At 41.4% G+C, this 57,671-nt stretch carries 46 protein-coding genes (2 of these 46 cut by a window edge); 45 read left to right on the top strand and 1 reads right to left on the bottom strand.

Features of this window, described 5'->3' with window-relative positions; translation table 11 throughout:
- From J2Z65_RS24435 to J2Z65_RS24455, 5 genes are all read left to right on the top strand, one after another.
- Positions 1–1,909, top strand: partial view of an S-layer homology domain-containing protein gene (locus J2Z65_RS24435; RefSeq protein ID WP_167055203.1) — the 3' end only. 2,051 nt of this gene lie to the left of the window's left edge; 1,909 of the gene's 3,960 nt are visible here — the last part of the coding sequence; its start codon lies off the left edge, out of view; it ends in the stop codon at positions 1,907–1,909.
- Between the two features lie 344 nt (positions 1,910–2,253).
- The gene (locus tag J2Z65_RS24440) at positions 2,254–5,304 is read left to right on the top strand and encodes an S-layer homology domain-containing protein (RefSeq protein WP_209856157.1); all 3,051 of its coding nucleotides are present in this window, start codon (positions 2,254–2,256) and stop codon (positions 5,302–5,304) included.
- A gap of 243 nt (positions 5,305–5,547) precedes the next feature.
- The gene (locus tag J2Z65_RS24445; protein WP_209856159.1) at positions 5,548–8,520 is read left to right on the top strand and encodes an S-layer homology domain-containing protein; all 2,973 of its coding nucleotides are present in this window, start codon (positions 5,548–5,550) and stop codon (positions 8,518–8,520) included.
- Between the two features lie 267 nt (positions 8,521–8,787).
- The gene (locus J2Z65_RS24450; protein ID WP_209856162.1) at positions 8,788–11,838 is read left to right on the top strand and encodes an S-layer homology domain-containing protein; all 3,051 of its coding nucleotides are present in this window, start codon (positions 8,788–8,790) and stop codon (positions 11,836–11,838) included.
- Between the two features lie 479 nt (positions 11,839–12,317).
- Positions 12,318–15,458 carry an S-layer homology domain-containing protein gene (locus J2Z65_RS24455; RefSeq protein WP_167055195.1) on the top strand — a complete coding sequence of 1,047 codons (3,141 nt, stop codon included), beginning with the start codon at positions 12,318–12,320 and terminating at the stop codon, positions 15,456–15,458.
- Between the two features lie 51 nt (positions 15,459–15,509).
- Here the strand turns inward: J2Z65_RS24455 and J2Z65_RS24460 are convergent, their stop codons facing one another.
- Entirely contained in the window at positions 15,510–16,202 is a 693-nt protein-coding gene (locus J2Z65_RS24460) for a stalk domain-containing protein (RefSeq protein ID WP_167055193.1), read from the bottom strand.
- 105 nt (positions 16,203–16,307) lie between these two features.
- Here J2Z65_RS24460 and J2Z65_RS24465 point away from each other — a divergent pair, with 105 nt between their 5' ends.
- The 40 genes from J2Z65_RS24465 to argC form a co-directional block, all read left to right on the top strand.
- A complete protein-coding gene (locus tag J2Z65_RS24465) occupies positions 16,308–16,862 on the top strand; it encodes a hypothetical protein (RefSeq protein WP_167055191.1) in 555 nt (184 codons plus the stop codon).
- A 139-nt stretch (positions 16,863–17,001) separates the two neighbouring features.
- A complete protein-coding gene (locus J2Z65_RS24470) occupies positions 17,002–17,274 on the top strand; it encodes an alpha/beta-type small acid-soluble spore protein (protein ID WP_167055189.1) in 273 nt (90 codons plus the stop codon).
- A gap of 331 nt (positions 17,275–17,605) precedes the next feature.
- On the top strand, positions 17,606–18,811 hold the full coding sequence (gene metK, locus J2Z65_RS24475; RefSeq protein ID WP_167055186.1) for a methionine adenosyltransferase: 1,206 nt from the start codon (positions 17,606–17,608) through the stop codon (positions 18,809–18,811).
- A 198-nt stretch (positions 18,812–19,009) separates the two neighbouring features.
- The gene (locus tag J2Z65_RS24480) at positions 19,010–19,348 is read left to right on the top strand and encodes a hypothetical protein (protein ID WP_167055184.1); all 339 of its coding nucleotides are present in this window, start codon (positions 19,010–19,012) and stop codon (positions 19,346–19,348) included.
- Positions 19,349–19,538: 190 nt separating this feature from the next.
- Positions 19,539–22,142, top strand: a complete 2,604-nt coding sequence (locus J2Z65_RS24485) for a stalk domain-containing protein (protein ID WP_167055182.1) — start codon at positions 19,539–19,541, stop codon at positions 22,140–22,142.
- Positions 22,143–22,229: 87 nt separating this feature from the next.
- Positions 22,230–23,426: a sensor histidine kinase gene (locus J2Z65_RS24490; protein WP_167055180.1), complete on the top strand. Its 1,197-nt coding sequence runs from the start codon at positions 22,230–22,232 to the stop codon at positions 23,424–23,426.
- Entirely contained in the window at positions 23,404–24,129 is a 726-nt protein-coding gene (locus J2Z65_RS24495; RefSeq protein WP_127453353.1) for a response regulator, read from the top strand. The genes J2Z65_RS24490 and J2Z65_RS24495 overlap by 23 nt, the downstream gene beginning before the upstream one ends.
- A 65-nt stretch (positions 24,130–24,194) precedes the next feature.
- A complete protein-coding gene (locus J2Z65_RS24500; RefSeq protein ID WP_167055178.1) occupies positions 24,195–24,590 on the top strand; it encodes a hypothetical protein in 396 nt (131 codons plus the stop codon).
- Positions 24,591–24,638: 48 nt separating this feature from the next.
- The gene (locus J2Z65_RS24505; RefSeq protein ID WP_167055175.1) at positions 24,639–26,552 is read left to right on the top strand and encodes an ATP-dependent helicase ComFA; all 1,914 of its coding nucleotides are present in this window, start codon (positions 24,639–24,641) and stop codon (positions 26,550–26,552) included.
- A complete protein-coding gene (locus J2Z65_RS24510) occupies positions 26,553–27,326 on the top strand; it encodes a ComFC family protein (RefSeq protein WP_167055173.1) in 774 nt (257 codons plus the stop codon).
- 116 nt (positions 27,327–27,442) lie between these two features.
- Positions 27,443–27,859, top strand: a complete 417-nt coding sequence (locus J2Z65_RS24515; protein ID WP_167055339.1) for a TIGR03826 family flagellar region protein — start codon at positions 27,443–27,445, stop codon at positions 27,857–27,859.
- A 103-nt stretch (positions 27,860–27,962) separates the two neighbouring features.
- A complete protein-coding gene (gene flgM, locus J2Z65_RS24520; RefSeq protein WP_167055171.1) occupies positions 27,963–28,232 on the top strand; it encodes a flagellar biosynthesis anti-sigma factor FlgM in 270 nt (89 codons plus the stop codon).
- Positions 28,233–28,266: 34 nt separating this feature from the next.
- Complete coding sequence (locus tag J2Z65_RS24525) at positions 28,267–28,767, top strand: flagellar export chaperone FlgN (RefSeq protein ID WP_167055169.1); 501 nt, start codon at positions 28,267–28,269, stop codon at positions 28,765–28,767.
- Between the two features lie 25 nt (positions 28,768–28,792).
- Positions 28,793–30,361 carry a flagellar hook-associated protein FlgK gene (gene flgK / locus J2Z65_RS24530; RefSeq protein WP_167055167.1) on the top strand — a complete coding sequence of 523 codons (1,569 nt, stop codon included), beginning with the start codon at positions 28,793–28,795 and terminating at the stop codon, positions 30,359–30,361.
- Between the two features lie 11 nt (positions 30,362–30,372).
- Entirely contained in the window at positions 30,373–31,287 is a 915-nt protein-coding gene (flgL, locus tag J2Z65_RS35945; RefSeq protein ID WP_167055165.1) for a flagellar hook-associated protein FlgL, read from the top strand.
- Between the two features lie 12 nt (positions 31,288–31,299).
- A complete protein-coding gene (locus tag J2Z65_RS24540) occupies positions 31,300–31,872 on the top strand; it encodes a DUF6470 family protein (protein WP_167055163.1) in 573 nt (190 codons plus the stop codon).
- Positions 31,873–31,933: 61 nt separating this feature from the next.
- Positions 31,934–32,383, top strand: a complete 450-nt coding sequence (gene fliW / locus J2Z65_RS24545; protein ID WP_167055161.1) for a flagellar assembly protein FliW — start codon at positions 31,934–31,936, stop codon at positions 32,381–32,383.
- Positions 32,361–32,585, top strand: coding sequence for a carbon storage regulator CsrA (csrA, locus tag J2Z65_RS24550; RefSeq protein WP_167055159.1), 225 nt, complete (start codon positions 32,361–32,363; stop codon positions 32,583–32,585). Before fliW ends, csrA begins: the two co-directional genes overlap by 23 nt.
- A 206-nt stretch (positions 32,586–32,791) precedes the next feature.
- The gene (locus tag J2Z65_RS24555) at positions 32,792–33,634 is read left to right on the top strand and encodes a flagellin N-terminal helical domain-containing protein (protein WP_167055157.1); all 843 of its coding nucleotides are present in this window, start codon (positions 32,792–32,794) and stop codon (positions 33,632–33,634) included.
- A gap of 69 nt (positions 33,635–33,703) precedes the next feature.
- Positions 33,704–34,051: a flagellar protein FlaG gene (locus tag J2Z65_RS24560; protein WP_167055155.1), complete on the top strand. Its 348-nt coding sequence runs from the start codon at positions 33,704–33,706 to the stop codon at positions 34,049–34,051.
- An 18-nt stretch (positions 34,052–34,069) separates the two neighbouring features.
- On the top strand, positions 34,070–35,536 hold the full coding sequence (gene fliD / locus J2Z65_RS24565) for a flagellar filament capping protein FliD (RefSeq protein WP_167055153.1): 1,467 nt from the start codon (positions 34,070–34,072) through the stop codon (positions 35,534–35,536).
- Between the two features lie 43 nt (positions 35,537–35,579).
- Entirely contained in the window at positions 35,580–35,966 is a 387-nt protein-coding gene (fliS, locus tag J2Z65_RS24570; protein ID WP_167055151.1) for a flagellar export chaperone FliS, read from the top strand.
- A 2-nt stretch (positions 35,967–35,968) separates the two neighbouring features.
- Positions 35,969–36,271 (top strand): hypothetical protein, encoded by a 303-nt coding sequence (locus J2Z65_RS24575; RefSeq protein WP_167055150.1) that lies wholly within the window; start codon positions 35,969–35,971, stop codon positions 36,269–36,271.
- Between the two features lie 99 nt (positions 36,272–36,370).
- On the top strand, positions 36,371–40,057 hold the full coding sequence (locus J2Z65_RS24580) for an IPT/TIG domain-containing protein (protein ID WP_167055147.1): 3,687 nt from the start codon (positions 36,371–36,373) through the stop codon (positions 40,055–40,057).
- Between the two features lie 81 nt (positions 40,058–40,138).
- Positions 40,139–41,251 (top strand): glycosyltransferase, encoded by a 1,113-nt coding sequence (locus J2Z65_RS24585; protein ID WP_167055145.1) that lies wholly within the window; start codon positions 40,139–40,141, stop codon positions 41,249–41,251.
- Between the two features lie 10 nt (positions 41,252–41,261).
- On the top strand, positions 41,262–43,163 hold the full coding sequence (locus J2Z65_RS24590) for a glycosyltransferase (RefSeq protein ID WP_167055143.1): 1,902 nt from the start codon (positions 41,262–41,264) through the stop codon (positions 43,161–43,163).
- Positions 43,164–43,354: 191 nt separating this feature from the next.
- The gene (locus tag J2Z65_RS24595; protein WP_167055141.1) at positions 43,355–45,094 is read left to right on the top strand and encodes a glycosyltransferase; all 1,740 of its coding nucleotides are present in this window, start codon (positions 43,355–43,357) and stop codon (positions 45,092–45,094) included.
- A gap of 13 nt (positions 45,095–45,107) precedes the next feature.
- Positions 45,108–45,881, top strand: coding sequence for a glucose-1-phosphate cytidylyltransferase (rfbF, locus tag J2Z65_RS24600; protein ID WP_167055139.1), 774 nt, complete (start codon positions 45,108–45,110; stop codon positions 45,879–45,881).
- On the top strand, positions 45,878–46,930 hold the full coding sequence (gene rfbG, locus J2Z65_RS24605) for a CDP-glucose 4,6-dehydratase (RefSeq protein WP_167055137.1): 1,053 nt from the start codon (positions 45,878–45,880) through the stop codon (positions 46,928–46,930). Before rfbF ends, rfbG begins: the two co-directional genes overlap by 4 nt.
- Positions 46,931–46,935: 5 nt before the next feature.
- Positions 46,936–48,168, top strand: coding sequence for a class I SAM-dependent methyltransferase (locus tag J2Z65_RS24610; RefSeq protein WP_167055335.1), 1,233 nt, complete (start codon positions 46,936–46,938; stop codon positions 48,166–48,168).
- On the top strand, positions 48,169–48,693 hold the full coding sequence (rfbC, locus tag J2Z65_RS24615; protein WP_167055135.1) for a dTDP-4-dehydrorhamnose 3,5-epimerase: 525 nt from the start codon (positions 48,169–48,171) through the stop codon (positions 48,691–48,693).
- 7 nt (positions 48,694–48,700) lie between these two features.
- On the top strand, positions 48,701–49,195 hold the full coding sequence (locus tag J2Z65_RS24620; RefSeq protein WP_342357357.1) for an acyltransferase: 495 nt from the start codon (positions 48,701–48,703) through the stop codon (positions 49,193–49,195).
- A complete protein-coding gene (locus J2Z65_RS24625) occupies positions 49,192–50,007 on the top strand; it encodes an NAD-dependent epimerase/dehydratase family protein (RefSeq protein ID WP_167055131.1) in 816 nt (271 codons plus the stop codon). The genes J2Z65_RS24620 and J2Z65_RS24625 overlap by 4 nt, the downstream gene beginning before the upstream one ends.
- Positions 50,007–50,690: an LbetaH domain-containing protein gene (locus tag J2Z65_RS24630; RefSeq protein WP_167055129.1), complete on the top strand. Its 684-nt coding sequence runs from the start codon at positions 50,007–50,009 to the stop codon at positions 50,688–50,690. The genes J2Z65_RS24625 and J2Z65_RS24630 overlap by 1 nt, the downstream gene beginning before the upstream one ends.
- Before the next feature lie 252 nt (positions 50,691–50,942).
- Positions 50,943–51,140, top strand: coding sequence for a cold shock domain-containing protein (locus J2Z65_RS24635; protein ID WP_028556842.1), 198 nt, complete (start codon positions 50,943–50,945; stop codon positions 51,138–51,140).
- Between the two features lie 166 nt (positions 51,141–51,306).
- Complete coding sequence (gene hpf / locus J2Z65_RS24640; protein WP_167055127.1) at positions 51,307–51,861, top strand: ribosome hibernation-promoting factor, HPF/YfiA family; 555 nt, start codon at positions 51,307–51,309, stop codon at positions 51,859–51,861.
- Between the two features lie 278 nt (positions 51,862–52,139).
- Positions 52,140–54,659 (top strand): preprotein translocase subunit SecA, encoded by a 2,520-nt coding sequence (gene secA, locus J2Z65_RS24645; RefSeq protein WP_167055332.1) that lies wholly within the window; start codon positions 52,140–52,142, stop codon positions 54,657–54,659.
- Between the two features lie 56 nt (positions 54,660–54,715).
- Positions 54,716–55,835, top strand: a protein-coding gene (prfB, locus tag J2Z65_RS24650) for a peptide chain release factor 2 (RefSeq protein ID WP_167055125.1) whose coding sequence is annotated in 2 segments (ribosomal slippage) — positions 54,716–54,787 and positions 54,789–55,835 — 1,119 coding nt in all. Because the reading frame shifts where the segments join, the coding sequence is not laid out codon by codon here.
- A 121-nt stretch (positions 55,836–55,956) separates the two neighbouring features.
- On the top strand, positions 55,957–56,829 hold the full coding sequence (locus J2Z65_RS24655; protein WP_167055123.1) for a YitT family protein: 873 nt from the start codon (positions 55,957–55,959) through the stop codon (positions 56,827–56,829).
- A 663-nt stretch (positions 56,830–57,492) separates the two neighbouring features.
- On the top strand, positions 57,493–57,671 hold the 5' end (the start) of the coding sequence (argC, locus tag J2Z65_RS24660) for an N-acetyl-gamma-glutamyl-phosphate reductase (protein ID WP_167055122.1). Its footprint extends 871 nt past the window's final position; the window shows 179 of its 1,050 coding nt (coding positions 1–179); its start codon is at positions 57,493–57,495; its stop codon lies beyond the right edge, outside the window.

The raw sequence follows: 57,671 nt of genomic DNA on the forward strand, positions 1-57,671 counted from the left end.
TAATCAGCGAACCGTTTCTTTTAAAGGGATTTTTACAAGCCTTGACGCTAACGGAGCTGCTTCTGCTATTAAAGCATTAACTTTGGTGGTTCATACGAAGGACTCCAAGGGCGAAGCGTTAGTTTATCAGCAAACGATTGGAAGTACAATCGGAGTTATCGACCAAACGGCAAACTCCCAAAGTGTTACAGCTCTTGGAGTTGACTACTTTACAGCGATTAGCAACATTGTGTCTCTGCAGTCTTTTGATACAACTGCGTTTAAGCTGCTTGATAACTCGGATGTGGTGTTCGAATTTAGAATTACAAATAATTCAAACATTACAGCGACAAAATCCATTACAATTACAAGACAAAACGTTCCCTATACGGTTGTACAACCTCTCCTGATCAAAAATGCTAAAGGAGACATGCAGGCTAACATCAACAGTAACTTCTATAATATTATTATTGAAGCTGAGAATGCAGATAGTGTTGTATTTGGTAAGGATGTAGCAACGAAAAGAACTGTATTGTCTGTAGATCAATACTTGTATCAAGTTACTAATCTAAAACCTGGAGCAAATACAATCAAGTTTACGATTACACGTGGTACAACGAAAGTGAACGGCAGCTTTGTTCTCTTTAATACAAACACCAATGTACAAGGCGCAGAAAGTCTTGAGGATATGAATTCTAAGTTCAAGCTCTTCAACGGGAACTTGCAACTGACATTCCCTAAAGACACAAAGCTGATGAGGAACAAGCCGGACAGCAATAACAATCAGTACATTACTAGTGGGCGTAAAATTCTGTTTGGAATCGCGGACTCTGATGATGGCCGTGTTGACAAGTCGTTGTATCCAACGCCAAATGGCTATTACAAGTCAAAAATCAACGCAAAACTGCCTGAAAATACATTCCACCCAGCAAGTGATCTCTATTTTATGGATGCTGGATTTATCCCGGCTCCTAACTCAACTACGACTTCGGCAGATGATCTAAGTAAAGGGCTTAACGGAACAGGAATGGATCCTTACGATACAACGAATTCAGGAAGAGCTTACTTTAATAGATTAAATGATGAACTCGTTATTCCTACGCAAGACGGATCACTAACACTTCTGTATGATCCTTCTATTCGTCAGGATGCCGGAAAATATATCAGTGTATTCTTCTACGATATTTATCCGAACTACGCAAATACAACGGACTATGGTTGGAAAAACATTGGTGGCGTTGTAGATAATAATAAAAATACGATCACTGTACCGTTCCAGAAGTTTGGATATTACCAAGTTATGTACATGGATCGCAGTTTTGATGATATGACGGGTCACTCGTTCGCAAGAAATGAGTTGGAAACTCTCTACTCCAAAGGGGTAATGAAAGCCAAAACGACATTCTCCTTTGGGCCAAATGATTATATAACGCGCGGGGAATTTGCTCAGATTTTAGTGAAAATATTCAAGATTCCTTTGAATTATGACGGAAACGGAACGTTCACAGATGTATTGAAGATCGATAATGCTGTAGGTATGCTATACGATTATAAATACATTGAAACGGCAGCAAGAGCGGGTATTGTCCGCGGCCAAGCAAGCAACCGATTTAACCCAAGTGGTTCAATTACACGTCAAGACGCGGCTGTTATGATCGCAAGGGCTGCTGAGATGAAGTTGAACCCTGACTTGAAGAAGTCATTGGCAACACTACAAAAAGCATTTACAGATGCCGACAACATTGAATCCTACTCCAGACCGTCAGTTGAAGCTGTTTCAAAGGCTGGTTTAATTGAAGGTATTACAAATGCACTGCTGCCTGGACAAAAGAAAGAGACAGTCCGTTTTGATCCAACTGAGCTGCTTACACGAGCTCAAGCATCGATTATCGGATATAGAGTTATGAAGCAACAGAAGATGGTCCCTTAAATCATAGAAAGACCCGACACTTGTGTGTTGGGTCTTTTCTTTGATTTTTTCAGCTTACTTTCAGTTTATTATAAGCTAATTTTAAGTTTCTATTCATAGTCTATTCATCATTGCACGTTAAGATATGTTATAGATAAGATTTCATAGAGGCGCTTGAAAAAAAGCTTGCATCTGGAAAATACTTATCAATGAAATGCAGTATAGATTGTCGTATACTGATTCATGTAGCCGAGATGATAGACGCGGAGCTACATAGAATCGGCAAAATGATTCAAACTGTCGTCCCGTTGGTTATAAGTTTTTATAACAAAAAACTTTAAAATATTAGGAGGAAACAAAACTTTATGAAGAAAACTCTTTCCGTAGTCCTTACATCCGCTATGGCTCTTTCCATGTTCTCGTCCCTAGCATTCGCAGCGAAATCCTCTGCTGATTTCACAGATTTGAAAGACCTGGATGCAGCTACAAAAGCGAAATTTGATGCCATGATCTCCGCTGGTATCTTCGACGGCGTAACAGACACAACTTTTGGTCTGAAAGACGAAATGAACCGTGCACAATTTGCAAAAGTTGCAGCATTGATCATGGGTCTGGACGTAAACAAAGATTTGAAAACATCCAGCTTCACTGACGTTAGTGTTGACGACGCGGCTAACGGTTATGCACTTCCTTACATCGAAGCTTTGAAAACAGCTGGCGTAACTGATGGTTATGCGGAAGGTCAATACAACCCGGCTGGTAAAGTAACAAAAGAACAATTGGCTACTTTCTTGGTTCGTGTTCTTGGTCAAGACGAAGCAGCTAAAGGCAAAACAGGTACAGATGCAACAGTATCCGGTTGGGCACAAGGTTATGTAGCATTAGCACTTGAGTTGAAACTTCTTGCTAACGGCGAAGATGGTACATTTGGCGGTATGGCTAACGCAACTCGCGATCTTCTTTTGACAGGTGCTTATGAAGCAAAACAACAATACGTACCAGCTGGTAAAGTTTCCGTAACAGGAGCAAAAGCAACAGGCGCTCAACAAGTAACAGTGACTTTCAACAAGCCAGTTGATACTGACAAAGCTACAGTTGCATTGAAAAAAGGAACAACTGACGTAGTTACAACTACTAAATTCTCCGATGACAAAAAATCCGCAGTTCTAACATTGACTGATGTTAAAGTTAGCAAAGGCGACTACACCGTAACTGTTTCCGGTTTGGATGCTGCTACTGTTGACAAAACAACAGCAACATTCACAGGTGAAGATGAAGTTCTTACAAAAATCGATTTTGTAAATGCTGGCGATACAATTGCTTATGCAGACAAAACAATCGTTAAAGTGAAAGCTTCTAACCAATACGGTGAAAATGCTACGACAAATGCTGGTTCTTACAATGTTTACACATCTGCTGCAACATTCACAAAAATCACAAAAGATGCTGATGGCACTTTGTTGATTACTTTGGATACAGCGAATGAAAGCACAACACAAGGCGTATCTGTTATTCCAGTAACGGTTGTTAATAACGACAGCCACATCACAGCTACTAAAAACTTCAAGCTTGGTACACAACCAATCCTGACGAAATTAGAGCTTGGTGACGCTCGTTACTCTGTAGGTACTGCACTTAACGGTAAAGGCGAGAACGTTAAGTTCGATCTTAACCTGTTTGACCAATACGGCGGCAACATTTCTTACGATTCTTTGATCAATGCCAAAGTTAATAACTCCACAAGCCCGTTATTCGGAACAACAACTGTGATTTGGAATGACTACATTTCAACGGATGATGTTAAAACGGAAGTAGAAGATAACGGAAATGATATCCCAGAAGTTAAGATCTCCTTGTTGAACGATCTTGACAAAGCTGGCGACTATAACTTCACTGTATTTAACCAAGCTGCAACAGCGAGTGGTAAAATCAGCGTCAACTCTTCTAAAGTAGCTAATAAAGTTGAAATCGGCGATCTTAACGACGTAATTGCTGCTGGCGACAAAGATGTATATATCCCAGTTGTTGCTTACGATGCTGCAGGAAACCAACTAAGTGTTGATGATCTGACTAGCGATGAAAACCTTAAACGTATCAACATTAACGTTTCTGGCGCAACAGGAGTTGATGGTGCAACTAGCCTTAAAATCGAAGATTCCGGTGAGCACAGAGGAACGATCCGTTTAAACCAAATTAACGGAACATCTAAAGGTGCAGTTTCTATCACAGCAATCATTGCAACAGCTAACGCAAACAGCACTTCAACTAAAACTTATACAATTGCAGACGCTCGTGTACCTGATCACTTCAAAGTAGTAACTGATCCTGCGAAAGCGTTGGTTAAAGGTGCTACTTCTGCGATTGAGCTTGCTGTTATCGACCAATACGGCCAAGTACTTGACGATGCGAACTTCACAGATAGCCAAGGCAATAGTGCTCCAACCTATGTTGACGGTTCGAACAACAAGTACCAAGTAAATGTCAAGGTAACTGCTACAGGTACTGCTGATGGTACGATCGGTTTGAAAAACCCAGCTGAAGAAGCAATCACTTCTGCGACATTTGGTAAAGGTGAAAAAGCTGGTGATTTCGAAGCATTCAATGACGAGTTCACACTGTTCACAACAGAAAATGCTACTGAAGGTGCAAAAGCTGATTACACAGCAACAATCACGAAAAACGGAACTGAGATCTCCAAGTTGACTAGAACGATCACAGTTGCTAGCGCAACAGACGATTTGACTTACTCCGTGAACGCTGTTCCAACATTGTTCAACCTGAGTGATAGCGGCGTTGTTGTTGGGTCCACGTATGGTACGGGCGGAACAGCTATCAGCGCTGACGATCTTAAAGACGTAACGAAATCTCAAGTATTTGCTCGCGAAGTTAAACTTACTGCTAAAAACGCTTCTGGCGACACAGTAAAACTTCCAGCTGGTACAATCACAAGCATTACAACATCTAACAATGCTGTTGCAAAAGTAGCACTTGTTGGTGGTAAAGCTTATGTTCTTGGTAACAAGACAGGTACGGCTACATTGAACGTATCCTACAAAACAATTAAAGGCGAAATTAAAACTGCTAATGTTGCTGTGACATCTAAAAATGATGCACTTGCAGTCGACAAAGTCGAAGCTGACAGCACGATGACAATTGGAAAAACTGGTGGAAATGCATTCATCAATCCAGATCTAATTGTTACAGATAACTATGGTGTTGAGTATGAGAAAGAAGATGCTCAAAAAGCTAATGGTGTACTGGGTGTAACATTCTCAGCTAGCAACTACTCCTCCAACGTTAAAAATGTTACAATCAACTCCAACGGTGATATCACTGTAGATGGTACTGGAACATTTGATCTGACAGTTACATCCCCAAGCGGTAAATCCGATGTAATTGCGGTAACTGTAAACTAATCAATATAAGTTAAGTAAAAGAAGGCCAATCGGCCTTCTTTTTTTGTTTTATAAATCTACTATGCCAATCAACATGGAAAATACTTATCAATGATTTAAACGTCGGTTGATAGTATACTAAGTTTGTAGCAAAGATGATATACGAAATGATACACGAAATTACATGCGAGTCGCGCAATCACTGAGTTATTTCCAAGTTTTTATAACAAAAACTTTTAAAATATTAGGAGGAAACAAAACCTTATGAAGAAAACTCTTTCCGTAGTCCTTACATCCGCTATGGCTCTTTCCATGTTCTCATCCCTAGCATTCGCTAAGACGTCTGCTGATTTCACAGACTTGAAAGACCTGGATGCAGCTACAAAAGCAAAATTTGATGCCATGATCTCCGCTGGTATCTTCGACGGCGTAACAGATACAACTTTCGGTCTGAAAGACGAAATGAACCGTGCACAATTTGCAAAAGTTGCAGCATTGATCATGGGTCTGGACGTAAACAAAGATTTGAAAACATCCAGCTTCACTGATGTTAGTGTTGACGACGCGGCTAACGGTTATGCACTTCCTTACATCGAAGCTTTGAAAACAGCTGGCGTAACTGATGGTTATGCAGAAGGTCAATACAACCCGGCTGGTAAAGTAACGAAAGAACAATTGGCTACTTTCTTGGTTCGTGTTCTTGGTCAAGACGAAGCAGCTAAAGGCAAAACAGGTACAGATGCAACAGTATCCGGTTGGGCACAAGGTTATGTAGCATTAGCGCTTGAATTGAAACTTCTTGCTAACGGCGAAGATGGTACATTTGGCGGTATGGCTAACGCAACTCGCGATCTTCTTTTGACAGGTGCTTATGAAGCGAAACAACAATACGTGCCGGCTGGCCAAGTATCTGTAAGTAGTGCGAAAGCAACTGGCGTACAAAAAGTAACGGTAACGTTCAATAAACCAGTTGATACAGACAAAGCGAAATTGTCCTTGAAAAAAGGCAATGCTGATGTTGTAACAACGACGGAATTCGCGGCTGACAAAAAATCTGCAGTACTAACACTAACAGATGCTAAGATCGGTGCGGGTGAGTATACTGTAAACTTGAGCGGTTTGGATGAGACGGCTGTGAGCAACACCAAAGCAACATTCACAGGTGAAGACGAAGTGATGAAAAGCATCGATTTCGTATCCGCGAATGACACAATTGCTTATGCAGACAAAGTAATTGTTAAAGCTAAAGCTGTGAATCAATACGGTGAAGCTGCTTCGACGAATGCAGGTTCCTATGATGTGTACACTTCAGCTGCAACATTCACAAAAATCACTAAAGACAACGATGGCACGCTATTGATCACATTGGATACTAACACAAAAGATACGACGCAAGGCGTATCTGTGATTCCGGTAACGATTGTGAACAATGATAGCCATATTACAGTAACGAAGAACTTCAAGCTTGGTACACAACCGATTTTAACGAAACTTGAGCTAGGCGCACCTCGTTACTCCGTAGGTACAGCTTTGAATGCTAAAGGCGAGAATGCTGAGTTTGATTTGAACCTGTATGATCAATATGGTTCTGTTATGTCCTACGAAATGCTATCTAGTTCAGACAAGCTGAAAGATACAAGCCTGATCTGGAATGACTATCTTGCAAGTGATGATGTCAGCTACACAATTGAAGATAACGGAAATGATATTCCGCAAGTGAAAATCTCCTTGTTGAAAGATATTGATAAGTCCGGGGACTTCAGCTTCACTGTATTTAACCAAGCAGCAACTGCAACAGGTAAAGTAAGCATTCAGTCAGCGAAAGTAGCGACGAAAATAGAAATCGGAGACATGAATGATGTTATTGCGTCCGGAGATACAGATGTATACATTCCATTGATGGCTTATGATGCACAAGGCAACCAACTAAGTGCGGACGATTTGGCAAGTGACGCAAACGTAGATCGCATTAAAGTATCGATTTCTGGAGCAACAGGCAGTAGCACGATTTCAGCTTCCGGTGAGCATAAAGGTATGATTAAGCTGGATAAAATTGATGCAGGTTCTAAAGGAGCTGTATCTGTAACAGCGGTCATTGCAACAGCAAATGCAAACAGTACGGTAACTAAAACGTACACTGTTCACGATGCGCGCATTGCGGACCACTTGAAAGAAGTAACAGTACCGGCGAAGAACGCAGTAGCTGGGGCAACTTCTGACTTTGAATTCAGCGTAATCGACCAATACGGTCAAGTTTTGGATGATTCCAACTATGTGAACAGCAATGGTTCTGTGGTTGCAACTGCAGAAGGCAATATGAAATATAGCGTTGTCGCAACAGCAGTAACTTACGATGCAGATGGTAAAGTAATTGACAATGCTGCTGCTCATGTTGTAGCGCCAAATGACCAAGTTTTGACGAAGAACACGTATGAAAAAGGAACGAACGACTTCAAGGCTTTCAACGATGAATTCACGTTTGAAACAACGAGCGCAGCGAAAGAAGGAACTTACGTTAAGTTTACCGCTCAAATCCTTAAAGGTGATCAAGAGATTTCCAAGGTAGAAAGAACACTCACAGTTGTCGGTAAAAATGCAGACTTAACTTACAGTGTAGGAACTGTTGCGCCATTATTCAATGCTATGGACAGCGACGTAGTGAACGACAATGAATTGGTAGTAGCAACAAGCAAACTGTCCCGTGAAGTGAAGATCAGCGCGAAAAATGCAGCAGGTGAAATGGTTGAACTTCCGGCTGTCGTTACGCAAATCACATCTTCAAACTCCAGTGTAGCGCAAGTTGCAATGGGAACTGGTGAAGATGCTGGTAAAGCATTCGTACTTGGTAACAAAGCAGGATCAGCAACACTGAATGTTACGTACCAATCAGTAGACGGCACTGTTAAGCAAGCGAGTGTGCCTGTAACAGTGAAAAGTGACATGATTGCTGTTGATAAGTTGGAAGCAGGAGAAACAGAAGCAACAATATCCACAGGAGCTAATGCTTATGCAGTAGCAGACCTGACTGTAACTGATAACTATGGCGTTGAGTATGACAAAGATGAAGCGCCAGCGTACAACTACTTGATGGGTCTGACATTCTCTACAGATAACGTAAAAGGAAAAGTAGAGATTGGTAATGACGGGACGATCAAAGCAGATACTGGTTCGACATTTGATCTGATCATCACATCGCCGAATGGTAAGTCGGTTGTTACATCAGTAATCGTTAAGTAATCTAAATGATAGAAAGAAGGCCCTCTGGGGTCTTCTTTTTTGTATTCACCTATATACTCGTCATTCAACAAAAGGATTAGATCTATCGATCGACTGGAAAATACTTATCAATGAAAAGTCGTATATATTATCGTATACTAATTCTTGTAGCCGAGGTGATAGACGCGGAGCTACACGGAATCAGCGCTAATGATTCAAACTGTCGCCCCGTTGGTTATAAGTTTTTATAACAAAAAACTTTAAAATATTAGGAGGAAACAAAACTTTATGAAGAAAACTCTTTCCGTAGTCCTTACATCCGCTATGGCTCTTTCCATGTTCTCATCCCTAGCATTCGCTAAGACGTCTGCTGATTTCACAGATTTGAAAGACCTGGATGCAGCTACAAAAGCGAAATTTGATGCCATGATCTCCGCTGGTATCTTTGACGGCGTAACAGACACAACTTACGGTCTGAAAGACGAAATGAACCGTGCACAATTTGCAAAAGTTGCAGCATTGATCATGGGTCTGGACGTAAACAAAGATTTGAAAACATCCAGCTTCACTGACGTTAGTGTTGACGACGCGGCTAACGGTTATGCACTTCCTTACATCGAAGCTTTGAAAACAGCTGGCGTAACTGATGGTTATGCAGAAGGTCAATACAACCCGGCTGGTAAAGTAACGAAAGAACAATTGGCTACTTTTTTGGTTCGTGTTCTTGGTCAAGACGAAGCAGCTAAAGGCAAAACAGGTACAGATGCAACAGTATCCGGTTGGGCACAAGGTTATGTAGCATTAGCACTTGAGTTGAAACTTCTTGCTAACGGCGAAGATGGTACATTCGGCGGTATGGCTAACGCAACTCGCGATCTTCTTTTGACAGGTGCTTATGAAGCAAAACAACAATACGTACCAGCTGGTAAAGTTTCCGTAACAGGAGCAAAAGCAACAGGCGCTCAACAAGTAACAGTGACTTTTAACAAGCCAGTTGATACTGACAAAGCTACAGTTGCATTGAAAAAAGGAACAACTGACGTAGTTACAACTACTAAATTCTCCGATGATAAAAAATCCGCAGTTCTAACATTGACTGATGTTAAAGTTAGCAAAGGCGACTACACAGTAACTGTTTCCGGTTTGGATGCCGCTACTGTTGACAAAACAACAGCAACATTCACAGGTGAAGATGAAGTTCTTACAAAAATCGATTTTGTAAATGCTGGCGATACAATTGCTTATGCAGACAAAACAATCGTTAAAGTGAAAGCTTCTAACCAATACGGTGAAAATGCAACGACAAATGCTGGTTCTTACAATGTTTACACATCTGCTGCAACATTCACAAAAATCACAAAAGATACTGATGGCACTTTGTTGATTACTTTGGATACAGCGAATGAAAGCACAACACAAGGCGTATCTGTTATTCCAGTAACGGTTGTTAATAACGACAGCCACATCACAGCTACTAAAAACTTCAAGCTTGGTACACAACCAATCCTGACGAAATTAGAGCTTGGTGACGCTCGTTACTCTGTAGGCACTGCACTTAATGGTAAAGGCGAGAACGTTAAGTTCGATCTTAACCTGTTTGACCAATACGGCGGTACGATTTCTTATGACTCTTTGATGAATGCGAAAGTATACAGCAAAGATGGCAGCAACACGACGAAATTGTTCGGTGATACAACTGTGATCTGGAACGATTACATCCCGACTGGAGATGTGAAAACAGAAGTAGAAGATAACGGAAACGATATCCCGCAAGTTAAAATTTCATTGGTGAACGATATTGATAAAGCTGGCGACTACAGCTTCACCGTGTTCAACCAAGCAGCTACAGCTACTGGTAAAGTATCCGTTCAATCTTCGAAACTTGCAAACAAAGTTGAAATTGGCGAGCTTAACGATGTAATCGCGGCTGGCGATAAAGAAGTTTATGTACCAGTTGTGGCTTATGATGCAGCTGGCAACCAATTAAGCTTGGATGACCTGACTAGCGATCAAAACATTGAGCGTATCAAAGTGAACGTTTCTGGTGTTGAAGGTCAAACGACAGCAACGATCCTAGATTCAGGTGAGCACAGAGGCTCGATTAAATTAGACCAAATCAGCAACAACACAAAAGGTGCTGTATCCATTACAGCGATCATTGCAACAGCGAACGCAAGCAGCACATCTACAAAAACATTCACAGTTGCTGACGCTCGTGTACCTGATCACTTCAAAGTGGTAACAGATCCTGCGAAATCCGTTGTTAAAGGCGGTACTTCTGCAATTGAGCTAGCTGTTATTGACCAATACGGACAAGTGCTTGACGATGCGAACTTCACAGATAGCCAAGGCAATAATGCTCCAACTTATGTTGACGGTTCGAACAACAAGTATCAAGTAAATGTCAAGGTAACTGCTACAGGTACTGCTGATGGTACGATCGGCCTAATAAACCCAGCTAAAGAAGCAATCACTTCTGCAACATTTGGTAAAGGTGAAAAAGCTGGTGACTTTAAAGCATTCAATGACGAGTTCACACTGTTTACAACAGATAAAGCTACTGAAGGTGCAAAAGCTGATTACACAGCAACAATCACGAAAAACGGCACTGAGATCTCCAAGTTAACTAGAACAATCACTGTTGCTAGTGCGACAGACGACCTGACTTACTCCGTGAATGCTGTTCCAACATTGTTCAACCTGAGTGATAGCGGCGTTGTAGTTGGATCGACTTATGGTACTGATGGCACAGCTATCAGCGCCGATGTTCTTAAAGATGTAACGAAATCTCAAGTATTTGCACGCGAAGTTAAACTTACAGCTAAAAACGCTGCTGGCGACACAGTGAAACTTCCAGCTGGAACAATTACTGGCATTACAACATCTAACAATGCTGTTGCAAAAGTAGCACTTGTTGGTGGTAAAGCTTATGTTCTTGGTAACAAGACAGGTACGGCTACATTGAACGTATCCTACAAAACGATTAAAGGCGAAATTAAAACTGCTACAGTTGCTGTGACGTCTAAAAATGATGCACTTGCAGTCGACAAAGTCGAAGCTGATAGCACTATGACAATTGGAAAAACTGGTGGAAATGCATTCATCAATCCAGATCTAATTGTTACAGATAACTATGGTGTTGAGTATGAGCAAGAAGATGCTCAAAAAGCTAACGGTGTGCTGGGTGTAACATTCTCAGCTAGCAACTATTCCTCCAACGTTAAAAATGTTTCAATTAACTCCAACGGTGATATCACTGTAGATGGTACTGGAACATTTGATCTGACAGTTACATCCCCAAGCGGTAAATCCGATGTAATTGCGGTAACTGTTAAGTAATCTATACAAGTTAATTAAAAGAAGGCCAATCGGCCTTCTTTTTTTGTTGTATAAATATACTATGCACACATTTCTACGTATTTATGAAGTTCTTTTGCCTGTCCTCAGTACTGTTGAATGCACTAGTCTTTAGGTCAAGATTTATATGTGATTGAGCCTGATACATCCTGATGATTTTTTAGTTCGTTCTGTTAAGTTAAAAAATGAAAAAAAGTTTTTTCGAAAAATCGCAACTTTTTCGCAACCAGTGCGTTTAATACTTTGAAAAGATGGAAACAATAAAGAGTTAACCAATTTATAACTAGCCCAACTTAGATTACAAAATAACTCTTTACGACGCTATTCGACCAATGTATAATGTAAATTGGTGTGGGTGTCTTTCTTCCTACTAAAGTTTACTAGTTTCCAATGTAGCCCTAGAGCTGCACGCGAACTTAGTTATATAATGCTCTAACTCTGGAAAGGGGGTGAACCAAACAATGAGTAAATCGAGCTCAAATATTGTTAGTTTCAACCTAAAAAATAAAACCAAAGATATTCAAGGAGGAGAAAAAAAGGTTATGAAAAAAAGTTTATCCGTAGTTCTTTCTACAGCAATGGCATTATCCATGTTTTCTTCCGTAGCATTCGGTAAAACATCCGCTGATTTCACAGATCTTAAAGATCTTGACGCAGCTACAAAAGCAAAATTCGACGCTATGATTAGCGCTGGTATCTTCGACGGAGTGAGCGACACTACTTTCGGTCTTAAAGACGAAATGAACCGTGCTCAATTCGCGAAAGTTGCAGCTTTGATCACTGGTATCGAAGTTAATAAAGACCTTAAAACTTCCAGCTTCTCTGATGTTAAAGCTGACGACGCAGCTAACGGCTACGCGCTTCCTTACATCGAAGCTTTGAAAACTGCTGGCATCACTGATGGTTACGGCGAAGGTACTTACAATCCAGCTGGTAAAGTAACTAAAGAACAACTAGCTACTTTCTTGGTTCGCGTACTGAACAAAGATGCTGATGCAAAAGCAAAAACTGGTACTGATACAACTGTTTCTGACTGGGCACAAGGCTATGTAGCACTTGCTCTTGAACTGAAACTTCTTCCTGCTGGCGAAGGCGGTAAATTCGGTGGCCAATCCAACGCTACTCGCGACCTTCTTCTGACTGGTGCATACGAAGCGAAAGCTCAATACGTATCCCCTGGTAAAGTTTCCGTAACAGGAGCAAAAGCAACAGGTGCTCAACAAGTAACTGTTACTTTCAACAAACCAGTTGACACAGAGAAAGCAAAAGTATCCTTGAAAAAAGGTACAGCTGATGTTGCTACAACAACTAAATTCTCTGATGACAAAAAATCCGCAGTTCTAACATTGACTGATGTTAAAGTTAGCAAAGGCGACTACACAGCAACTGTTTCCGGTCTGGATGCAGCAGCTGTTGACAAAACAACTGCAACTTTCACTGGTGAAGACGAAGTTCTTACAAAAATCGACTTCGTAAACGCTGGCGATACAATTGCTTACGCTGACAAAACTATCGTTAAAGTAAAAGCTTCCAACCAATACGGTGAGAATGCAACTACAAACGCTGGTTCTTACAACGTATACACATCTGCTGCAACATTCACAAAAATCACAAAAGATACTGATGGTACTTTGTTGATTACTTTGAATACAGCAAACCCTAACACAACTCAAGGCGTATCTGTAATTCCAGTAACTGTTGTTAACAACGACAGCCACATTACTGCTACTAAAAACTTCAAGCTTGGTACACAACCAATCCTGACTAAACTTGAGCTTGGCGCAGCTCGTTACTCCGTAGGTGAGACATTGAACGGTAAAGGCGAAAACGTTAAGTTCGATCTTAACCTGTTCGACCAATACGGCGGCACAATCTCCTACGATTCTTTGATCAATGCAAAAGTTTACAACACAACTAACAAGTTGTTTGGAGACACTACTTTGATCTGGAATGATTACATTTCAAGTGATGATGTTAGTGTAGACTTTGAAGATAACGGAAGCGATATCCCGCAAGTTAAGATCTCCCTGAAGAATGATGTTGACAAAGCTGCTGATTACAACTTCACAGTATTCAACCAAGCTGCTACTGCAACTGGTAAAATCAGCATTAAATCCTCTAAAGTTGCTAACAAAGTTGAAATTGGTGACCTTGGTGATGTAATCGCTGCTGGTGACAAAGATGTATACATTCCAGTTATCGCTTATGACGCTGCTGGCAATCAACTTAGCGTTGATGATCTGACTAGCACTCAAAATATCAAACGTATCAATATTAACATCTCTGGTGCGACAGGCCTTGGTGGCGCGACAAGTGTGAAAATCGAAGATTCCGGCGAGCACAGAGGAACTATTCGTTTGAGCCAAATTAATGACAATGCTAAAGGTGCAGTTTCTATCACGGCAATCATTGCAACAGCTAACGCAAGCAGCACTTCCACTAAAACTTACACAATTGCTGATGCTCGTGTACCTGATCACTTCAAAGTAGTAACTGATCCTGCGAAAGCAGCGCTTCCAGGTGCTACAGCAGCAGTAGAGCTTGCAGTTATTGACCAATACGGCAAAAAACTTGACGATGCTCACTTCACAGATAGCCAAGGAAACAATGCTGCTAGTGGTAACCAATATCTAGTAACTGTTAGTGCAGCAACTTATGATGTTGCTGGTAATGTTATCAATAACTCCACTATCGGTTTGAAAGACCCAGCTGGTACTGCGTTTGTTTCTGCAACTTATGGTAAAGGTGCAGGGACTGCTGGTGACTTTAAAGCATTCAATAAAGAATTCACTTTGTTTACAACAGGAACTGTTGCTGCAGGTGCGAAAGTTGATTACACAGCAAAAATCACGAAAAATGGTACTGAGATCTCGAAATTGACTAGAACATTAACTGTTGCTAAAACTACAGATGATCTGACTTACTCCGTGAACGCTGTTCCTACATTGTTCAACTTGAGCGATAGCGGTACTGTAGTAACAACAACTTATGGACCTGCAGTTGGTCAGTCCATCTCTGATGCTGTTCTTAAAGATGTAACACAAAGCCAAGTGTTCGCACGCGAAGTTAAGATTTCTGCTAAGAACGCTGCTGGTGACGTTGTTAAAGTTCCAGCTTACACAATTACTAGCATTACTTCATCTAACAATGCTGCTGCTAAAGTATTCTTAAACCCTACAAACGGTAAAGCATACGTTCTTGGTAACAAAGTAGGTACTGCAACATTGAATGTATCCTACAAAACATTTAAAGGCGAAACTAAAACAGTAACTGTAGCCGTAACTACTAAGAATGATGCATTGGTAGTTGATAAATTGGCTGCTGATAGCACAATGACAATTGGTACTACTGGTGGAAATGCATTCATTACTCCAGACCTGATTGTTACAGATAACTATGGTAAAGAGTTTGAGCAAGATGTAGCTCAAAAAGCTAATGGTACACTTGGTGTAACATTCGCAGCAAGCCACTACTCTTCCGGAATTAGCAATGTTACAATTACTTCTTACGGTGATATCAGTGTAAATGGAACTGGTACATTCGATTTGACAATTTCTTCTCCAAACGGTAAATCCGTTGTAGTTGCAGTAACTGTTAACTAATCCATAAGGTTAGCTAACGCTTAATAAAAAGAAGGCCAAATGGCCTTCTTTTTATTTTTGTATAAATGTAGTATGTACATATTTGTTAGTATTTATAATGTTTTTCTGACTGTTTTCAATACTGGTAAAAACGCTCATTTGAAGACTAGAACTGATTTGCGCGTCGTTTTTAAGTGTCATCCAGATTTTAAACAATTCTTTCGTTTGTCCAACCGATTCAAGCACTTTCGATTGGCTGGCGAGTATTTCATTGATGCCAGTATCTGCACCGTATTCTTTATAAACTGAAGTAGCATACTCCAATGATTTGTTGTATTCATCTGTTAACTCCAAATAATCACGATCAAGTAAATCTTTAAGGTTAGGTACTTGATCTAAATTCATGTATTGCTGCAGTTTACTCGCATACATATAAATTTGCATGTCAGTATCGCTTAGCCATTTATAAGCATTTATTATAGATGTGTTTTTTGTCTCATTTGGATTCTGCTTTTTCAAAGAAACATTTACACTATACGTCGAATCCTCCCAAACAACATCGGCACCTAGCTGCCTCAACATATAAATCGGCACCATCGTTCTTCCCTTGTAATTGATAGCTGGGGTATCTTCTACATTAAGTTCATTCCCATTGCTTTTCACGCCTACAATAGGATTCCCCTCGAAATCCCCACGGCTCGATGATGCGTTGACGCTGCTTGTAATAAAGAATAAAATCATAGTGACAGTTAGTAATTTTTTCATAAGGATCACTCCATTTTGCTAAATTATTTTTAGTAGATAATTCAACAGAAGAAGTAATATTTCCTTTAATTTTACAGATTACCATGACAGGAGAGTTTACTGCTAATGAACAAGAAACGAATGATTTTGACAACAGGCTGCGCAATTTTACTATTATCGTCATTTATTTCAGTTTCTCAAGCTGATGCTCCAACCCCAGGCTCGTCCACCGACCCGGTGATCACAAAGAGCTACTTCGATCAGAACACCTTAAGCGAAGCCAAGGTGAAGGAACTCATCGCCTCCGCGATCGCTGCTAGTGCTGGCGGAAGCCAGCCTGGCAGTGGGAGCAACGGAGTCAGCATCTCTACCCCAACGCCAGCGTCTATGAAGGTTGTCCAATTGGCAAATGGACAAACGCTTTACGCCGGTGCTGGCGCTGAGTTTATCGTTCGCTCCGGCCGAGTTCTCGCCGTGAGCAACGATGACAATGGCATCCCGGATGTAACGGGTGGCAAGGATCTTCCAGCGGGGACGGAAGTCGCGCTGAATCATCTTTTGATCTTCCCGGCCGAGGGACGCGGTATTAAGCCTTCACCGAAAAATACGGCGGACATTTATGTTATGGTACGCGGCAGTTATCTTCTGCTTAATGCAGATGGAAGTACGGCAGCTAAATAAATTTTCTCCATAATTTTACCCATTATGACAACTTCTTATCCGGTTCGAGTCCAAGAATTAAGCCATAATAAAGGTGTACCAACAAAGGTCAACTGCGGAGTATTTCTTTTGATAATAAAACTCTAAGGAGGCGTTTATTATGGCTAGAAGCAACAACAAGTTGGTTCCTCAATCAAAGAAGGCACTAGATGTTCTTAAGTATGAGATTGCTGCTGAACTAGGGCTGCCTGTGGGGAAGCATATGTCATTTAATGCAGATACGGAATTCGCCACAGAGCTAGGATCTATTCCTTCCTCCTCAATGAAAGAAGACTACTGGGGCCACATCTCTTCAAGGGATGCAGGAGCGGTAGGGGGGACAATTACTAAAAGGCTGATTCAACGTGCGGAAGAAGCTTTGTTCTCTCTATAATTTAATAGGAATAATTCATAATTTCTTCACGATTACATTCATTGACACTAGACGACAAATAAAGTAAGATAACTAATTGAAGGTCAATATTTAATTTAACCTTTTCCAATCGGGAAAGGTTCATTTTTTTGTTGTCTTTATTCATTGATTCACTGGTTGGTATTTGTTTTAAAAGTGCGGAATTCAAAGATCTTGTCAGCGCTTGAGCGCAAAAGAGGGATTCCGTTTGGCGTGAAAAGCTGCCGCTAAAGCCGGGCCCACTTTTTTTCATATAGAGGCATCGAGTAGAAGCTTTTCAAACATACTAAATGATATTAGGAGGATGAATGATATGGCGCAAGTACGTGGACGTCGTTTATTTACATCCGAATCCGTAACAGAAGGTCATCCGGATAAAATTTGTGACCAAATTTCTGACTCGGTATTGGATGCATTTCTTGCCAATGATCCGAATGCTCGTGTAGCATGTGAGGTATCTGTAGCAACTGGTTTGGTTTTGGTAATCGGTGAGATTACTTCTAGCTCTGAATATGTAGATATTCAAGCAATCGCAAGACAAACAATCAAGGAGATTGGTTATACGCGTGCAAAATACGGATTTGATTCCCAAACTTGTGCGGTTCTCGTTTCTTTGAATGAGCAATCCCCTGATATTGCCCAAGGTGTAGACAGAGCTCTTGAAGCAAGAGAAGGCTCGATGTCCGATGAGGAAATCGAAGCAATTGGTGCTGGTGACCAAGGTCTGATGTTCGGATTTGCGGTTAACGAGACACCTGAGCTTATGCCGCTTCCGATTTCGATTTCTCACCAACTGGCTCGTCGTTTGACAGAAGTGCGTAAGAATGGAACTCTTCCTTACCTGCGTCCGGATGGTAAAACACAAGTAACTGTTGAGTACATTGATGATAAACCGGTTCGTGTAGATGCAATCGTTGTGTCCACACAACATGGTGAAGAAGTTACTTTGGAGCAAATCCAAAAAGATATTAAAGAACATGTTATTGCTCCAATCGTTCCGGCACACTTGTTGGATGAGAACACAAACTATTTCATCAACCCAACTGGCCGTTTCGTAATCGGCGGACCTCAAGGGGACGCTGGTTTGACTGGCCGTAAAATCATCGTTGATACGTATGGCGGTTACGCTCGTCACGGCGGCGGTGCTTTCTCTGGTAAGGATCCAACGAAAGTTGACCGTTCCGGTGCTTATGCAGCACGCTATGTTGCGAAAAACATCGTAGCAGCTGGACTTGCTGAAAAATGTGAAGTTCAACTGGCTTACGCAATCGGTGTTGCACGTCCTGTCTCCATTGCAGTAGATACATTTGGTACAGCTAAAGTGAGCGAAGAGAAGCTTGTTGAGCTGATCCACAAAAACTTTGACCTTCGTCCAGCAGGTATCATTAAAGAACTTGACCTGCGTCGTCCGATCTACCGTCAAACAGCTGCATATGGTCACTTTGGCCGCAACGATCTGAATGTTCCTTGGGAGCGTACAGACAAAGCTGAGATTTTGAAAGCTCAAGCTTTAGTTTAAAATATATAGAAAAGTCGTCCTAATATGGGCGGCTTTTTACTTTTTAGTAAACAAGAACATATGTTTGACTTAATGTATAATAAATGGTAATATATTCATAGACTCCAATTGTTTTTCCATCCAGAGCAATTCATATGATATACTGGATTTACGATTATGAGCATCTATTGAAAGTAGATGAATCGGGGAGTGCTGGAAATGGACAATGATTTGAAAGAGGCTTTATCGGCCTTGCTGAAAGCCGAATTAGTACCCGTGTTCAAGGAGCTAGGTGGCATTAATGATCAACTAGCTGGTTTTAAAGATCAACTAGGCGGAATCAATAGCCGACTCGATGGTATGGACCAACGTCTAGATGGCATGGACCAGCGCCTAGACCGAATAGAACTAGAACAAACTCAAACCAAGCAAGCTGTATTGGAAACTAATGAGACAGTAAAGCGATTTGAGCTCATCCAAGAACAGCAACACTCCATTATTGAACTCTTGTCAGCGCGGTCTATAGATCACGAGGCTAAATTAAAACGTATCCTGTAAATTTACAGGTTTTGTATCTCAAGCAGAGAGCAGGCCCCACTAGGGTTTAGCTCTCTTTTTAGTTCTCTTTTGGTGTATAAATACAACTTCGTTACTATCGTAACTTTTTCCATAGTTTAAGAGTCTATATATGTATCGTGAAAATGATAGATAATAGAATTAGACTGAAAGAGGAGCGTGGAAAAGCAACATGACTTTACAGAAGCAAGTAGGAGTAGGTGCGCTGGCTTGCGCATTGGTGTGGCAATTAGTAGCTGGGACTACGGTAAATGCGGCAGGATCAACGTTGACACTAAGTTCGCAGGAGACAATCACATCAGGCGCAATCATGAAGAACTATGTGTGGACGACAACTAGAAGCAATAAGGATGTTTCGGTGAACGCCAACGTGATTGAGGTCGATTTGACGAATCCGAACGTGAAGATAGACGCAATGGCAGGAACGAATACGCAGTTCACGAAAAACCAGAGTGTTTTGGGCATGGTGAAGGATAGCGGCGCCGTAGCTGGCGTAAATGGAGATTTCTTTAATACTCAAGCCGAAGGTGTCCCAGAGGGCGCACAAATTACGAATGGAAAGGTTATGGCGACGCCAGCTAAAATATCTGGCCTCTATTCTTTTGCAATAACGAAGACTAATCAGCCTATTATTGATATTTTTGACTTCCAAGGTAAGGTAACGGCGAAGGATGGAACATCTTTTGAGCTTGGTGGTGTGAATAAAACTTATTATTGGGACGATAACGATGTTGCCATGATTGCTGACGGACTTTTCTTATATACGAATGCTTGGGCAATGACACAAAGAGCTGTTGACGGAACGCATGTTCCAACAGAAGCGCTTATTCAGAACGATATCGTCAAGGAAATAGCGGTAGATACGAATGTCAAAATGGTTGCTCCTGCTGATGGTTATATTCTCAGAGGTTCGGGCTTGGCACGAGAGTTTATCGTAAATCACCTCAAAGTCGGAGATAAAATCACTACCAAATATGATATGGTTCCACACGATGCTTCTAAAACGTATGATTGGAAAAACTTCAAAATGCTCATTGGCGGCAGCACTCTGCTGGTAGATGAGGCGAAACCGAGTTATTTTACACGAAATATTAATGATTTCAGCGGTTACAGTCCTCGTTCACGAACGGCTCTAGGCTATTCCAAAGATATGAAGACAGCCTACATAATCACTTCTGACCGTAGTGCAGGCAGTGCGGGGATGACGCTTCCGGAGCTCCAGCAGTTTATGATCAGTGCGGGCGTTTGGAGAGGAATGGTTCTCGATGGTGGAGGATCCACGCAGATGGTGTCCAGGCCTCTAGGAGACTTTGATCCGAAGCTGGTGAATAAAACGGAGAATGGAAATCAGCGTTCTGTTGTAAATGGAGTAGGCGTATACTCTACCGCGCCTAAAGGTGAGTTGAAAGGTCTTATTTTAAAAGGTCAAAATATTTTATTCATGAATGAATCCAGCACTTATCAATTTAAAGCGTATGATGACTACTATAATCCGATTTCAGTAGATGGTATTATACCAACTTGGAGTAGTTCTACGACAAACGGATCTTTTAAAGATAATGTATTTACACCGACAATGCCTGGTAAGACGCAAATTACTGCAAAGTCAGGCAAAGGTTCAGCATCCATGGACGTAGAGGTTATCGGCAGGGATCAGATTAATGCAATGAAATTTAATGCAGGTGCCTTTTCGTTGACAGAGGGTGGGGATTTTAGGCTCCCGATTACGGTAACAACTAAGAATGGGGCAACAAGAGAATTGCCGGCGGCTTCAGCAACATGGGAATTGAGCGGAGTGAAGGGAAGCTTGAAAGACGGCGTTCTTCATGTGGATAGTGCTTCAGGATCACAAGCTGCTCAGGTGATTGCGAGATATGATGGCTTTAGCACAATGGTTACTCTTCCAGTAGGACAAGAAAAGATCTGGTATGACTTAGACAAGTCTGCCGTCATGACAACAGGTGATAAATATCCGGCAGAGGTTGTCTCTTCGGTGAACATTGAACAGGCAAATGGGAATAAGAATTTGGCGATCACATACGACTTTACAAAAGGTACAGGAACGAAAGCAGCGTATGCCCGATTTGATGGCACAAACGGTGTTCAGATTGCAGGCGAACCCGAGTTTATTACGGCTAAGGTGCTAGGTGACGGTAGTTTTAACTGGGTGCGTGCTGAAATTGTTGATGCCGATGGGAAATTGAACTATGTTAGCTTTACGGAGAATACCAACTGGACAGGTTGGCGCAAATTGACGGCAGATGTATCCGATCTGAAATTCCCGATTAAGCTCAAGAGTGTATATGTAGCTAATCCCGCGAATGGACAGGATGAAAGAGCCCCCAAAGGGAAAATTAGTATCGATGATATTTCTTTTATTTATAAGGGACAGTTGCCAGCTCTACCGAAAAATTCAGTGAAACTTACGGTTAATAAGAAACAAGTAACAGTTAATGATAAGGCCATGACACTAGAGCAAGCTCCCACGATTGTGAATGACAATACACTTATTCCAATTCGTTTTGTAACCGAAGCTCTTGGCGGTAACGTGAAGTGGGATGATAAAGAGCGGAAAGTAACCGTTATTCGCGGGGACAAGTTAATTGACCTGTGGATTGATAATGCTGATTTACTGGCAAATGGGAATCGTGTCACTGCGGAAGTTGCGCCAAAAATTATGAATAATGTGACCATGGTGCCGCTGCGTGTGGTTTCTGAGAAATTAGGATTTAAGGTAGGCTGGGATCCCCAAAATTACGGAATTTCTATCGAATAAATAGTGCTAGAAGTCCAATTCAAATTGTAAGAACTATGGTACAATATGGGGTAGACTAATTTCTAATATCGTTCAACAAAAAGGAGCATGTTTCATTTGCAACCAGACGCTATAGATCGTGTCATAAAAAACGCAATTAACGTCATGGAGAGCAGCAAGTATCAGATGTTTGAGATCGCTGAAGCTTCTCGCTTGGAGAAAGAATCGCTTACTCGTGAACTTGAGGAAATCAAGTATGAAACGAGTATCACGATTGATTTGGTCGACAAGCTAGAGAAGGATTACAAGCGTTCCCGCATTCGACTTACGGAAGTCAGTCGTGACTTTAATAAATACCGTGAGGAAGATATTAAGGTTGCTTATGAAGCGGCTATTGCCTTTCAATTACAGCTTACTATTGCTAGGGAAAAAGAAAATAATCTGAAGACCAGACGCAATGACCTGCAAGTGCGCACTAAGAATGTAGACAAGCAGGTAGAGCGGGCTGAAACGATCGTTTCTCAGATGAATGTAGTTTTAGAATACTTATCCGGAGATCTCAATCAGGTCACTCGCATATTAGAATCGGCTAAAAACAGGCAGTTGCTTGGCTTAAAAATTATCTTGGCGCAAGAGGAAGAGCGAAAGCGTATAGCACGTGAAATTCACGATGGTATGGCTCAAACCTTGGCGAACGTCGTGCTTCGCACTGAAATTGCGCAGCGTATGCTTATGAAAGAAGACATCCCTGCAGTAAAGGAAGAGCTAGTGGATCTAAAGGGTCAAGTCAGAGGGGGGCTTGAAGAAGTTCGCAAGATCATCTTCAATCTCCGCCCAATGGCGCTTGACGATCTAGGCATCGTGCCGACACTGCGTAAATATGTTCAAGATTTTGAAGAGAAGTATCGAATTCGTACGCAGTTCAATCTCATAGGCAAGCAAACTCGCATTCCATCAGGGCTTGAAATTGCGATTTTCCGACTGGTGCAAGAAGCTCTATCTAATGTAATAAAACATGCGAAGGCAACTTTCTTATCTGTTGAGCTAACACTGGAATCTGATCAAGTACAAATCTACGTTGTAGATAATGGGGTCGGCTTCGATGTGCCGCAAACAGAGCAGAAAATAGCTAAAGGGAACAATTTCGGGCTGCTGGGCATGCGTGAGCGTGTGGAGCTACTGGAAGGCACAATGATCATTGATTCCGCCAAAGATTCCGGAACCAAAATTAAAATGCTGATCCCTATTGGCGGCGGTGCAGAGAACAAGGAGGAAAATCAAAATGGACAACACGGCGAGTCATAAGCGCAATGTACGAATTGTTATTGCGGACGATCATCAGCTTTTTCGTGAAGGCGTTAAACGGATTATCAATATGGAAGATGATATGGAAGTCATCGGTGAGTGTGGTGATGGTATTCAGGTTATCGAGCTTTGCAATCAAATCACACCGGATATTGTTCTCATGGATATTAACATGCCGCTTGAGAACGGTGTCGTCGCGACTGAGCGCCTAAAGCTTATTTTCCCTGATATTAAGGTTATTATCCTTTCACTTCATGATGATGAGAGCTATGTGTTCGAGACCCTGCGCAAAGGAGCTTCAGGTTATTTGCTTAAGGATATGGAAGCGGAGTCTTTGATTAATGCGATCCGTTCCGTTGTTGCTGGTCACGCCTACATTCATCCGAAAGTTACAGGTAAACTGATCAATCAGCTTAGACGTATGACATATTTAGATGACGTCGGTGTGGTTGGTTCAGGGCAGGGTGCTAAGGATTCTGCGCTTAAGTATATACATAATACCAACAGTCCACTTACCAAACGGGAAGCGGAAGTTCTTCGTCTTATGGCAGAAGGCAAAAGCAATAAACTGATCGGAGAGTTTCTCTATATCAGTGAAAAAACGGTGAAAAACCATGTCAGTTCCATACTCCAAAAGATGGAAGTAGATGATCGTACACAAGCGGTTATCATTGCGATTAAGAATGGTTGGGTAACCTTGTAAGACACCCTTTGTAGGAACCCCTCTACTTTTTGCGGCATACACTGCAAATAAGGGAGGGATCCGCTATGTGGATTGGATTGCTTTGGATCTTGGGTTGCTACGGAATAAGCATCGCTGTGCTTCATCTATTGTTCGGAACCCGTAGGGGTAGAAATAAGAAGCCGGCTAAAGTTCTGCTTGTCACCAAAAATAATCAAAATCAAATTGAATGGTATATTCGTTCACTTTTTTTCTTCTCTGGTTTAAAGGGCTACGAAGTTACGGCTACAATTTTCGATGAAGGATCGACTGACGATACGAGGCAAATTATAGAACGATTATCTCATACCCATTTGCTTGAGCTTAGATATCAGACGGACTATGATGCTGTTGATCAATTCATGAGTCAACATGCTGGAGAACCCCTTGTTGTTGTGCATCTCAGCAACAGGGAAGACCTCGTGAAGATCCCTGTCGTTTAGCAGCATTCGCTTAAAGCTGTTATTTTGAAAAAGAGAGTAAGGTGGGCAATGAAGGTTCAACTTTACGCAGTTTGTTTGAATAAAGAGTGGAAGTGGCATTTTACAATTCACCTTATGACGGACATTCAATATTGGTTCGAGCAATACGCAGCCGACGCCGGCCTCGTAGTGTTCGAACCTTTTATTTCGTTTGGGCAGGGTGTGCGGATGCTACGCAAACTCAATGATGCTAGTTCGGTGCTAGCAAGTGCGAATGATGAGAGAATGCTGCAGTTCTTTCGTCAGGTCGCGAAGGATTGTGGTCTGCAAAGCAGTGACACTTTTGAAATGAAAAAAGTATCGATGGAGACATGGAAGCAAGACACGCGTCCGAGAGTCACCTTAGACTCGCAGCTCTATGCCAAGCTTGTAACAGCTTGCAGTGGCAGGTCGCTGCTTATCGAGGAGTTTGAGCAGTTGCTAGAAGCATCTGGCATAGAGCTTGGCGGCGTTGGGGAAGTGTTTCAGAGCTATCTTCAGCTTGCTCATCTTAACGGTGATATAACGTTGGAGACTGCCCTGCGAATGGAAGAGTTCCGTGACTGGCGCCGGATGTTTAGCGAGAAGATGACATATTGCTGCAATCGTTGCGGCAGTGTTGATGAGCAGATGTATTGGACGGCTTGCCAGCATTGCGGCCAGGATTGTCCGTACTGTGAGGCATGCTTGACGATGGGAAGGGCGAGATCTTGCTCGCTGCTCATACTTGGACGTGCAGCAAGAGATGTATTCGAGGTAAACAGTACATACTCTAAACGGGGACAAAAGTTTGTCGTTAAGGGTTCGGCTCAGGAGAATCTTCAAGCCAGTATTGAACCCTGGGGGCTTAGCGAAGCTCAGGCTAGGGCATCTCTGGAAGGGCTGCGCTTTATAATTGGTGAGAATGAGCTAGTTGAAAGAGCATCGCTAGCTCAAGCGCCTCGCCGGTTTCTTATCTGGGCGGTTACCGGCGCGGGAAAGACGGAAATGATATTTCCCTTCGTTCATCACACAGTGGCCAGGGGAGGACGTGTCCTTATCGCAACCCCGCGCAAAGACGTGGTGCTGGAGCTACAGCCCCGAATAGCTCGTGCTTTTAGCGGCCATAGCGTAGTGACGCTTTACGGAGGTAGCGAGCAGCGGTGGGAGCAGGGGCAGATCACAATTGCGACGACGCATCAGCTCATGCGGTTTTATGAAGCGTTTGACCTTGTCATTATTGATGAGATTGATGCATTTCCTTATCATAACAACCCAATGCTTACCTATGCCGCCGCTAAGGTCTGTAAGCCTAGCGGCGTTAATATTTTGCTTTCGGCAACACCGCCGAAAACTATTAGGCAGGCAGCTGAGCGTGGCCAACTGCCTCATGTGCGAGTGCCCGTACGTTTTCATAGGAACCCTTTGCCGGTTCCACAGTTAATAGCCGTCTCATCCCTAAGCAAATTCATACAGTTTCGAAATCTGCCTAACTCGTTATTTTCAAGGCTATTGGCTTCTGTGGATCGTGGTGCGCAGTTGTTTATTTTTGTTCCTAACATTCGGTTAGTGGAACCTACGGTGAATTTGCTAAGGGCAAAGTTAAGTCAGGCGGGTATCACAGTGTCTGTCGAAGGAACTTCATCGAAGGACCCTACCCGAGTTGAGAAGGTACAACGTTTTCGAAATAGGGACATACGGTTGCTGGTGACAACAACGATTCTGGAACGAGGAGTTACTGTACCCAAGTCAGATGTATTTATTTTGGAGGCTGACTCAAAGTTATTTGACGAAGCGGCACTTGTTCAGATGGCAGGGCGGGCTGGCAGATCAAAGGATGACCCGGCTGGGATGGTTTATTTTGCGGCAAAAGAAATCACACATTCACAGAAGGAGGCTGTTCGACAAATTAGGAAAATGAACCGCATCGCGCGTAAACAAGGTTATTTTGAAAGGGGGAAATGAATGAGAGTTTGGAGAGTTTGGCTGGAAGGAATGAGGGCAGCCGTCTATTCGCTGCTTAGCCCTATGAAGAAGGAATGCCTAGTATGTAAACAGCCCAGCAGAATTCAGGTTGAAAAGCTGGGATTGTGCAATTCATGTTATATACGAATACCTTGGATTCGAGAAGCGCTTTGCCGAATATGCGGGCGGGGGGAGGTATGCTATGACTGTCAAAGAAGGCAGTACGCTTACTTCTCGCAAAGCCGCAGTGCGGTGAGATATGACGAAACGATGAAAGGGCTTTTAGCCCGTTACAAATACCGGGGAGACGAAAGGCTCAAGGGCATTATTGGGGGTATGCTCGTTCATGCTTATCACTTATTGCAGAAGGAAATGGAACAGCAACGATGTGCAGAATCGCCTTCGTTTCAGGAGCTTATCACATTCGTACCTGTAAGTGAGCGCAGATTGCTGGAGCGCGGTTTTAATCAAGCCGAGCAGATGGCTAATGAGTTAGGCCGAATTACCGGAATCCCTGTTGTACCTCTTCTTAATCGTTCCAAACATACAGATAAACAAAGCTTCAAGAGGAGGAGTGAGCGACTGGACGATTTGACGAATGTTTTTGAGATGGACAAAATGTTCCAAAGTCAATTGACAAGCTACCTGGCAGCCTCATACGTCATTTACATTGTGGATGATGTATACACAACCGGGAGTACTATGAATCAATGTGCTAAAGTCCTTTCTGAGTGTCTACCGGTAAAAGTATTCGGGATAACTTGGGCGAGGTAGAAAGATTACAAGACGCATACCATTCAAAATATTAATAGGCAAACGCTGTCGAATTGCGGTAAACTGGAATTAAATAATGGGTATTGGGAACAATAGAAGGGGGCCATATAATGGGCATGAACGTTGCTAATTGTCCACGTTGTGGGAAGATTTTCGTTAAGGGATTTGCTGAGCTATGCCTGAATTGTTTAAAGGATTTGGAACTGCAGTACGATAAATGTTTGAAGTACTTACGTGAAAATAGAGGGGCTACTATTAACGAATTGAGCGAAGCAACAGAGGTTTCAACCAAACAGATAACTAAATTCATTCGTGAAGGTCGAATTTCTATTATAAATGCCCCCAATATGTCATACCCTTGCGAAGTATGCGGGACATTAATTAGAGATAAAACAATTTGCGAGTCCTGCCGAAGTAAATTAGCCAAAGATGTGAGGCTCAATACAGAGGAGGAGCAACGACGGAAAGAGTTAAACGTAGAAGAAACCAGGAGTAGTTTTAAAATTAAAGATCGTTTAAAGAATAGGCACTAATAATCATAATTGGATTGATATAAAGTTTCATATGCCGGATGCCGATAATAGTATTAACGATTATCGGTTTTGTTCATTATAAAGAGATATTGAGGTGTAACCAATGAAAATCAATGAAAATCAAAGAATTGGAAATATAAATAAATATATACAAAGCAATGAAAACAGATCTGTAAACGGAACGGAAAAGAAAAAAAGGAAAGACGAAGTGCAGATCTCTGCGGAGGCCAAAGAATTACTGGAGAATGCATCGGCAGTTCGGAGTAACGAACAAAAGCAACGTATTCAAGAGCTTAAGGAATCCGTATCAGCGGGAACTTATCATGTAGAAGCTCGTAAAATTGCTGAGAAGTTGTTCCCTTATATTAAATGATATTTTATGTAAAGAGGAATAGGTGGTTTTTGAAGTGTCCATAACAGCCATAGTTGATTTATTGAATGAGATGACAGAACTTCATGAGGAACTAGTACAATTTTCTCTTGGAAAACGAAATGTTATTATGCGTAACGATGTGAATGAGCTAGCTGCTATTGTCAAAAAAGAGGCTAAACTCATCAAAGATATTAGTGATTTAGATCAAAAGCGAGTGGTTTTAGTGTGTGAATATATGATATCTCGATGTTATCAACCTAACCCATCCATAACCCTGAGTGATTTTATAAAAATTATCTTTAAAGCTGAGGAGAAGTTACAATTATTGGATGCCCGCAATAATCTGGAATTGAAGTTGAATGAACTGAAAGAAGCGAACTTAACGAATAAGCAATTGGTTAAACTCTCACTAAATTTTATTGACCTTTCTCTGGACTTATTAACGGGCTCATTTGAACAAGAATTAATATATAAGAATCCAAATCAACAGCATGGGATTAAGCGGAATTCAACGATGTTTGATTCGAGAATATAAATAATGTGAAAAAGGAAGTGAAAGGATGCGTTCAACATTTCATTTACTGGAAGTTGCAAAACGGGGAATTGTGGCTCAACAAATAGCTATTAACACGACTGGGCAGAACATTTCCAATATTAATACGCCAGGATACTCCAGGCAAAGAGTGAATATGGAGGCATCTAAACCTCTTGAAATGCCCGGATTGAGTAAATCCACAGCTCCAGGGCAAATTGGAATGGGAGTAGAAGTCACGTCGATCACACGTGTTAGGGATATATTCCTTGATGTACAGTATCGGGATCAAAATAATCTGCTCTCACAATCTACAGTCGAACGAGAGACCTTATCGAACATCGAAGGTATTGTAAACGAACCATCAGATAGCGCTATAGGTAAAAGTTTATCAGAATTCTGGAACGCTTGGCAAGTACTTAGCAAGAATCCAGGAAACATGGACTTAGCCTCAAGATCAGCTGTTCAACAAAAAGCTATTGCATTAGCTGAATCTTTTAACCATGTATCTTCACAATTAAATTCACTTAAAGATGAGCTTACTAGCAAGATTGATGCAAGTATCTCTCAGTCCAATAATTACATTACCCAAATTTCCGATTTGACTAAAGAAATTAAACGAATAGAAGCAACAGGCGACGATGCAAATGATTTGCGGGACAAAAGAGATTTACTCGTAGATCAACTTTCTACGCTTGGTAATGTAAAAGTAACAGAAGGAACCAATGATTATCAACTTACTTTTGGTAATAAATTGGTTGTAGATAATTTGAATTCCTCCACAGTGAGTATTTCCGACGTTCCAAATATTAAAGGCGGGAATATAGAAGGTTATGTTGTTTCTAGGGATGTTCATGTAGCGGAGTATATAAACCAAATGGATATCATGGCTAATACGCTCGCTACAGGTAAAGTTGAAGTAACGCTTCCTGCAGGATCTATCCTGCCTAAAGGGTTAATTATTCCGGGGGCTGTTATGGACCCGACAAATCCAAGAAAACTAATGAATGATACCAAATATACGGTTGACGGTTTGAATGGCTTGCATAAATTGGGGTATACATTAGAAGACCCTGCGACGAACGGCCTTGACTTCTTTACAACATCTGATGGTAGCGCGAACATTACTGCTGGGAATATTCAACTTAATCCTGCTTTAGCCTCAGATCTTAAGAAGTTCGCTGCATCCATGCGTACGGAGATGACGAATCCAGCTCCACCTGCACTTCCAACCGAAAAAGTAATACAAGGCAATGGCGATCTTGGACTTTTAATTGCGGGTCTTGCAGAAAAAACATTTAACTTTAATTCGACGGGAGCCATTTCACAAACGGCTACTTATGAGGGTTACTTTCAAGCTGTAGTCAGTCAACTTGGCGCTCAATCTGAGTATTCCCAGAAATTGGAGGCAAATAATAAACTCTTGACAGATCATGCAGAAAGTCTCAGACAGGCTGTGAGCAGTGTGTCCTTAGATGAAGAAAGCGCAGACTTGATTAAATACCAGCATGCTTACAGTGCATCTGCTCGTGTTATTACAGCCATGGATGAAATGCTTGATAAATTAATTAATGGAACCGGTGTTGTCGGTAGATAGGAGGAGTTAGCGTGCGGATTACACAATCGATGATGAACTCGTCAATGATGACTAATTTACAAGCGAATTATAGTCGGCTAGATCGTAGTCAAGAACAATTAATGACCAATAAAAGAATAAACCGTCCATCGGATGATTCTGTCGGTGTTGCTAATGCTCTCCGTTATCGCGGAGAGATCAGTCATACGGATCAATTCCAAGAAAATACACAGGATGCAGACTCTTGGTTGAAATTTAATGATACTGTTATGACAGAGACGATAAACATTCTTCAAACTATATCAGAAAAAACGATTCAAGGAGCAACCGATACAGCTCCAGCTGATGCTCGGAAAGCTATTGCCAAGGAAGTAGAGCAACTATATAACCAACTGGTCTCAATCGGTAATTCTCAATATAAAGGCAAATATGTTTTTAACGGGGAAAAGGTAGATCAGCAACCATTCCCAACTGATCCTGCTAATAAAAATTACATATTGGATCAAGGATCTATTAAATATCAGGTTGGTGCAGGGATTTATGCCGACGTCAATTCATTAGGATCCAACGTTTTTGGGGATTTTAGTAGTTCTGTTGGTGTGTACACAGATACAAGTAATATATTTAAAGTAATCGACAACTTGAAAAATGCTTTGAATAGTGACAATACTACAAATATTCAAACGAGTATAGCGGGAATTCAAACTTGTATAGATCGTGTACTTACTGCTCAATCAGATGTGGGAGCTAAGCAGAATCGGCTTGAGTTTACGAGCAGTCGTTTGGATGATCTAAGTTTGAACTACACTGATTTGCAGTCAAAGGTTGAAGATATCGACATGCCGAAAGTGATTACCGATGTGAAAACAGCAGAGAGCATTTACCAAGCCTCTCTGGATACGATGGCAAGGGTTATTCGACCTAGTTTACTGGACTTCCTGAAATAGGAGGTTAGTAAGATGCAGCTTCCTAAAATTCAAATTAATCAGGGTAATGCTCAAATAGGAATGACGACAACTCGAGGAGAGTTATACATTCAACAGCCTCATGCTGAGCTTAACTTACATCAAGAGCCTGCGAAGATTTTTCTTTCGACAGAAAAGCCTCAACTTGAGATTGATTCGAGAAAAGCGTGGTCTGCATTAGCCCGAGCAAACTTTGATGAAATTACGGACCGTATCGCGCAGAATGCATTAAGAACCTCGATGGAATATATCGGTGAAATTGCTCAAGATGGCGATAGAATGATGGCAATCCAAAACCACGTGAATGCTTTTGCGGAGATTGCCAGAAACCACGTATTTAAAGAACGACAGATGGATCTTCTAGGCGAAGCTTCGTATGATAACGTTGATGTGCAGTTTACTCCTGGAACTATTAAGACGGAAGTCCAACCTGGAAAAGCAGAAGCACATCCCGAGATTCATAAACCTGTTGTTGATTATTACCCGGGTAGGGTTAATCCCTACTTAATTCAAAAGAACTATATTTTCTTCTCCAGCACAGGAGAGAACTTAGATGCTTATATATAATGAACCTAGAGAAATAGCTATAATAAACTTATAGCTATTCTTTTATTGTGGAGGGAAATAAATGATCATTCAAACAACACGGTTTGGAGAAGTTGAATATGAGCAGAACGAGGAAATTACATTTGTTAATGGTGTACTAGGCTTTGAACAGATGAACCAATTTGTTTTTATGGATCATCCAGGAAGCCCATTTCAATTCCTTCAGTCAACATTGGATCCTGATTTAGCATTCGTAGTAACAGATCCGTTCTCATTCTTTCAAAAATATGAGTTTGATTTAACAGATACAGTCAAAAATAAATTAAACCTGCATTCGGATATGGATGTGCAAATTAAAGTAATTATTACAGTGAGATCCGAGACAGATATTACAGCCAATTTAAAAGCCCCTATTGTGATTAATCAATCCGAGAATAAAGCAGTTCAACTTATATTAGACAACCCTGATTATCAAATAAGACACTCTATCATCATGGGAGGTCCATCAGATGCTGATCTTATCGAGGAATAAAGGTGAGAAAATTGTAATAGGGGACCAGATTGTCCTAACTGTGCTCGATGTTCAGGGTGATCAAGTAAGGATTGGGATAGAAGCTCCTCTTGAAATTTCTGTTTATCGCGAAGAAATATATAAAGCTATTGAGCAGGAGAATAAATCAGCGATTCAATTCGATAGCAAAGCAAACGATATTCTTTCTAAATTCAACAAGTAATCTATTGGCATGACAGCATGAGTCAAAATTTTTTCAAATTTTTTTAAGAAATCTACAAAAAAGTATCAACAATTTACATCATCCTGCCGATATTAATAATATAAGTCGAAAGTAATGGTTTTGGCGGCCGACAAAGTCTTACTTACTGACTAAATAATGGTGAACGCAAGGATGCGATCACGCCCATTCCAAGGAGGAATTATTCTATGCGTATTAATCACAACATGGCGGCGTATAACACTCAACGACAACTAACTTCTAACAACACCAACACTTCCAAAAACCTTGAGAAGCTATCTTCCGGATACCGTATTAACCGTGCAGCTGATGATGCAGCTGGTCTTGCAATTTCTGAGAAAATGCGCAACCAGGTTCGTGGGTTGGAGCAAGCTTCCCGCAACGCACTAGACGGAGTATCCTTGATCCAAACAGCTGAGGGTGCATTGAACGAAACTCACTCCATGCTGCAACGTATGGCTGAATTGTATGTTCAAGGTGGTAACGAAACCTTGACTACTACGGATGCTGCTAAAATCGATGCTGAAGTAACGCAGCTTTCGAACCAAATTGACAGTATCGCAAAACAAACTCAATTCAATGGTAAGAAATTGCTTGATACTACAACAACTCAAGTGAATTTCCAAGTGGGAGCAAATAGTGGTGAGACAATCACATTGCAGTTAGCCGCTGCTTTAGCAACTTCCTTGCAAGTTGATGTAAGTGCGACTGGCCTTACAGCCCTTGCTGGTATTACAACTTCAATTAACGGTGTAGCGGGTGCAAACTTAGACTTAGTTCAATCTGCTATTAATGCTGTTTCTACACTTCGTTCTGACCTGGGTGCTGTTCAAAACCGTTTGGAACACACAATCAATAACTTGGGAACAACTGCAGAGAACCTACAAGCAGCAGAATCCCGTATCCGTGACGTTGATATGGCAAAAGAAATGAGCGAGTTCAACAAGAACAATATTCTTCAACAAGCTGCTACAGCTATGCTTGCTCAAGCAAACCAACAACCTCAAGGCGTACTTCAGCTTCTTCGTTAATCTTAAAGAATGGGCCGGCCGGAATTTCCGGTCGGCCTTTTAAATATTTCTTGTAAGGAGTAATGGGACATGAGGATTAGTGATTTCAATTCACCCAATATCCCTTCTCTCCAAGATCGAAAAGTGAATGAAGCTCCTGAATTGGGGATAACTTCCATAGAATATCAGAAGGAACAAGATCGCCGACCGCATGGAGACAAGGAACTCAACGAATTGGTAGAGCGGGGAAATAAAGCGCTTCGAGTCGCCGACACCAAGCTTCAATTTTCTGTTCATAAGGGCACTGGATCTATTCTGGTTAAGTTAATCAACACAAATACCAATGAAGTGGTTAAAGAAATTCCTCCAGAAAAGATTGTGGATATGGTTTACAAGATGTGTGAAAGAGCAGGAATCTTCATAGATCATAAAAGTTAAAGCAAGGAGTCGATTTATATGGGTATAGTCCGTTTGAGTGGATTGGCCTCAGGGATGGATACAGAGAAAATCATTAGTGACTTGCTCAAGGCTGAAAGAGTGCCGCTTGATAAAACGCAGCAAAAGAAGCAGACGGTTATTTGGCAGCGTGATGACTACAGAAGCATGAATACTTTATACTCATCTTTTCGATCTCTTACGGATCAGCTAAGACTCTCCGCCACTTTTGCTAAGAAACAAGCAGTTTCCGGAAATGAGAGTGTAGTTACGGCTCAAGCTGGTTCAAATGCTTCAGATGGTAGTTACACCGTAAAAGTAGACCAACTTGCTTCTCCGGCCTTAGTTGCTGGTGGTACAGGAGTTGGGTATACTCAGACTGCCTCCACTACAGGCGATTTTAAAATTACAGGTTCAGGTGGAACCAAAACCATTACTGTTACGTCCTCTTCGACCACACAATCGATTATGGATGACATTAACAAGGCTAATATAGGGATTAAAGCAAGTTATGATTCTGTAAATTCAAGGGTTATTTTAAGTACGGCGAAATCCGGAACAAGTGAGAGCATTAGCATTGATGACACCATCAGCGGATCGCTAAACGGCAATCTGAAAATTGATACGACGGCTGTTCCTGTTAAAGGGAAAGATGCCCAAATAGAGTTAAACGGAACACCTATGACCATGGGATCAAACAGTTTGAGCTTTAATGGTATCAATTTTAACTTCAAAGGAACGACAACATCAGCAATTGCAGTTTCGGTATCCCAAGATACTGAAAGTGTTGTAGGTAAAATCAAGGATTTCGTTGCGAAATATAACGAGGTTGTTGATAGTGTTATGGGTAAAGTGAGTGAGAAACATGATCGCAATTATGAACCGCTCACCACAGAACAGAAAGACGCGATGTCTGATAAGCAAGTTGAATTATGGGAGTCTAAGGCAAAAACTGGACTTCTTGCCAACGATTCAATATTGCAATCGGGATTAACCACGCTGCGAAATTCACTAATGGGTAAAGTGCAAGGGCTTCCAGCTAATTACGACTCCCTATCCGATATTGGTATTACAGTCAAAAAAGACTGGAAAGAAAACGGTAAACTTGATCTGGATATTAATAAACTTACCGATGCATTGACCGCGGATCCGGATTCATTCCAAAAGTTGTTCACTCAGTCTTCAAGTAAACCTACTACCGATCCGACAAGAAAATCAGAACTTGGATTTGCCGAACGTCTCTCTGAAGACTTGAACCTGCAAATTACTAGAGTCTCCAAGAAGATAGGATTCGGCACAAATTCGGAGTTGGTTGATAGTAGCATATTAGGACAACAGATTAAAGGTATGAATGAGACTATATCCAAATATGAAGATCGTTTAAGTATGACAGAGCAAAGGTATCGCAAGCAGTTCACGGCTATGGAAAAGGCCTTACAAAATTTAAACAGCCAATCAAGTTGGTTATCTTCCCAATTAGGGAATTAGAGCTTAAGAATTACTCAATTTATCATACTAAGAGGGGTTAACAATGTCACTAAACAATTATCAAGAACACTACCTGAAAACTAAAGTAGAGACGGCGAGTCCTGGGGAGCTAACTCTCATCTTGTATGAGGAATTCTGCAAAAAATTGAGTATGACTAAAGCTTTAATTCAAAAAGGGTTTTTGGATCAAGTTAAAGATCAAATCTACAAGGCCAAAGATATTTTAGACGAACTAATTATTACGTTGAATATGCAGTACGACATCGCTAAACAATTATATGAACTTTATACTTATTATAAAGGTAGACTTAACGACTTTCTAATTTCTAAAGAGGTCGTCATATTGGATGAGGTTATGGAATTTGGACGTGGAATGGTAGATACCTGGAAACAAGCTCTGCAAATTTTGAAAACTGGGAGCCATGTTTGACAATGATTACTATTTTAAAGAGTATTCAAGGAATCTACCAAGAAATCCTATCCGAGAATCATATTGATGCGTATTTTTCAAGAGAAGCACGATTAAATGGGTATTTCGAGCAACTTTATGCATTTGGACCTGTTACAAGGGAAAATGCAGAGTCTTCACTTTTGATAAGAGAAGTCCACAATCTAAATCAGCAAGTAACAGTTTTGATACAAGAGTCACAAAAAAAATTGAAGCAGAGTCAACGAGCCAAGGATTATATTCAGAGGTTTGTAGAGGATTCAGTTTTTATAGACAGAAAAGGCTAATCTGTCAACACGATACTAGCTCCTTGTGACTTTAGAAAAATGTAGAAAGGCAATAGAATTTTTTCTGTTGCTTATTTAATTTATATTAGGAGGAAGAATATGAGGTTATTTAGTAGACTAATACCGTTATTTATGGCAGTAGTTCTTGCAGTAAGTGGATTGCTTCAACTTCCCAACGCAGCTAATGCCGCTACAGCTACGGATTATGTATCTGTAACAAAAACCGTGAGTCCTTCTTCGATTACAACGAAAGAAGAAGCAGAAGTAACTCTTAGTATTCAAGGTACACCTCCGGTAAACGTAGTCAAGCCTAACGATGTTATTTTGATCATCGATAGGTCGGGTAGTATGGCCCAAGAAAACAAAATGGCGAGCGCAAGAGAAGGTGCCAAAGGATTTATTGATCTTATGGATTTGACCAAGCACCGTGTAGGTATTGTTGATTTTAGTTCTGATTCGAAGAGCTTTCCGCTTACGACAGATGCGACAGCGGCTAAAAACTACATCGATACGCTAACTCAGGGAGGATCTACCGCAACAGGTGATGCTATTTCTAAAGCAATCGAGCTGCTTGCTGGACATCGACCAGAGGCTCAGCCGGTTATCGTTATTCTCACGGATGGCGATGCAACGGTAGGACAACCCTCTCCATACGAATATGCCCTTCAAAAGGCAAATGAGGCTAAGGATGCAGGGATTGTTTTTTATACCATCGCTTTGTTGCTATCAACGGATAATGCTGATACCAGCGGACCTAACAAATTGTTGAAAGATATGGCAACAACTGCTCATCATCATCATTTTGTGTTAGGATCGGTAGGATTAGCTGATATTTACAATGCAATTGTTAAAGAAATTGGTATGGCAAGTGCATACGATGTGGTTGTAACAGATACAGTAACAAATGATTTTGATATCGTTCCTGGATCTTATGACAATAACATTCCTAAGCCCGTGGTAAATGGAAATACACTAACTTGGAATTTCGTTGAGTTAAAGACAGATGTCCTTACCTTTAAATACAAAATCAAGCCAAGAAGTCCTAATAAAAAAGGAAATCTTCTTATCTCAGCTTACACGTCTAATATCGTGTATAAAGATTATACAGGTGCCGCAAGAACGAAAGTAATACCTGTTCCTTATGTTACGGTTACTTATCCCACACCGATCATTTCCTCACTTGTTCAAGACAGTGGAAACATTAAAGGCGGGGAAACAGTTATCATTAACGGAGATAACTTCAGACCTAACCCAACAGTATATTTTGGAACGAAACAAGCAACCAATGTACAATATATAGATTCGACTAAGCTATCGGTTACGGCTCCATCTGGAACGCAAGGTACAGTTGTAGTTACACTTACTAATGATGATTTGCAATCTGCTCAATCATCCTATCGTTATAAGGCCAATCCTACAGTAACCTCCATTACACCGAACATTGGGCCACTTCCTGGGGGCAACCAAGTCGTAATAACCGGTCAGTATTTTACGGAAGGTGCAAAGGTTGAATTCGGTAATGTTGTAGCAAGTAGTGTTTCTTCTAACACTACGACCCTAACTGTCACCGCTCCAGCAGGCGCATCTGCAGGTCCAGTAGAAGTTAAAGTTACAAATCTTGATGGTACCAACGTAGTTGTGCCAAATGGGTATTTATATTTGGATGCTCCGACGATAACTTCGTTAACGCCAAATTCAGGAGTAACCACAGGTGGACAAGCTATCACCATTACGGGTACTAATTTTGTCAACGGAACAAAAGTATATTTTGGAACGAAAGAAGCCCAAACAACATTTGTTTCCACTACGCAATTGGCAGCTACAACTCCAGCTTGGGCAAAAGCGGAGTCGGTAGATATTAAGGTTGTTAATCCTGACAACCAACTATCTGTATTGACACAAGGATATACTTATATCAACCCAGATCCAACGATTACTTCCATTTCACCTAACAATGGGAGCGTTACGGGCGGAACTATTGCAACCATCACAGGAACCGGTTTCCTAAGTGGAGCCAAAGTTTTTTTCGATGAAACAGAGCTTACGGCTGTTACTTTTCTTACGGATACATCCATCCGCGTGAAAACACCTGTATGGTTAACTGCTGAGGCTGTTGATGTTAAGGTTGTCAATCCGGACACGAAGAGCGCTATTTCTGCTGATGCGTTTACCTACAACCCGCTTCCTGCACCTACATTGACTTCAATTGCACCGGTTAACGGTCCATTAGCCGGAGGAACTTCTGTTACGATTTCAGGTGCAAACTTCGTAAGTGGGACTAAAATTTACTTAGATGCTCAAGAAATCACCGGAGTTACTTTTCTGTCCGCAACTCAGTTGAAATTTACTACCCCAGCTTGGTCAACTGCTGAAGCTGTAGATATTAAAGTTGTAAACCCTGATGCTCAGTCTGCGTTACTTGCGGATAGTTTCACGTTCTTAGCGCCTCAGCCAAAACCAGCTCCAACTGTTGAGAATGTAACTGGAAACAATGGTGATTTGGCAGGTGGACTGATTGTTACCATTAATGGACAAAACTACGTAAGTGGAGCAAAAGTTTTCTTTGATAGTACTGAATTAGCTACGACTTTCATGAGTGCTAATCAATTAAAAGTTAAAACCCCTGCTTGGACAACGGCTGGAGCTATTACAGTTAAAGTAGTAAATCCGGACAATCAGGAAGGAGCACTATCAGCTGCGTTTACCTACATAGCACCACCACCACCTCCAGCCCCAGTGGTAGATAGCGTCTCCCCGAACAGTGGTGACTTGACTGGTGGAATATATATTTTTATTAACGGACAAAATTATGTAAGTGGAGCTAAAGTGTTTTTTGATAGTATAGAAGTTCCTGCAACCTTCTTTAACAGTACACAATTAAAACTTAAAACGCCTGTTTGGACAACTCCCGGGGCAGTAACAGTTAAGGTGGTAAATCCAGATGGGCAAGAATCTACGCTTGCAGGAGGATTTACTTATTTAGCACCACCACCACCTCCAGCTCCAGTAATTTCAAACATTTCTCCTAATAATGGTCTTCTAGCTGGAGGAATATTTATTTTAGTAAACGGACAGAACTTTGTGAGTGGAGCGAAAGTCTATTTTAACAATGTAGAAGTTCCAGGGACGTTTATGTCCTCTAACCAAATAAAGATCAAATCACCTGCTTGGGCAGTAGCCGAGTCCGTAAACGTAACGGTAACCAACCCTGATAACCAAACGGTTACCTTGCCGGGAGGATTTACTTATACTTTACCACCTGGACCGACAGTGACCAGCTTGTCTCCGAATAGCGGTCCACAAGCCGGAGGTACATTGCTTGTGATTAACGGAGCAAATTTCACAACAACATCTAGAGCTTTCTTCAAAACAACGGAACTTCCCGTAACATATCTTAATGGAACTCAATTGCGGGTTAAAACCCCTGCATGGCCTTCAGGTGAAACAGTGGATATAAAAGTGTTAAATCCAGATGGGCAAAATAGTACTCTAGTCGGTGGCTATACGTTTATTTCACCTCCACCGGCCCCAGCTCCAACTATTACCTCCGTGTCCCCCAACAGTGGGGTTAAAGCTGGTGGCAATCTGATTACGGTAAACGGTACAAACTTTGTTAGTGGAGCACAAGTTTATATTAATAATGTTTCAGCCGGTACGACCTTCTATGGCACGACTCAGTTGCGTGTGAGAGTTCCTGCCTCTGCAACGATAGGGGCAGTAGATGTAAAAGTAGTTAATCCGGATGGACAAACCGTATCTTTGACAGCTGGATATACGTATAATTAAATAAATATGATATGAAATGATGTGGGTGTCTGTAAAAGGGCACCTTTTTTCTTTAAATATTACTAAAATGGGGTTTAAATTATGAAGCTACCTATTTCGGTTTGCATCCTTGCTAAAAATGAAGAACAGCATGTTTCTAAATGCCTTAAATCTATTATCCCTTTTGTTAACGAAATTGTATTTATAGATACTGGATCCAAAGACAAGACCATGGAAATTGCGCGACAGCATGAAGTAAATGTACTTGAAAAGAGTTGGAATCTTAATTTCAGCGAAATGAGAAATTACGCAATCTCAGAGGCAAAAGAATCTTTTATTATGATGATGGATGCTGATGAGGAGTTATCTCCCGGAAGTGCTGCTGCTCTTCAACAAATTTGCTCATTAAAAGAAGGGCAAGCGGGAAGAGTGCAAATTGTGAGTCATACCAATAACGAGAATATTGCAATAAGCCGCATTACAAGGGTTTTTCCAAATGATGCTCGATACTGTTATGAAGGAAGGATCCACGAACAGTTAGTATTTCAAAAAGATAAAGTTCATTGTATTTCATACATTAATTTGGATATTAAACTTTACCACTATGGATATACGAAGGATTCAATCCTATTAAAAAATAAAACGGAACGTAATCTGCAATTGCTATTATTGCAACAAGAAGAAAACTCTAATGATTCTTATAATTTATTTCAACTAGGCAGAACTTACTATGTACAAAAAGAATATGAAGAGGCCGAAACTTACTTATACCGTGCACTCCATTTGACACAAAGTAATTACAATGAATTTCCATTCCATTCTTCAATTCTGGCGACTTTAGGCCATGTTCTTCTGCAGCAAAGGAAATTTGAAGCCCTGTTTAAATTGCTTCAAGTTGGGGTTGAAATTTATCCCGATTATACCGATTTATATTTTATATACGTAAATGCTTTAGTTCAAAAGCAGGATCCATCTCATATAGCTTATATTCCCGAGGTCCTGCAATATTGCTTAAAATTGGGTGAAACAAATGATTTGAAATATGAAACCGTAAAAGGTGTTGGCTCTTTTCAAGCTCATTACAATTTGGGGATTTATTTTGAGCTAACGGGACAAAGAGAGTTGGCTAAGCATCATTATGAAGCAAGCGCGGCGGAGCATTTTAATCCAGCCATATTTAGGTTAAAAGCGTTGGAGACATCATCTAGTGAATAGGAGCTAAGTAATGAAACATCAAAAGATCTCTCTATGCATGATAGTAAAGAACGAGGAACGCAGTATTGAAAGGTGTTTAAACAGCGTAAAAGATATCGTAGATGAAATGATTATCGTGGATACCGGATCTACAGACCGTACAATCGAACTCATTCAGGCTATAGAGCATAATAATCTAAAATTGCTGCACTATAATTGGATTAACGATTTTGCAGATGCGAGGAACTTTTCAATTCAGCAAGCCATAGGCAACTATATTTTGCAAATGGATGCGGATGAATTTTTGGATGAAACTAAATCTCATTTATTACATAAATTAGAGCATGATTGCTACTTGCTGCGTATACGAAACGATTTAGGTAATGGTATGGCTGAATTTCATTATTCTTATCGTCTTTTTAGAAATGGAATAGGTTTGCGTTATAATGGGGCATTACATGAACAAATCGATACCACTGAATTAAATAAAGGAAAATTGAATGCCACAATTCATCATGATGGATACTTGCCACAAATCATTCAAAATAAAAATAAGTCGGATCGAAATATGAATATCCTCCTCCAAGAAGTAGAAGACCACCCAACTGCTTTTAACTACTATAACTTGGGGCTGCAATATAACTTAGAAAATAAATATGAAGAGGCAGTACAGGCTTTTAAAAAATCTTTTCAGATTGGTTGTCAGTATACGTTCTCAAGCAGAATGATGGTTTATCTTGCTAAGTGTTTACTTGAGCTAAAACAATATACTGAAGCGCTGTCGATTCTCGATGACAGTAATCATCTTTACGGAGAAAATAAAGACTATTACTACTATAAGGGACTTATTTACGATTCCTTAGGTTATATTCGTGACGCGGAGACATGTTTTCTGAAATGTCTGGAGCTGGGTGAAGATCAAGACTCTAGTCTCTTTTTAAACGGAGTGGAAGGAACGGGATCTTATCTAGCAATGGCACAGTTAGCAGAGATATATATGAAGGAGAATCGAAAAGAAGAAGCGTTGAAATTTTTAGTAATGGCTATTCAACTGAATCCTTCTTGTACTCCATTGATAATACCTATGCTTGAGATTTTGACGAATGTGCCACATGAAAAGCTTTTTGGACAGTTAATTCGCATTTGGCCAGTGCAAGAAACTGAGCATGTCAGATCAATTGCAAATGCATTATTCCAGTTGCGCCACCCGTTGTTGCTCTCTTTCATGGAATGTTACTCACTGAACTTTTCTAAAGAGGCTGAAATTTATGTGGATATTGCTAATAAAGATTATGATGGCGCTTTGCAATCTTGCATGAAGATGGAAGAGCCACTAACGGGTCAAATTCGTGATTGGCTGTTCTTGGCTGTAGTTAGCGGAAACCAGGAACTGTTGAAGAAATGTCGAAATCAATTAAACTTGAGAGACAAAGAATTTAAATTTTTGACTCAACTTGTGGGGCGGAAGGAACTGCAAAGGGTCACTCTATCCGATACTGTGTCCGATGTGTTGGAGACGTTAATGCGTGATTTAATGATACATCGGGAGTTTGAAATTATGGACTATTTTTCCCGTTATTTTTTTGATCCTAATCTTAAATATTTATTGGCTAGACAACTCAAAAAATTTGGTTTTAATGAGTTGGCACTAGATGCTTTAGTTGAAGCAGAAGATCAAATTACACGGGAGGCAATTTACATCCTTACAGGGGATATATTACATGAGTTAGGCAAAGTAGGCGATGCTTATTATTATTACGAGCAAGCTTTAACTATCAACAATACATTTGAAACAACTTATAAAATGTTAAAGATTTCTCAAGAAGCAGAAGATTCAATTAAATATAAAGAGCTATTAAAAGAGTTAAGGAAGTTTAAGCCGCATTCCCCTTGGGCAGAACAAGAGCAAGTGTTTCCCCTGTTAGTTTTGTAATACAAGGTATTGCTCATGTCTAGTAATAACAAGGATTGTATAAAAACAAAAGGAAGCCTTCCAAATGCTTCCTTTTTGTTGAACCTTCATTTATGAATCTAAAATGACGATATAAGAAGGAGCCAAGTACTGATCAAATAGACTTACCGAGTCGAAATTCAACTTATATTAACTAGTAAAGGAAATAGCCAATGAAAAATAATATCGAAAGCCTTATTAACGCTGGGAAATTGGAAGATGCCAAGTTTTTATTAGCTGAGTTCAGTGGAATGGGTGGTATGGATTGGGAGATTTACTCCATGAATGGGGTCATAGCTATCCTAGAAAATCGGCTAGAAGAAGCAGAGACTGTACTACTAGAAGGAATTGAGTTATATAGCCACTGTTTCGATCTACTCTACAACCTGGGATACACCTATCAAGTGGGTAATAAAACTGACTTGGCAATTAGTTATTATGGAAGAGCACTAGAAGTGGCCGTGGATCCAGAAATAAAAGACCAAATTAGAAAAAGCATTCAACAACTAGTTGAAAATCATGCGGAAAGTAAACCCCTCGTAAGTATTGTGTTGCTTGCTTATAATCATTTGGATTATACAAAGTTAGCAGTGGAAAGTATTTATAAATATACATCGCATATCAACTTTGAATTAATTACAGTAAATAATGGATCTTCAGATGGAACAAGAGAATATTTCGATAGTCTGCCAAATAAGAAGAAAATCCACTTGGACGAGAATGTAGGGCCAGTTAATGGTTTTAATATAGGAATGAAAGCAGCTGAAGGCAAGTATACGGCGGCTGTTTGTAACGATTTCATTTTTACAACAAGGTGGCTGGACAACTTATTAATTTGTATAGAGTCTGACGAGAAAATTGGTTTTGTTTCTCCTGGTTCTAGTAATATTAGTAACCATCAAATGATTCAAGGGAATTATAGCAATTTGGAAGAAATGCAGCGATTCGCGGAACAATATAACCAATCTGATGCAAGCAAGTGGGAGGAGCGGGTTAGATTGCTTCCTTGTGTTTTAATGGTTCGCACCGATCTTCTAAAGGAGATTGGTTATTTCGATCCAGAGTTTTACTTCGGGGAATTTGCTGACGACGATATAAGTTTCAGAATACGAAGAGCCGGTTACAAGTTGATTTTTGCAAGGGATACATTTACATATCATTTTGGCTCCATAACGACTGGTGTAGATCAGAAAGAAAATAGTTCACTTGAAGTTAGTAGAAAGATTTTTATGGAGAAGCACGGGATAGATTCGTGGAATGATGCGAATTTTGATTTAAACCTTGTCTCCTCTTTGGATGTCACCAGCAATCAAGAAAGTGTGAGTATACTTGGAATTAACTCCAGATGCGGTGGGACACCGTTACAATTAAAAAATAAGTTGAATGAGCATGGTTTACATAATGTAAGTATTGATAATTTTACTGAGGATAGGAAGTATTTAATAGATCTAAAGACTGTTTCTGAACGTTCAGCATGCGGTAATGTTGTCGACATAAAGCATCTATTTGCGGACAGAAAATACGATTATATTATTTTTGGTGAAGGTATTGAACGGTGTAATAGTATTGAACAGACTGTTGCGGATCTAGTAACATTGATGAAAAATGACGGTCAGCTAGTTTTTAAAATTAGGAATGGTTCTAATTATATAAGAGTTGCAAACCTGATCCTGGGGAATGTTCTGTCCAACGAAAATGAGCCGCAAGTTACTTACTTGAATAAAGAAAAATTTCTTTCTATCCTAATAAAGCACGGACTGGTCATTAAAAGTGTGATTGCAGTTACACAGGAGGTTCCTAGTGGAGACAAAGAAATTATCAAATATTTAGCTGGGGTCTCAACAAATCAAAAAGAGGCTACCGAAAGTATGCTATCGACGTTGGATTATATTATTACTGCGACATTGTCATAAAAGGGGAGTTCACATGAAAGCGGTAATACTCGCTGGCGGTTTGGGAACTAGATTAAGCGAAGAAACAAGTACAAGACCAAAGCCTATGGTTGAGATTGGAGGTAATCCAATCTTATGGCACATAATGAAGTCTTACTCACATTATGGAATTAATGATTTTATTATTTGCCTGGGTTATAAGGGGTATGTTATTAAAGAGTATTTTGCCAATTATTATTTGCACCAATCTAATGTAACCTTTGATTTGAGAGAAAATAGTCTAGAAATTCATGATAACTATAGTGAGCCATGGAAGGTTACCCTCGTTGACACAGGCATAGATACGCAAACAGGCGGTCGTTTAAAAAGAGTTCAGAAGTATGTGGGTAATGAGCCGTTTTGTTTCACCTACGGTGATGGAGTAAGTGATGTGAATATTACAGAACTAATTGAATTTCACTACAAACAACATAAGCTAGCTACACTCACTGCTGTTGATCCTCCTGGTCGATACGGAGCTCTTGAAATGAACGATGACATGATTCGTCGTTTCCGTGAGAAACCTCAAGGAGCAGATAGCTGGATTAACGGTGGCTATTTCGTCTTAAGTCCAGAAGTCTTTGACCTCATTGAAGGAGATACTACAATTTGGGAGCGGGGTCCGCTTGAGCAATTAGCGGCAACTGGTGAGCTTGCTGGCTTTAAGCATGATGGTTTTTGGTTGCCTATGGATACACTCCGTGATCGAATGCGGCTTGAGGAATTATGGAGTACCAATCAAGCTCCTTGGAAAGTGTGGAGGTCATGACTTTTTGGGAAGGTAAGCGAGTACTTGTAACGGGCCATACTGGTTTTAAGGGAGGGTGGCTCTCGCTCTGGCTTCAAAAACTAGGAGCACAGGTTATTGGGTATTCATTAAAGCCAGATACTTCAAATAACTTGTTTGAAATCGCTTGTGTAGCTCAAAATATGATATCTATTTTTGGAGATATCAAAAATGGAGAATCTATTTTAGAAGTAATAAAAGAGCATAAGCCTGAAATTGTGTTCCATTTGGCTGCTCAACCCTTGGTAAGGGCGTCCTACTTGGATCCAATAGATACTTATGCGGTCAATGTTATGGGAACAGTAAACATTTTAAATGCTGTGCGTCTATCTGATAAAGTAAGAGCCGTTGTGAATATAACTACGGATAAATGCTATGAAAATATGGAGTGGGATTGGTCTTATCGCGAAACGGACAGGTTAGGTGGTCATGATCCATATAGCGCTAGTAAAGCATGCAGTGAATTGGTTACGGATTCTTTTCGTAAATCATTTCTTGCCGAGCAAAACATCCAAATTGCATCAGTGCGAGCAGGGAATGTAATTGGCGGAGGGGATTGGGCTGCAGACCGCCTAATACCAGATCTCATTGTCTCAATTCGAGCGGGAAGATTACCTATGATTCGCAACCCCTATGCAGTAAGACCATGGCAGCATGTGCTAGAGCCTCTCCACGGTTATTTGACACTTGGTGAAAAGTTATATACCAAAGGCAGTTCATTTGCTACTGCCTGGAATTTTGGACCTGGGGAAGAAAACATTCTAACAGTCGGGGAAGTTACTGACAAGCTGTTAAAACATTGGGGATCTGATCTGCCATGGCACTATGATAAATCAAAGCACCCTCATGAAGCACAACTCTTGAAGTTGGATAGTTCCAAAGCTCGGAGCAAATTAAACTGGAAACCTAGACTCAGTGTTTATGAAACCATAAAGTGGACAATTGATTGGTACAAACAATGGGAAGAACAAAAATTCATGAAAGATTTTACGATGCAGCAGATAGAAGCATACGAGAGGAAAAAGGGATAAAGTATATGGAAACATTATGTCGATTTTGTAACATGACCTTAAAGGAATTATTTGTCGATTTAGGATTGTCTCCTTTATCCAACTCTTTTGTACATGAGAATAATCTTCATAAAAGAAATAATTTTTATCCACTGCATACCTATGTTTGTGGACATTGTTTTCTTGTTCAACTTGAAGAGTTCGAGTCACCTGACGAAATTTTCACTGACTATGTATATTTTAGCTCGTATTCAGAGAGTTGGGTTCAACATGCACGTACTTATGTAGAGGTAATCGTTGAAAGGTTTGGCTTGGATAGTAATTCACAAGTGCTCGAAATAGCGTGTAACGATGGATATTTACTTCAGTTTATGGTTGAGAAGCAGATTCCTTCAATTGGAATAGAACCGGCAAGGAATGTGGCTGAAGAGGCTCGCAAGAAAGGTGTAACAGTTCTATCCGAATTTTTCGGGTCTGATTTAGCATCAAGTCTGGTCAAAAAAGGTACGAAAGCTGATTTGTTGATTGGCAATAACGTTCTAGCTCATGTTCCTAATATAAATGACTTTATTATCGGTATGAAACAGGTACTAAGCGAGCGCGGCGTCATTACTATGGAGTTCCCTCATCTACTTCGATTAATTGAACAGAATCAATTTGATACTATTTATCACGAACATTTCTCTTATTTATCATTTCTCACAGTCAAATTCATGATTGCTGAGCATGGGTTAACACTATTTGATGTTGAAGAGCTAACGACTCACGGAGGTTCACTTCGTATTTATGCTAAACATGAAGAGGATGAAACAAAGCCAATCACTGAAAATGTAACTCGTTTAGAATTATTAGAATTTCAAAAAGGAATACACTGCATAGAAACCTATACGACATTTGCAGATAGAGTGAAACAGATTAAAAGAAATATTCTACAATTTGTAATAGATGTTAAAAATCAAGGTAAATCAATCGTTGGATATGGAGCTCCTGCCAAGGGAAATACGCTGCTTAACTACTGTGGAATAGGTAAGGATATGATGGACTATGTTGTAGACCGCAATCCTGCAAAACAAGGTTTATACTTACCTGGTACACATATTCCTGTTTTTGATATCGAACATATGTACGAAACCAAACCTGATTATGTTGTTATTATGCCATGGAACCTGAAGGAAGAGATCTTTGGTCAAATCTCTTTTATTCGGGATTGGGGCGGTCAATTTGTCGTTTGGATTCCTGAAGTTGAGGTGTTTCACTAAATGATTCTCAAGCAGCTGGAATTAAAGGGTGCATACATCATTGACCTAGTGCCGATTACAGATGAAAGGGGATTTTTCGCAAGAACATGGTGCAAAGAAGTTTTTAATGAATATGGAATCGATGTAGATATAAAGCAATGTAATATATCTTATAACAAATTGAAAGGTACATTACGGGGGATGCATTATCAAGTTGCTCCATATGAAGAAGCTAAGTTTGTACGAGTAATTCATGGAGCGATCTATGACGTTATCATTGACTTAAGAACGGATTCTCCAACCTATATGGAATGGACTAGTGTTGAACTGACTGCTCAGAAGCGCAACATGCTTTATATTCCTGAAGGTTTTGCGCATGGGTTTCAAACATTGGAGGATGATACAGAGGTCGTTTATCAAATGGGTGAGAATTTCCACCCGGAATCAGCTAGAGGTATTCGCTGGAATGACCCTGCATTCAACATAAGGTGGAAAATAGAAGAGCTTATTATAAGTGAAAAGGATCAAACTTATAACTTATGGTAAAGGGGGAGTGGGGTTGATTATTATTTCCGAATCGGCATATGTGTCCAAATTAGCCGATATAGAGGATTCTGTTCGTGGAACTCAAATCGTAGTTGGTGATGGGACAAAGATCGACTCATTTGTTAAAATCAAGCCAACGGGGGGAATCGGTGATGTCATCATTGGCTCTAATTGCTATTTAAATTCAGGAGTTGTCATTTACTCCGGCAATGGAGTGAAGATAGGCAATGATGTCATGATCGCAGCTAATTGCACTTTAGCTCCTGTGAATCATCAATATAAGCTAAAGCATTTAACGATAAGAGAACAAAGATTTCTTCCTAGTAAGGGAGGGATTATTATAGAAGATGATGTATGGATCGGCGCTAATTGTGTGATCCTAGATGGTTCCATCTTGAGAAGAGGGTGTGTTGTAGGGGCTAACTCCCTTGTAAATACTGAATTGGAGGCTTATTCCGTTTATGTGGGGAGCCCCGCTAAGAAAGTTGGGGAACGTTCATGAAGACAACCGTTTTTGGATCAAAAGGATTTATTGGGAGTCACTTAGTACAAAGATTAGTTGAGCTTCAGTGTGAGTTCTTTGAACCCGAACGAGGAAGCTTGGAAGCCTTTAATACTTCATTGGGTCATGTGATATATTGTGCCGGAGTAACCTCTGATTTTAGGATGAGGCCTTATGATACAGTGAAGGCTCATGTGACCTATTTGTCAGATTTACTACAGAATGCTCGATTTGATTCGTTTTTGTATGTATCTTCAACTCGAATCTATTACGGGGCCAAGGAAGGGTTTGAAGATTCGGATTTAGTCGTAAACCCCAATCGATCCGATGATTTATTCCAATTATCCAAGTTATTAGGGGAATCCTTATGTCTCAACTCATCTAGAAATGTAAAAATCGCAAGAATATCCAATGTATGTGGACAAGATTTTCAATCCGATAATTTTTTGTACTCCATCATTAAAGATGCTGTTAATCATAAAGTAATTAATTTACAAACAACATTAAGCTCAGCAAAAGATTATATTTGCATTGAAGATGTGGTAGAGTTGCTTATTAAAATTTCTCATGTTGGCACATCATCTATGTACAATATTGCGAGTGGAACTAACACCACAAATGAAAAGGTCACTAATGAGATACAACGTTTGACCTCATGTGATGTAATCGTTAAGCAAAATGCTGCAGAAATTATTTTCCCTCCTATATCCACAGAAAAAATCCAAGAAGAGTTTGCTTTTAAACCGTTGGATATAATCCAAAGAATCAAACAAATGACATTGAAATATCAAGCCGAAAGGATAATTCCATAATGGAACTGTCGTTACCATATAGTGATTTCAATTTGTATGTGCAAAAACAGTTAGAACATTTTTTCCCTGATAAAATCGCTATAAATCAAGGGGAATGGAACACAGTTATGGATAAGGCTTTAGACAGGACAGCCTTTTGTTTCAAACATGTTACTTTACCTGCGTATAATAAGAATGGGAGTCCTTTTTTGAATCATTTACATTCCGATCAATACGCAGTTTTTTTATGGTTTCTTTCGAATACAATATGGAAGGAATCCCAAAATGAAATTGTAGCAAATAAGTTGTTTTATTTAAACAAAGCGCTTCATGGAATTAGCGTAATGTATAATACAGCTCTACCGGATATTTTTTTATTGCTTCACACAGTAGGTACGGTTTTAGGAAGAGCAACTTATGGTGACTTCTTTGTTGCTTCGCAGGGTTGTACGGTAGGTGCACAAAACGATTGCTATCCTTTGATTGGCAAAGGGGTAGGGCTGCTTCCGAATTCATCTGTGATAGGCGACTGCAGAGTGGGTAATCGTTCGGTTGTAGGGATAAATGCAACAGTTTATCAAGATGATATCGACCAGGATCAAGTTGTATTTGTTGATTCAGATGGAAAGGTACAGAGAAAATTGAAAAACGGTGATGCATGGACCCAACGTTTCTTTAATGTTTCTCTGAAGGATGTTAATTAATCCTGTGGATAATGTGTACAAACCTGTGCATAACTCTGTGAATAAAGTGGATAAACCTGCGCCGCGACAATATTCTACAAATTCCGCAGTTATCCACGGCTTGTATATACCCGAATTTTCAAAAAATTTACTTGGAATTAAAGTTTGAAATTGACAGGTCAAGCAGACGGGTGATATAGTCAAAAAGTAAGGGCTTTCATTATTCATTGTTAATGATTTTACATTTTTTAAAACGAAGGGAATGTGTACGTTATGCAAGGTAAAGTTAAATGGTTCAACGCAGAAAAAGGCTATGGTTTTATTGAGCGTGAAGATGGTGGGGATGTATTCGTGCATTTCTCAGCTATCCAATCTGAAGGGTTCAAAACGCTGGACGAAGGTCAAGCTGTAGAGTTTGACATCGTAGAAGGCGCACGTGGTCCGCAAGCAGCTAACGTTAGCAGACTATAATTATCCGGCACGGCTTGTGCCGCTAGTATACACCAACGAACATGCGCACCCTGGGAGTCATCCTGGGGTGTTTTTTTGCGTATAAATATTATGCTCGGAATTTAAAGGAATTATGAAGATGGGGTGGAATGTAGTATACTGTAAGTAGGAAGGGAGATGTTTAACTATGATGATTAGCATTCGCGGAGAACACCTTGAAGTAACTGAGGCCCTCAGGGACTATGTCGAGAAAAAATTAAACAGACTAGATAGGTATTTTGAAGCTCCCCTTACATCCGATGTACAAGTAAAGCTAAGTGTGGTTAAAGGTTTACAAACCATTGAAGTGGCAATTCCTCTAACAGGCGTGCTGCTGAGAGCTGAAGAACGCAATTCAGATATGTATGCTTCGATTGATTTGGTAGTGGACAAGTTAGAGCGCCAAATTCGCAAGCATAAAACAAGAACGAACCGCAAAATTCGCGAAGAAGGCGGCAAGCGCGATTTGTTCAAAATCGAAACATCGCCTGTCACTTTTGTGGAAGAGGAAGAAGATTTTGAATTGGTCCGCAACAAGCGCTTCGATTTGAAGCCGATGGATGTTGAGGAAGCGATTTTGCAAATGAATATGGTTGGCCACAGCTTCTTTGTTTTCTCCAATATGGACACAGATTCAGTCAATGTCGTTTATAAACGCAACGACGGCAAGTACGGATTAATTGAGCCGGCAATTTACAAATAAAATAAATGATACCAAGAGCTTGATTCGATTCTATCGGATTGAGCTCTTTTCAGTTGATAAAAAAGCATACGGGTATACCCCTTTAGGACGACAAGGTCGTTTATTTTGCATGCATGCATTTAAGGCAACGATTCAATACTATAGTAATAAGTGAAAAAACGTGAGAATTTTGTGGGTTATGGACAGTTTATACGTAAGTAGACGGAGGGTTTGTTGCGGCAGGACGGTCAAAGGTGGTACAATTTAAGGATACGAATGTAATGGAAAGGGGTTCACCGATGCTAGGACTAGTGAAGAAGATTTTTGGTGATTCCAATGAACGGGAAATTAAACGGATGTTAAAAGCCGTTGATTATATCAACGAGCTTGAAGCGAGCATTGAGCCGTTATCCGATGAAGAATTAAGAGGCAAGACTGTTGAGTTCAGAAATCGCTTGGAAAAAGGCGACGAGCTGGATGATTTGCTGCCTGAGGCTTTTGCGGTAGTCAGAGAAGCTGCTAAGCGTGTATTGGGTAAACGTCATTACGACGTTCAACTTATTGGGGGTATGGTGCTTCACGAAGGCCGTATCGCCGAGATGAGAACAGGGGAAGGGAAAACGCTAGTTGGAACACTCCCTGTGTATTTGAATGCATTGCTGGGCAAAGGCGTGCATGTGGTAACAGTCAATGACTATTTGGCACAGCGTGATAGCGGCGAAATGGGTCAGATCTATAAATTCCTTGGCCTGACGGTTGGGGTTAACCTACATGAACTTTCTCATGAGGAAAAGCAAGAAGCGTACGCATGCGATATTACGTATGGTACGAATAACGAATATGGTTTCGACTACCTGCGAGATAACATGGTGTTGTACAAAGAGCAGATGGTTCAGCGTCCGCTTTATTATGCGGTCATCGATGAAGTTGACTCCATTTTGGTCGATGAAGCCAGAACGCCTCTTATTATTTCAGGACAAGCTGCTAAGTCTACGGATTTGTATTATGCAGCGGACCGTTTTGTGTCCAAACTGAATATAGAAGAGGACTATACGATTGATATTAAAGTACGTTCCGTGGCCCTTACGGAAGAAGGGGTCGCGAAAGCGGAGCGCGCGTTCGGCATTGAGAACTTATTCGATCATCAGAATGTGAATATTAATCATCACGTGACACAAGCGCTGAAAGCGCGTTTCATTATGAAACGCGATGTGGACTACGTCGTTCAAGAAGACGAAGTTATGATTGTTGATGAATTTACGGGCCGTATCATGACAGGCCGTCGCTATAGTGATGGGCTGCACCAAGCCATTGAGGCCAAAGAGCAGCTGCAAGTTCAGAATGAGAGCATGACGCTGGCGACGATTACGTTCCAGAACTATTTCCGGATGTACCGCAAGCTTGCGGGTATGACAGGTACGGCGAAAACGGAAGAGGAAGAGCTCAAGAAAATTTATGGGCTAGAGGTTATCATTGTTCCGACCAACCGTCCGATGATTCGTAAAGACATGCCGGATGTGGTCTACAAGTCGGAGAATGGTAAGTTCAGGGCGGTTGTTGAGCAAATTGTGGAGAAACACAAGCTGAATCAGCCGGTTCTTGTCGGTACGGTATCGATCGAGAACTCCGAAAGACTTTCTGAGATGCTCAAAAAGAAAGGCGTACAGCACAAAGTCCTCAACGCCAAATACCATGCGGAAGAAGCCGAAATCGTATCACGCGCAGGTCAACCGGGTTCGGTGACGATTGCTACGAATATGGCGGGCCGCGGTACGGACATTATGCTTGGTGAAGGCGTACATGATATCGGCGGTTTGCATATCATAGGTACAGAACGTCATGAAAGCCGACGGATCGATAATCAGCTGCGCGGACGCGCAGGCCGTCAAGGTGACCCTGGTTCTTCACAATTCTACCTATCTCTTGAGGATGAATTGATGAAACGTTTCGGCGCTGAAAATATTATGGCGATGATGGATCGCCTCGGGATGGAAGAAGATCAGCCGATCGAGAGTAAATTAATCTCACGTGCGGTAGAATCCGCCCAAAAACGCGTAGAGGGCAACAACTTCGACGTGCGTAAAGTGGTCCTTCAGTATGACGATGTCATGAATCAACAACGTGAAATTATTTATAAACAGCGCCGCGAGCTGCTGGAATCGGAAAATATCCGCGAAGTTATCGAGGGTATGATTAACGCAGTGATTGAGCGCGTCGTGAAAGCGCACTGTCCGGAAGAACAAATTCCGGAGGAGTGGGAGCTTCAAGAGGTCGCCAATTTCGTGAACAATAACTTCCTTCAGGAAGATGCGCATATTAGCGACCAAGATATCTGGGGCAAAGAGCAAGAAGAGATTATTGATCATATCAAAGCGCTCGTAAGCAAACGTTACGATGAGCGTGAAGAAGAGATCGGACCTGAATTCATGCGTGAGTTCGAGAAGGTTGTTGCGCTGCGTGCGGTAGACAGCAAATGGATGGATCACATCGATGCGATGGATCAGCTGCGTCAAGGTATCCACCTTCGTGCATACGGTGGTACGGATCCGCTTCGTGAGTACCAGTTTGAAGGCTTTGAGATGTTCCAAGAGATGATTGAGAATATTCGCGAAGAAGTGGCGATGTATATCATGAAAGCTCATGTTCAAAGCAACTTGGAGCGTCAAGCCGTGGCCGAAGGGCAAGCGGTGGATACGAAGAACGAAGCTGGCGGCAAAAAGCCGGTCGTTCGCGATGAGGAACAGCGCATCGGACGTAACGATCCATGCCCATGTGGCAGCGGCAAGAAGTTCAAACAGTGCCACGGACAAGGCAGCTAAACGAAGCTGACGCGATCCTTTTAGCAAAGGCACAAGAGAATAAAGAGGTGTAAGACATGCTGGAACCAGAAGTGAAACAAGATTTAAGAGAAACAGCAAAGCGACTAACCGAATTACGGGGGTCTCTTTGACTTAGATCATAAGTTGGAAGCGATCGGCGATTTTGAGGAAAAAATGGGGGCGCCGGACTTCTGGGACGATAACGAACGCGCCCAGAAGACCATCGCCGAGCTCAACGCCATCAAGAGCGTTGTGGATCAGTTTCAGGGCTTCTCGAACGAGTTTGACGACCTGCAGGTCATGGTCGAACTCGAGGAAGAGGAAAGCGATGCTGGCTTGGTGGCTGACATTGAGGCAGGCATCGCGGGGCTTAAGAAGAAGCTCGAGGGCTTCGAGCTTGGCTTATTGCTCAATCAGCCGTATGACCGGCTGAATGCGATTCTAGAGCTGCATCCCGGTGCGGGCGGCACGGAGTCGCAGGACTGGGCGGAGATGCTGCTGCGCATGTACCGCCGCTGGGCGGAGAAGCGGGGCTACAAAGTCGAGGTGCTCGACTATTTGCCCGGCGACGAAGCCGGCGTGAAGAGTGTCACGCTGCAAATCACAGGCTTCAATGCCTACGGCTACTTGAAAGCGGAGAAGGGCGTGCACCGGCTCGTGCGAATTTCGCCGTTTGATGCGTCAGGCAGACGTCACACATCTTTCGTGTCGTGCGATATCATGCCGGAGATTGAGGACGATACAGAGGTTGAGATCCGCACAGAGGATCTCAAAATCGATACGTATCGGGCAAGCGGCGCCGGCGGTCAGCATATCAACACCACGGATTCGGCCGTGCGGATTACGCACATACCGACCGGGGTTGTGGTGAGCTGTCAGCAAGAACGTTCGCAGATCAAGAACCGCGAGAAAGCGATGAAGATGCTGCGTTCCAAGCTGTACGAGAAGAAGATCGAAGCGCAAATGAAGCATCTGGCTGAAATTCGCGGCGAGCAGTCGGACATTGGCTGGGGCAGCCAAATCCGTTCGTACGTCTTTCATCCGTACAGCATGGTGAAAGATCACAGGACTTCGGCGGAGACTGGGAATATCGGTGCGGTCATGGACGGAGATCTTGATTCGTTCATCGATGCTTACCTGCGTCATCAGATTCGGAAGCCGGATAACGCCGAATAATTGGCACTTTGGCGAGATGAGGCAAGGCCTTTTGCTTCGAGCAGAGGGTAAACGCATAGCAGAGGCAATAGACGTTCATCCTACACCTAACAGGTGTAGGATTTTTTGTGAGAGGAGGCCTATGGTGGCCAGAAGAGAACCGCTGATACGGATAGGAAGTCCTGCACATACCGTATTTGAATACACATTATTAATCGTAGGCTCGCTGATTATGGCGGCCAGCTTTAACTGCCTTTTGAACCCGAACCAAATTGCGACGGGGGGAGTTGCCGGGATCTCGACGGTGATTCAGCATGTATCGGGCTTGAACCCGGCGATCATTCAATGGTCGCTGAACATTCCGATTTTCCTCTTAGCTCTATGGCTGCTGGGAGGGCATTTTGGCGTGAAGGCGGCCGTGGGTTCTGTCGTTTTTCCGTTATGCGTACTCGTAACCAGCCATTTAGGCGTTCCAACGCAAAATCCTTTGCTTGCTTCCGTTTATGGCGGGATAGGCGTTGGGCTTGGACTCGGCATTGTTTTTCGCGGACGAGGTTCTACGGGCGGTCTTGGGCTGGCCGCGCAGATTTTACATAAGTATACAGGGTTAAGTTTGGGCTTCTCTGTTGCAGTCTTTGACGGGTTGGTGATCATCTCCTCTGCGCTAGTATTCACACCGGAGAATGCACTGTACGGGCTGATTGGCCTGTTCGTGACGACCAAAACGATCGATATTGTGCAGATCGGTTTCAACTATGCCAAAGTGGCGTTCATCATTTCGGACCATACGGATGCGATACGCAAAGCGATTCTGTATGATTTGGACCGCGGGCTAACAGAGTTGAGCGGATCCGGCGGATTTACCGGGGAATCGCGGACGGTGATGATGGTCGTCGTGAAGCAGAACGAGGTCAGCCGGTTGAAAACGCTGGTCCAGTCGGTGGATCCGCAGGCGTTTGTTATTTTGAGCGAAACGAATGAGGTGCTGGGCGAAGGGTTTAAGCGGCATGCTTAGTAACCTGGAAGGTGGTAGCGAATTGTAGGGACGTGCCTTGGCACGTCTTTTTTGATTGTGGGGATATGTGGATCTGGCTCCGGGAAAGTCGCAGGCTTCGTTGCATTTTGTGCAACATACTGTATAAAATACAGCCATTTCAGCTGAAAAGTCCGAAATCAGCCGCTTTTAGCCTAAAAGGTTGTATTTAATACAACGAAGGAGAATGCGGGGGAAAATATAGCGAAAATGCTGCACAAAGTACAACATAGGGCGACTCTTAGAATACAACCCCGATTGTACATCATCGTGGAACAAGGCGAGAAGTTTTCCGATGAGGCTTCAACGCCCAGGCGAAAAACGCAAGCAGTATAATTTTTACGAATGAATCCCCCCACCGCCAAGATCTCTCATAAAAAAATGTTGCTTGTCCAACGCTTAATTTGGGATAATATAACTGTTCGTCCTTTGAACAAGACGTCTATGCATATTATAAATTTTTTTCATCAAAAGACAGGATTGAAAACCGCGATAAGCTTTTCAGGAAAAAAGCTGCCAAACCCTTGATTCGTCTCGAATCTAAACGTGTTTCCGCGGAGAAAACTGGAGAAAAAAATTCATTGAATTATTATGTATATGACTGTATAATCATACATATATTTTCGGAGTAACGGGGGAATTCATATGAGTCAAAGCGTTAGAGCGGCTATTATTGGGGCCACAGGGTACGGCGGTGCGGAGGTTATTCGTCTTTTGCAGGCGCATCCTCTGGTGAAGATCACTTCGGTCATCTCGACTTCGAATGCGGGAGCGCCGCTTGCGGATCATTTTCCACATTTGCAGGAAATCGTTATTGATATTCT

Source organism: Paenibacillus aceris (assembly GCF_017874035.1).
GTDB classification, from domain to species: Bacteria; Bacillota; Bacilli; order Paenibacillales; family NBRC-103111; genus Paenibacillus_E; species Paenibacillus_E aceris.

Excerpts from the sequence above, each read along its gene's own strand:
- J2Z65_RS24460 (WP_167055193.1), bottom strand. The coding sequence starts at position 16,202 with ATGAAAAAATTACTAACTGTCACTATGATTTTATTCTTTATTACAAGC.
- J2Z65_RS24485 (WP_167055182.1), top strand. The coding sequence starts at position 19,539 with ATGACTTTACAGAAGCAAGTAGGAGTAGGTGCGCTGGCTTGCGCATTG.
- J2Z65_RS24575 (WP_167055150.1), top strand. The coding sequence starts at position 35,969 with ATGATTACTATTTTAAAGAGTATTCAAGGAATCTACCAAGAAATCCTA.
- J2Z65_RS24500 (WP_167055178.1), top strand. The coding sequence starts at position 24,195 with ATGTGGATTGGATTGCTTTGGATCTTGGGTTGCTACGGAATAAGCATC.
- flgK (WP_167055167.1), top strand. The coding sequence starts at position 28,793 with ATGCGTTCAACATTTCATTTACTGGAAGTTGCAAAACGGGGAATTGTG.
- J2Z65_RS24480 (WP_167055184.1), top strand. The coding sequence starts at position 19,010 with ATGGACAATGATTTGAAAGAGGCTTTATCGGCCTTGCTGAAAGCCGAA.
- J2Z65_RS24560 (WP_167055155.1), top strand. The coding sequence starts at position 33,704 with ATGAGGATTAGTGATTTCAATTCACCCAATATCCCTTCTCTCCAAGAT.
- hpf (WP_167055127.1), top strand. The coding sequence starts at position 51,307 with ATGATGATTAGCATTCGCGGAGAACACCTTGAAGTAACTGAGGCCCTC.
- secA (WP_167055332.1), top strand. The coding sequence starts at position 52,140 with ATGCTAGGACTAGTGAAGAAGATTTTTGGTGATTCCAATGAACGGGAA.
- J2Z65_RS24540 (WP_167055163.1), top strand. The coding sequence starts at position 31,300 with ATGCAGCTTCCTAAAATTCAAATTAATCAGGGTAATGCTCAAATAGGA.
- J2Z65_RS24555 (WP_167055157.1), top strand. The coding sequence starts at position 32,792 with ATGCGTATTAATCACAACATGGCGGCGTATAACACTCAACGACAACTA.
- J2Z65_RS24465 (WP_167055191.1), top strand. The coding sequence starts at position 16,308 with ATGAACAAGAAACGAATGATTTTGACAACAGGCTGCGCAATTTTACTA.
- J2Z65_RS24445 (WP_209856159.1), top strand. The coding sequence starts at position 5,548 with ATGAAGAAAACTCTTTCCGTAGTCCTTACATCCGCTATGGCTCTTTCC.
- rfbG (WP_167055137.1), top strand. The coding sequence starts at position 45,878 with ATGACTTTTTGGGAAGGTAAGCGAGTACTTGTAACGGGCCATACTGGT.
- rfbC (WP_167055135.1), top strand. The coding sequence starts at position 48,169 with ATGATTCTCAAGCAGCTGGAATTAAAGGGTGCATACATCATTGACCTA.
- J2Z65_RS24440 (WP_209856157.1), top strand. The coding sequence starts at position 2,254 with ATGAAGAAAACTCTTTCCGTAGTCCTTACATCCGCTATGGCTCTTTCC.
- J2Z65_RS24470 (WP_167055189.1), top strand. The coding sequence starts at position 17,002 with ATGGCTAGAAGCAACAACAAGTTGGTTCCTCAATCAAAGAAGGCACTA.
- J2Z65_RS24515 (WP_167055339.1), top strand. The coding sequence starts at position 27,443 with ATGAACGTTGCTAATTGTCCACGTTGTGGGAAGATTTTCGTTAAGGGA.
- J2Z65_RS24610 (WP_167055335.1), top strand. The coding sequence starts at position 46,936 with ATGGAAACATTATGTCGATTTTGTAACATGACCTTAAAGGAATTATTT.
- flgM (WP_167055171.1), top strand. The coding sequence starts at position 27,963 with ATGAAAATCAATGAAAATCAAAGAATTGGAAATATAAATAAATATATA.
- J2Z65_RS24580 (WP_167055147.1), top strand. The coding sequence starts at position 36,371 with ATGAGGTTATTTAGTAGACTAATACCGTTATTTATGGCAGTAGTTCTT.
- metK (WP_167055186.1), top strand. The coding sequence starts at position 17,606 with ATGGCGCAAGTACGTGGACGTCGTTTATTTACATCCGAATCCGTAACA.
- rfbF (WP_167055139.1), top strand. The coding sequence starts at position 45,108 with ATGAAAGCGGTAATACTCGCTGGCGGTTTGGGAACTAGATTAAGCGAA.
- J2Z65_RS24625 (WP_167055131.1), top strand. The coding sequence starts at position 49,192 with ATGAAGACAACCGTTTTTGGATCAAAAGGATTTATTGGGAGTCACTTA.
- J2Z65_RS24495 (WP_127453353.1), top strand. The coding sequence starts at position 23,404 with ATGGACAACACGGCGAGTCATAAGCGCAATGTACGAATTGTTATTGCG.
- J2Z65_RS24585 (WP_167055145.1), top strand. The coding sequence starts at position 40,139 with ATGAAGCTACCTATTTCGGTTTGCATCCTTGCTAAAAATGAAGAACAG.
- fliW (WP_167055161.1), top strand. The coding sequence starts at position 31,934 with ATGATCATTCAAACAACACGGTTTGGAGAAGTTGAATATGAGCAGAAC.
- J2Z65_RS24635 (WP_028556842.1), top strand. The coding sequence starts at position 50,943 with ATGCAAGGTAAAGTTAAATGGTTCAACGCAGAAAAAGGCTATGGTTTT.
- fliD (WP_167055153.1), top strand. The coding sequence starts at position 34,070 with ATGGGTATAGTCCGTTTGAGTGGATTGGCCTCAGGGATGGATACAGAG.
- J2Z65_RS24595 (WP_167055141.1), top strand. The coding sequence starts at position 43,355 with ATGAAAAATAATATCGAAAGCCTTATTAACGCTGGGAAATTGGAAGAT.
- J2Z65_RS24510 (WP_167055173.1), top strand. The coding sequence starts at position 26,553 with ATGAGAGTTTGGAGAGTTTGGCTGGAAGGAATGAGGGCAGCCGTCTAT.
- J2Z65_RS24630 (WP_167055129.1), top strand. The coding sequence starts at position 50,007 with ATGGAACTGTCGTTACCATATAGTGATTTCAATTTGTATGTGCAAAAA.
- J2Z65_RS24455 (WP_167055195.1), top strand. The coding sequence starts at position 12,318 with ATGAGTAAATCGAGCTCAAATATTGTTAGTTTCAACCTAAAAAATAAA.
- J2Z65_RS24490 (WP_167055180.1), top strand. The coding sequence starts at position 22,230 with ATGTTTCATTTGCAACCAGACGCTATAGATCGTGTCATAAAAAACGCA.
- J2Z65_RS24590 (WP_167055143.1), top strand. The coding sequence starts at position 41,262 with ATGAAACATCAAAAGATCTCTCTATGCATGATAGTAAAGAACGAGGAA.
- J2Z65_RS24505 (WP_167055175.1), top strand. The coding sequence starts at position 24,639 with ATGAAGGTTCAACTTTACGCAGTTTGTTTGAATAAAGAGTGGAAGTGG.
- csrA (WP_167055159.1), top strand. The coding sequence starts at position 32,361 with ATGCTGATCTTATCGAGGAATAAAGGTGAGAAAATTGTAATAGGGGAC.
- fliS (WP_167055151.1), top strand. The coding sequence starts at position 35,580 with ATGTCACTAAACAATTATCAAGAACACTACCTGAAAACTAAAGTAGAG.
- J2Z65_RS24450 (WP_209856162.1), top strand. The coding sequence starts at position 8,788 with ATGAAGAAAACTCTTTCCGTAGTCCTTACATCCGCTATGGCTCTTTCC.
- J2Z65_RS24655 (WP_167055123.1), top strand. The coding sequence starts at position 55,957 with ATGGTGGCCAGAAGAGAACCGCTGATACGGATAGGAAGTCCTGCACAT.